Below are 57,671 nucleotides of genomic sequence, written 5' to 3'. Positions count from 1 at the left end.
CGTCGACAGGATCGCGATGCGGCGGCCGCTGCTGTGACTGACATCGGCGCGAAAGCGGTGCTGCTGCATCGACACCGGGCGGAACGACAGCCGGATCGCGCTGATCTCGTCATAAGGCCACAGCGCGGTGCGGCCGCCGATGTGCCAGGACAGCCCCTGCTCCGTCAGCTCGAAGCGATGCGCCGAGCCGATCAGCGACGCCTTATAGGCATAGCTCGTGACCGGCGTGGCCTCAGCTTCCGAAACCTGCATCCCGATCATCAATCCCCGTCTGCGATCCGCTTGCGCGATCGCCCTCGCCCATCCTACAAGCGAGGCATGGCTGAGACGACCTTTTTTCCGCGCCGCCTGATTCTCGGCGCCGCCGTGATATCAGGCGTGCTGCTCGCGCTCGCGGTGCACATGCTGGGCGCGCGCTACGGGCTCGACCTCGGCGGTCTCTGGCGCTCCGACACGCATGAGTTCATACCGGCGGGCGCGGCGATCGCGTGGTGGCTGATCGCGACGGTCGGCTTCTCCGGCGGCTATTTCACGGCGACGCTGATGCAGAGCGCCGCCGACGGCCAGATCCCGCAACGGATGCGGCAGTTCCTGATCGCGGTCGGCGTGCTGCTGCTCGCCGGTGCCGGCCAGGTGGCCTCGGCACCGAGCCCGGTCCCGACCGTCTCGGGCGTGCTGGCCGGGCTCGCCGCGCTGTGCCTCGGCGCCGTCATGGCATTCTGCGGCGCCCATTTCGCCCTGCGCCGCGGCTGAACCTCAAGCCGACGCAAGCAGCCGCGGGCGGCCCAGCATGATCGCCACGTCAGAGGCCGGCCGCGGCTTGCTGAACAGATAGCCCTGCGCCTGGGTGCAGCCCTCGCGCCTGAGCAGCTCGAGCTGCGCGTCGTTCTCGACGCCTTCCGCGGTGGTGACGATGCCGAGGCTGCGGCCGAGACCGGTCACGGCGCGGATGATCGCCATGGAGTCCTCGCGCGTCGCCAGCTCCGACACGAAGGAGCGGTCGATCTTGATCTTGTCGAACGGAAAGCTGCGCAGATAGCTCAGCGACGAATAGCCGGTGCCGAAATCGTCCAGCGAGATGCGCACGCCCATGGCGCGCAGATCATGCAGCGTGGTCAGCGTCGCCTCGCTGTTCTGCAGCAGCACGGATTCGGTGATCTCGAGCTCGAGACGGCGCGCGTCAAGTCCCGAGGCGGCGAGCGCCGCGATCACGGATGCGATCAGGTTCGGATTCTTGAACTGCACCGGCGACAGGTTGACGGCGAGATCGACATCGTCCGGCCAGGTGGCCGCATCCGTGCAAGCCGAGCGCAGCACGAATTCGCCGAGCTGGACGATCAGTCCGGTCTCCTCGGCCAGCGGAATGAAGTCGATGGGTGCGATCAGGCCACGCTGCGGATGGTTCCAGCGCAGCAGCGCCTCGAAGGCGACGACGCGGCCGCTGGCGACGTCGCGGATCGGCTGATAATACGCCTCGAACTCGTCGCGCTGCAGCGCCGCGCGCAGGTCCATTTCCAGGAGGCGCCGCGCCTGCGCGCGGGCATCCATGCCGGTCTCGAAGAAGCGATAGGTGCTGCGGCCGTCCGCCTTGGCGCGGTAGAGCGCGAGGTCGGCGTTCTTCAGCAGTTCGCTCGGATCGCTGCCGTCCTGCGGCGACAGCGAGATGCCGATCGAAACGCCGATCACGACCTGATGGTCGTCGATCTCGTAGGGCGCCGAGATGACCTCGACGAGGCGACCGGCAAGCGATCTCGCAGCGGTTTCCTCGGAACGACCGATCTGGACCACGGCGAACTCGTCGCCGCCCAGTCGCGCCACCGTGTCGCTCTCGCCGACCGTCGCCTTCAGCCTGCGGCCGACCGCCCTCAACAGCGCGTCGCCGATGGGATGCCCGAGCGAGTCGTTGATGTCCTTGAAGTGGTCGAGATCGAGACAAAGCACCGCGAGCTGATCGCCCGACCTGGTCCGGCGCAGTCCCTGCTCGAGCTGCTCGTGGAACAGCACGCGGTTCGGCAGGCTGGTCAGCGCGTCATGGCGCGCCATGTGCGAGATCTTGGCCTGCGCCTCCAGCCATTCTGTGATGTCCTCGAAGGTCGCGACCCAGCCGCCGCCCTGCATCGGCTGGTTGACGACCCGGATGGAGCGACCGAACCGGCTGACGATGTCGGTCGTGGTGCGTCCCTCGCGCGCGTCGGCCACGAGGCGGGCGAAGAATTCATCCGCATCGCCCTGCCACTGGCCCTTGGCCTGCTCGTCCCTGAGTACGTCGACCAGCAGGCGGCCGGTCAGCGCGATGTCGGTGCGACGGAGCATCGCCGCATAACGCTCGTTGAACAGAATGACCTTGCCGTCCGCGTCGAACATGCACAGACCCTGCGACATGTTCTCGAGCGCCGTATCCAGCACCATTTGCTGGGCGCCCAATTCACTCCTGGCACGGCGGTCGAGCAGCGCGGCCACGAGCGCGATCGCGATGATCGCAACCGCCGCACTGGCCGTGAGGAAGGACAGCGAGGCCGGCGGGATCGACAGACCGCCGATCGCGAGCGTCGGATCCGGCGTCAGCAGCACCGCGCCCATTGCGGTGAAATGATGCGCGACGATAGCGACGGTCAGCAGGACCGTCGCCGTCAGCGCATGGAAGAGGTCGTCGCGCCGCGCGGCCACGAAAAGTGCAAATGCCGCAAAGACGATTCCTGACAGCACCGAGGCGGCGACCGTGCTTCCGATCCAGTCCACGCGCGCCGGTATCTCCAGCGCCGCCATGCCGGTGTAATGCATCGCCGCGACACCGGTGCCGACGATGGCGCCGCCGAGGACGATCCCGACGGCCCGCGACGACGACACGGCGATGCTCAGCCCCACGAAGGTCACGGAGATCGCAAAGACCAACGACAGGATCGTCACCGGGATGTTGTAGGCGCCCGCGCCTCCCGGTCCGTAGGCCAGCATCGCGATGAAATGCGTCGCCCAGATGCCGCAGCCGCTGACGGCGGCGTCGAGGCCGAGCCAGGCCAGACGGCCGACGCCTTGCGTCGCGCGCGCCCGGTGGAACAGGCTGATAGCCGCCGCGCTGGCGAGCAGACACACCGCGCCGCCAAGCGCGACGAGCCGCCAATCGTGCTCTTCGGTGAGACAGTAGAGAATTTGATGCATCGCAGGCCTCTGATGGACCCGCACTTGACCCGATCAATATGGACAGGTGGTAACCGGCTACGCGCCTGTTGCGGCAATGGTGAACGGAAGATGTGTTCATTCACTCGGATTGTTCATCCTCGCGCCGGCGCACCGAGGCCGATCACGACGGCGGCGAGCAGCAGGACGGACGCGGACACGACCAGCGCTAGATGCAGCCCCGCCATGAACGCCCCCTCCGCGGCCACCAGTGAGCCGAACAGCGCGACGCCGAGCACGCTGCCGGTCTGCCGCGTTGCGTTCAGGACGCCCGCCGCGATGCCGGACCGCGCCTTGTCGACGCTGCCCAGCAAGGTCGAGGTCAGCGGCGGAACCAGCAGCCCAAGTCCGCCACTGATCGCGATCATCTGCGCGAAGATCGCCCAATAGCTGGTGTCGGCTTCGATCCACAGCAGGCCGAGACAACCGAGCGCCGACACGCTGGCACCGACCACGATGGTCGGGCATGGGCCGATGCGCTCGGCGAGGCGCGGCGCCAGCAGATTGACCGGCAGCACCGCCGCCATCATCGGCACGAAAGCGAGCCCGGTCCACCACGCCGACAGCCCGTTGATCCGCTGGAAGTACAGGCTGAGCACGAAGATCAGGCCGTAGATCGCGATATTGACGAGCAGGCCGACCAGCGAGGTCAGCGCGAACAGCCTCTGGCCAAACAGCGACAGCGGCAGCATCGGCTGCGCCGCGCGCCGCTCGCGCCAGATGAAGAGCGCGGCGAGAACGCCGGCGCCGACAAAAGCTGCGATCACGGCCGGATGATCCCACCCGAGCGCACCGCCTTCGATGATCGCGCCGGCCAGCGCCCCCAGCGCACCGATCGCGGCAAGCTGGCCGGGCAGATCGATCTCGCGCGTGGGGGCCCGCGTGGTCTCGCTGGCGTAGCGCCAGCTCAGCCACAGGCCGGCGAGCCCGATCGGCAGATTGACCAGGAAGATCGCGCGCCAGCCGACCAGGGTGATCAGCGCGCCGCCGACGAAGGGGCCGGCGGTGAGCGCAAGGCTCGCGCCGGCAGCCCAGACCGCGACGGCACGGCCGCGCGCGCGGTCGTCCGGATAGGCATGATTGAGCAGCGCGAGGGAATTCGGCACCAGGATCGCCGCCGCCAGCCCCTGCACCAGCCGCGCGCCGATCAGCACGGCGGCATTGGGCGACAGCGCGCAGGCGAGCGAAGCCGCGGTGAAAATGGCGAACCCCGCCATGAAGACGCGCTTGGCGCCGATGCGGTCGCCAAGCGCTCCTGATGTCAGGATGAAGGCGGCAAACGCGATCGTGTAGGCGCTGACCACCCATTGCAGCTCGGCAACGCCGCCGCCGAGCGTCCGGCCCATCGCATCGAGCGCGGTGTTGACGATGGTGACGTCGAGCTGCACCACACCATAGCCGAGACTCATCGCGGCGAGCGTGAGCGAGGTCGCAAGACGCGAACCGGCAGGCGCTGCGCCGGCCCTGTCGTCGAAGGTCTCATATTTGATGGTGTTTACGCGCATGCTGCCACCTTGATTGCAGCCCCATGCGGAATATAGGCGGCCGGGGCGCCGCCATGCTTCGACAATGACCGAAGGATGATCGTAGCCGACACACCCACCTTTTACGCGGCGTCATCGCCCGCGCAGGCGGGGCATGACGACGAGCCAAGAAGAAACGCCGTGCGTCGACGCACGGCGTTTTCCTTGCCGCGCCCGCTTAGCTCGCCGCGCGCAGATTCACCTTGCTCTCGGCGAGTGTCGTCAGCTTCTTGTCGGTCGCCTTCTCCTCCTCCAGCGTCTTGGCGAGCACGCTGGCGCAATCGTTGCGGCCGAGCTGCTTGGCCCAGGCGATCAGGCTGCCGTAGCGTACGATCTCGTAATGTTCGGCGGCCTGGGCCGCATTGATCAGCGCGGCGTCGAGCACCGCCTTGTCGGCAACTTCGCCGATCGTCTCGTCGGCTTCCTCGATGATGCCGTCGATCGCCGGGCAGTCGACCGCCTTCACGGCGACGCCATGCATCTTGAACACTTCCTCGAGCCGCGTGATGTGCTGCCGGGTTTCCTCGAGGTGCGTCAAAAAGCCCTGCTTCAGCTGCGGATCGGTAGCCTTATCTGCCATTTTCGGCAGCGCCTTGGTCAGCTGCTGCTCGGCGTAATAGATGTCCTGGAGCTGGTGCACGAACAGATCGTTCATGGTCTTGATGTCTTTTGTGAACAGTCCCATCGTTCCGTCCTCTTTCGATTTCTGGAACACGAAGGCAGCGGCTTGGACGAAAAGCCGCTTTATTCCGCCATGTTCGGTTGCTGATGGGGCCACAACGGACACGCGGCATCGACGTTCCAAAAAGACCCGGATGGCTTGCGCTGGAACAATGCGGACAGCGCCGACATCTGAAATCATGTCGGCATACGAAACGCCCGAGCCGAGCCGGTTTCACGACTCATATGCTTAACGCGCCTCGGATGTGAACCGCGTATGACAAAAGTGACCGGTCCGCCGCAGAACCTATTGTTGTCAAGGGCTGCACAAGCCGGTGTTTTTGCCTTAAATGAGCTGGATCATACCTGCGATCGATGCCTGCTTTTGGCCGTGATCGCACCCGACCGGCCCAATGCCTGGCCCGGTCGGTCTTGCCCCCCGCCGGGAGGATGAATGCACGGACTGCTGACCGCGTTGAAGCGCGGCTTCAAGAGATGGATCGGCTGGCGACGGCTCGGAGTTGCCGCGAGCATCTTCATCATCGCCTTCGCGATCACCTCGCTGGTGCGAACCCTCAAGGGCATCGATACCGGCGTCATCCTGACGGCGTTGACCGAGATTCCCCGCGGGAGCATCGGGCTGGCGGCGATCTGCGTGTTCTTTGCGTTCTGTACGCTGACGTTCTACGACTTTTTTGCACTGCGAACGATCGGCAAGAAGCACGTGCCGTACCGCATCGCGGCGCTTTCCAGCTTCACGTCCTATTCGATCGGCCACAATATCGGCGCCACCGTCTTCACCGGCGGGGCGATCCGTTTCCGGATCTATTCGGACTACGGGCTGAACGCGATCGACGTCGCCAAGATCTGCTTCCTGTCGGGCCTGACCTTCTGGCTCGGTAACATCTTCGTGCTCTCGATCGGCATGGCGATCCACCCGGATGCGGCATCCTCGATGGATCAGCTGCCGTCGTCGCTCAACCGGCTGATCGCGCTCGGCGGGCTCGCCTCGATCGGGGCCTATCTCGTTTGGCTCGTCATGGGCGAGAAGCGGCGCGAGCTTGGCCAGAAGGGCTGGAAGGTGGTGCTGCCCTCGGCGCCGCTGACGCTGGTCCAGATCCTGATTGGCGTGGTCGATCTCGGCTTCTGCGCTACCGCGATGTACCTGCTGATGCCGGCCAATCCGCCGATCGACTTCCTGTCGCTCGCGGTGGTGTTCATCCTGGCGACGCTGCTCGGCTTCGCCAGCCATGCCCCCGGCTCGATCGGCGTGTTCGATGCCGCCATGCTGCTGGCGCTGCCCGAATTCGGCCGCGAGCAGCTCCTGGCGACGCTGCTGGTGTTCCGCATCCTCTATTTCGTGATCCCGTTCGGCCTCGCCATCTCCATCATGGGCACGCGCGAGCTCTGGATGAACGTGGTCGAGCCCTGGCAGGAGCGGCGGCGGCTGGCGGAGGCCTGCGCGCAGGCCAATCTGCCCAAGCAGGTGACGCCGATGGAGCGCGAGCGGATGCTGCGGCAAGCCAACAACCGGTAGACTGCGATCTGGACCTGAAGGGGTTGCGGCCGGCAGAGCAATGTTCTCTTATTTCCGCCTCAACTTTGCCGTTGAAGACGCGGGCCATGATCCCTTTATTCCTTCGCACCCTCTCCGCAGGCGCCCTGTTGCTTGCCGGGATTCTGACCGCCATGCCGCCCGAGCGCGCTAGCGCTCAGGACGCCGGCGCCCTGCAGATCAATTGGGAGGTGCGTAACCGCTTCCGGCTGTTCCGCGAGGAGCGCGACTTCCTGCTCCATGTCGAGAATGCGCGCAACCGCAGCATCCTGGCCGCCGAGCAATCGCTGGAGCTCCAGAGCGAAGGCCGCGGCTGGGCCCGCAACATGGTCAACCGGCTCTGCATCGACCTACAGGGCCGGGTCAACCAGCCCTGTACCCGCGACAACACCAAGGAAAACTACCTCACACCGATCGATCACCCCGTCACCGTGCGCCTCATTGGCGCGGTGCCGGTCGGCGCCACCTGCGCCTGGTCGTTCGACGACGGCGACGGGCCGCAGCAATCGACCTTCGACTGCGCCGAGCCGATCAACTTACGCGTCCGCTACGGCAAGCAGACGGTCGCGACCGTCGACGTCTCCTCCGGCTCCGACCCGACCCAGCGGGTCCAGACCGAGATCCAGGTGCGCGACATCTTCGTCGCCGGCCTCGGGGACAGCATCGCCTCCGGCGAAGGCAATCCGGACCGGCCGCTGGCGCTGTCCGACGAAGGATTCTGCTTCCGCTCCTATCTCGGCACCGCCGCCGGCGGCCAGTACTACCGGCCGAGCCGCCACGGCTTCAAGGGCGGCCGTGCCTGCGAGGCGCCGGACACGCTCGCGAACTGGCAGCGCTACAGCGCGCTCTGGTTCAATTCACCGTGCCACCGCTCGCTTTACAGCTACCAGACGCGCACCGCGCTCGCGCTCGCGGTGCGCTACACCCACATCGCCGTGACCTATCTGCCGCTCGCCTGCACCGGCGCCAGCATCGGCGACGGCCTGCTCGGCTCGCAGCGCGCCCGCGAATGCCCGCCCGGCAAGACCGGCGTCTGCAACACCAGCGTGAACGCGCAAGTCGCCGAGCTGCGCGAGGCGCTCACCGCGGCGAAGAAGCGCCAACCCGACCGCACGCTCGATCTCGTGCTGCTCTCGGTCGGCGCCAACGACGTTTATTTCTCCGGTCTCGTCGCCGACGTGATCGTCGACACCGCGACCGAACGGGCGCTGTTCCGTCGCTCCGGCGTGATGGCGAGCGTCGATGATTCCCGTGACGCGCTGGTGCGCGAGCTGCCGCAGAATTTCGTCAAGCTGCGCGAGGGGCTGAAGCCGCTGGTCGGCGGCGACCTCTCGCATATCGTCTACGTCTCCTACGCCAATCCTGCGCTCGCCGATGGCGGCGTGCCCTGCCGCGGCGGCCGGGCCGGCTTCGACATCCATCCGGCCTTCAACGCCGATCCGCAGCGCCTTGCCCGCGTCTCGACCTTCGTCGACACCGAATTCCTGCCGCAGCTGAAGGGCCTCGCCACCTGCACACGCGGCGCGCTGTGCCGCGATCCCGAGGCCGACCGCATGACCTTCGTCGATGCGCATCAGGCCGCGTTCGGCGATCACGGCTTCTGCGCGCATTCCGGCAGCGATCCCGAATTCGACCGCAGCTGCTTTGCCGAGAACGGCCAGAGCTTCAATCCTGACATCGTGAGCGCGGCGAGCCAGCCGATGCTGTGCGGCCGCGGCGCCTCGGAATACCGCGCCTATTTGCCCCGCGCGCGCTGGATCCGCGACGCCAACGACAGCTATTTCGCCGCGATGACCTATCCGCAGGGATTGCCGGCGGCGAGCCAGCCGACCGACATCCATGATGCGACCTGGGGCGTGCTTTCCGCCGTCTATGGCGGCGCGGTGCATCCGAGCGCGGAAGGGCATGCGGCGATGGCGGATGCGGCGCTGCCGGCCGCAAGCACCGTGCTCGGCCTCGATGCGGTGCCGCCGGGCGTGACGCGGGGATTTCTGCCGCAGCTGTTGCCGAGCGCAAAGCAGTAGAAGCGCGATCCAGTACGCCGTGACGGCAGTGATTGAATCGAGACGCCTCGGCGTACTGGATTCCCCGCCTGCCGCCTACGCTAAAGCTTCGGCGCCCCACGACCTCAACCACGGCAAAGCCTTGGCGTAGCCGGGTCGCGGAGAATGACGGCGGAGTGCGTGGTGTAGCGCGCTGCCACAAACTGCACTCCCGCAATCTCACTCCCTTACCATCGTTCCCCGCGCCTGCCGTTCCATCAATCCAAAAACGGCATCGATCGATACCCCCTTGAACTTGGACACTTCGCCGCGCGCGCCTCTAGGAGTCGGATCGAGGAAACGTTTCGAGTTCAAGGAGGCGCCCGATGAGCGCAGTGGTGTCCGCAGCGGACGTGAGGAGGTCTCGCGTCAGGCTGTTCATCGTGACCATGTTGTTCCTGGTCACCACCGTCAATTATGCCGACCGCGCCACGCTGTCGATCGCCGGTCCCGCGCTCTCGAAAGAGCTGCATCTCGATCCCGTCGCCATGGGCTGGATCTTCTCGGCGTTCGGCTGGTCCTATGTCGCGGCGCAGGTCCCGGGCGGCTGGCTGCTCGACCGTTATGGCTCGCGCCTCGTCTATGCCTTCAGCATCGTCATCTGGTCGCTGTTCACGCTGATGCAGGGCTGGGTCGGCTTCCTCAGCGCCGGCACGGCCGTCGTCGTGCTGTTCGCGCTTCGCCTCCTTGTCGGCGTCGCGGAAGCACCGTCCTTCCCCGCCAACGCCCGCATCGTCGCGGCCTGGTTTCCGGGCAACGAGCGCGGCACCGCGTCAGCCTTCTTCAACTCGGGACAGTATTTCGCGACCGTGATCTTTGCGCCGCTGATGGGCTGGATCGCGCACGCCTACGGCTGGCGCTTCGTTTTCTTCGTGATGGGCGCGCTCGGTATCGTCATGGGCCTTGTCTGGCTCAAGACCATCTACGGCCCGAAAGAGCATCCTTCGATCAACGAGGCCGAGTTCGACTACATCAAGGAAGGCGGCGCGCTGGTCGATCTCGACGCGCCCAAGGATGATCTGCCGCGCGCGCGTGCGCCCGAGGCCGGCTCTGGCTGGGACCACATCCGCCAGCTGCTCTCCAACCGCATGATGCTCGGCGTCTATCTCGGCCAGTATTGCATCAACACGCTGACCTATTTCTTCCTGACCTGGTTCCCGGTCTACCTCGTCAAGGAGCGCGGCCTGTCGATCCTGCAGGCCGGCTTCGTCGCGACGCTGCCGGCGCTGTGCGGCTTCATCGGCGGCGTGCTCGGCGGCATCATCTCCGATGCAATCCTGCGCCGGACCGGCTCGCTGACCATGGCGCGCAAGATTCCGATCGTCGGCGGCATGCTGCTGTCGATGTCGATCATCGCCTGCAACTATGTCGACGGACAGGCGCTGGTGGTCGGCTTCATGGCGCTCGCCTTCTTCGGCAAGGGCATCGGTGCGCTCGGCTGGGCGGTCGTCTCCGACACCTCGCCAAAGGAAGCCGGCGGCGTCTCCGGCGGCCTGTTCAACACCTTCGGCAATCTCTCCTCGATCACCACGCCGATCGTGATCGGCTACATCCTGGCCGCGACCGGCTCGTTCAACGGCGCGCTGGTGTTCGTGGGCCTCAACGCGCTGGTGGCGGCGTTCGCCTATCTCGTCATCGTCGGCAAGATCGAGCGGGTGACGCTCAAACGTTCCTCCTGAGGGCTCCCATGGGAGCTTGACCAGGCAACTCAACGGCGGCCCAAAAAGCCGCCGTCTTTGTTTTGGGGATGATCGATGCTAGAAGTACCGGGGAAACGCCTTATCCATCTAAGGCATGTATCGATGTTCGACCTCAACCAGCTCCGCTGTTTCGTCACAGTGGCGGAGGAACTGCATTTCGGCCGCGCCGCGACGCGGCTGAACATGACCCAGCCGCCGCTGTCCCGGCAGATCCAGGTGCTCGAGCACATCATCGATGCGCCGCTGCTCGAACGTACCAGCCGCTCGGTCCGTCTCACCCCCGCGGGACGCAGCTTCCTGCCGGAGGCGCGGCGCATCCTCAAGCTTGCCGAAAGCGCCTCGCAGGTCGCCCGTCGCATCGCGCTCGGCAAGACCGGCTCGTTGAAGATCGGCTTCACCGCGGCAGCGGCCTATGGCTTCCTGCCCGAGCTTGTCGCCGCCTGCCGCGCCAAGCTGCCCGAGGTCGACTTCTCGCTGAAGGAGATGGTGTCCGGCGACCAGTTCGAGGCGCTGACCTCGGGCCAGATCGACGCCGGCCTGCTCAGGCCGCCGATCGCGCGCCCCGAGCTCACCAGCCGCCGCGTCGTCGCCGAGCCCCTGCTCGCCGCGATCCCGAAGAAGCATCCGCTGGCGAGCGCCGACAGCATCACCATCAAGGATTTCGACGACCAGCCCTTCGTGATGTACTCGCCCTATGAGAGCCGCTACTTCCACGATCTCTTGGTGGCGCTGTTCACCCGCGCCGACGTGCTGCCGCGCTACGTCCAGCATCTGAGCCAGATCCACTCGATCCTCGCCATGGTGCGCGCCGGACTCGGCCTTGCCATCGTGCCGGCGGCAGCCGCGAGCCTGAAGATTTCCGACGTACGCCTGCGCCCGCTGAAGCTGCGCACGCGCGTTCCGGTCGAGCTGTTCATGGTCTGGCGCCGCGACGACGAGAATCCGCTGCTGTCGGCGCTCGTCAAAATCGCCGGCGAACTGGCCTCTGCGGAGCCATCGGAAGATTGATGCTGATTTCGCATCGGTCGATATAGGCTTTGGCTTGGACCCGCATCGAACGGTCTCCTAAACCACGGCGCATGGACGCGCAGGCCTCAAGGCTCGCGTCCTCCACAACACGCAATAAGGGAGCAGCGCCCGTGAGCAAGATGACCCCGCAGGAAATGGCCCAGAAGATCGGATCCGGCCTCCTGTCCTTTCCCGTCACGCCGTTCAAGGCGGACTATTCCTTCGACGAAGCGACCTACCGCGCCAACATGGACTGGCTGTGCGGCTATGACGTCGCCGGCCTGTTCGCCGCCGGCGGCACCGGCGAGTTCTTCTCGCTGACGCCGACCGAGGTTCCTGAAGTCGTCAGGGTCGCGGTCGACGAGACCAAGGGCCGCGTGCCAGTGCTCGCCGGCACCGGCTACGGCACCGCGATCGCCCGCGAGATCGCGATCGGCGCGGAAAAGGCCGGCGCCGACGGCCTGCTGCTGCTGCCGCCCTATCTCACCCATGCCGAGCAGGACGGCCTTGCCGCCCATGTCGAGGCGGTCTGCGCCGCCGTCAAGATCGGCGTCATCGTCTACAACCGCGACAACGCGATCCTGCAGCCCGACACGCTGGCGCGCCTTGCCGAGCGCTGCCCGAACCTCGTCGGCTACAAGGACGGCATCGGCGACATCGAGCTGATGACCCGCGTCTACACCAAGCTCGGCGACCGCCTGACCTATGTCGGCGGCCTGCCGACCGCGGAGACCTTCGCGCTGCCCTATCTCGACATGGGCGTGACCACCTATTCCTCCGCCGTGTTCAACTTCGTGCCGGAATTCGCCACCAATTTCTACGCGGCCGTGCGCAAGCGCGACCACGCCACGATTCAGGCCGGGCTGAAGGACTTCATCCTGCCGCTGATCGCGATCCGCAACCGCAAGAAGGGCTATGCCGTCTCGATCATCAAGGCCGGCATGAAGGTGATCGGCCGCGACTCCGGCCCGGTCCGCCCGCCGCTCACCGACCTCACCGAGCAGGAAATCGCCGAGGTGACCGCGCTGGTGAAGAACCTGCCCGCCATCCGATCGACACAACAGGCGGCAGAATAACGGACAACAACAGCGAGGAGCGTAGGATGGCCCTGACCGAGATTTCTGGCGCACCGGTCGTGACAGCGATGCAGGTGATTCCGGTCGCGGGCCGCGACAGCATGCTCCTCAACCTCAGCGGCGCGCACGCGCCGTTCTTCACCCGCAACATCGTCATCCTCACCGACAATGCCGGCCACACCGGCGTCGGCGAGGTGCCGGGCGGGCAAAAGATCTGGCAGACGCTGCAGGACGCCCGCGACCTCGTGATCGGCAAGACCGTCGGCGCGATGAACAACATCCTCGCCGACGTCCGCTCCGCCTTCGCCGACCGCGACGCCGGCGGCCGCGGCAAGCAGACGTTTGATCTTCGCGTGATGATCCACGCGGTCACCGCGATCGAGTCCGCGCTGCTCGATCTGCTGGGTCAGCATCTGAGCCTGCCGGTCGCAGCCCTGCTCGGCGAAGGCCAGCAGCGTAGCAGCGTCGAGACGCTCGGCTATCTCTTCTTCGTCGGGGACATCAGCAAATCGAAGCTCAACTACATCAAGGGCGAGACCGGCAAGGCGGAATGGTTCAACCTCCGCCATCAGCAGGCGATGACGCCCGAGACGGTGGTGCGGCTCGCGGAAGCCACCCACGACCATTACGGCTTCGCCGACTTCAAGCTGAAGGGCGGCGTTCTGCGCGGCGAGCAGGAGATCGAGGCCGTCACCGCCATCGCAAAGCGCTTTCCGAACGCGCGCGTCACGCTCGATCCCAACGGCGCCTGGTCGCTCGACGAGGCGATCAGCCTGTGCAAAGGCATGCACGGCATCCTCGCCTATGCCGAAGACCCCTGCGGCGCCGAGGGCGGCTTCTCCGGCCGCGAGATCATGGCCGAGTTCCGCCGCGCCACCGGCATGCCGACCGCAACCAACATGATCGCGACCGATTGGCGGCAGCTCTCCCATGCGCTGCGCCTTGGCGCGGTGGACATTCCGCTGGCCGATCCCCATTTCTGGACCATGCAGGGCTCGGTGCGCGTGGCCCAGACCTGCCGTGACAACGGCCTGACCTGGGGCTCGCACTCCAACAACCATTTCGACATTTCGCTGGCCATGTTCACCCATGTCGGCGCCGCCGCCCCCGGCAAGGTCACCGCGATCGACACGCACTGGATCTGGCAGGACGGCCAGGCGCTCACCAAAGAGCCGCTCCAGATCAAGGACGGCAAGATTGCCGTCCCTGATAGCCCGGGCCTGGGCATCGAAATCGACAGGGCCGCCATCGACGCGGCGCATGACCTCTACAAGCAGCATGGACTCGGTGCCCGCGATGACGCTATTGCCATGCAGGACCTGATCCCCGGCTGGACCTTTGACGACAAGCGTCCGTGCCTCGTGCGTTAGGCATGATCCCGGAAAAGTGGGCACCGGTTTTCCGATAAGGATCATGCCCCTTAAATGACTTGGAGGAATGAGATGACTGCGATCCTGAAGAACTTCATCGGCGGCGAATGGGTCGACGGCTCCGGCGTCACCAGGAACATCAACCCCTCCAACACCAACGACGTCGTCGGCGAATACGCCAAGGCCGACAAGGCGCAGACCGAGAAGGCCATTGCCGCCGCCAAGGCCGCCTTCCCCGCCTGGTCGCAGTCGACGCCGCAGGTGCGCTTCGACGCGCTGAACAAGATTTCCCTCGAGATCCTCGCCCGCAAGGAAGAGCTCGGCCGCCTGCTCGCGCGCGAGGAAGGCAAGACGCTGCCCGAGGGCATCGGCGAGGTCGCGCGTGCCGGCCAGATCTTTGCGTTCTTCGCCGGCGAGGCGCTGCGCCTGATCGGCGAGAAGGGCGCCTCGGTGCGTCCCGGCCTCGACGTCGAGCTCACCCGCGAGCCGGTCGGCGTCATCGGCATGATCACGCCCTGGAATTTCCCGATCGCGATCCCGGCCTGGAAGATCGCGCCCGCGCTCTGCTACGGCAACACCGTGGTGTTCAAGCCGGCAGAGCTCGTGCCCGGCTCCGGACATGCGCTGGCCGAGATCATCACCCGCTCCGGCATTCCCGCCGGCGTGTTCAATCTCGTGGTCGGCTCCGGCTCGGTGGTCGGCCAGACCCTGCTCGACCACCCGGACGTGGCCGCGATCTCCTTCACCGGCTCGGTGCAGACGGGACGCAAGATCGCGCAGGCCTGCGTGCTCTCCAACCCGATGAAGAAGTTCCAGCTCGAGATGGGCGGCAAGAACCCGCTGGTCGTGCTCGACGACGCCGACCTCAAGACCGCCGTCGAGGTCGCCGTCAACGGCGCCTATTTCTCGACCGGCCAGCGCTGCACCGCCTCCTCCCGCCTGATCGTCACCGAAGGCATCCATGACCGCTTCGTCGCGGCGGTGGCCGAGCGCCTGAACGGCCTGTCGGTCGACGACGCGCTCAAGGCCGGCGTGCATATCGGCCCGGTGGTCGACCAGAGCCAGCTCGACCAGGATCTGCGCTACATCAAGATCGGCCAGGACGAGGGCGCCAAGCTCGCCTTCGGCGGCGAACTGCTCAAGCGCGAGAACCCCGGCCACTACCTGCAGCCGGCGCTGTTCACCGAAGCCAACAACAACATGCGCATCGCGCGTGAGGAGATCTTTGGTCCCGTCGCCGCCGTCATCCGCGCCAAGAACTACGAAGAGGCGCTGGCGATCTCCAACGACACCGAGTTCGGCCTCGCTTCGGGCATCTGCACCACCAGCCTGAAATACGCCTCGCACTACAAGCGCAACAGCGAGTCCGGCATGGTGATGGTCAATCTGCCGACCGCCGGCGTCGACTATCACGTGCCGTTCGGCGGCCGGAAGGGCTCGAGCTACGGCGCCCGCGAGCAGGGCTCCTACGCGCGCGAGTTCTACACGACGGTGAAGACGGCTTATACCTTTCCCGGGTGATGTGCTGACATCGTAGGGTGGGTTAGCCCGCGGCTGCGCGAAGCGCAGTCCGCCGGCGTAACCCACCTCTTCCGGTTCGACGGATGCAGACATTGGTGGGTTACGCTACGCTAACCCACCCTACACTTCGGAGTCCTCCCATGGACCAGGACGTCGCAGCGAAAGAGCAGCCCCGCTACATCAAGCTCAACGAGCGCGACAATGTCGCGATCGTGGTCAATGATTTCGGGCTTCCCGCCGGCTCCCGCTTTGCCAGCGGCCTGACGCTGCGCGCCTTCGTGCCGCAGGGGCACAAGACGGCACTGGTCGACATCGCGCAAGATCAGCCGATCGTCCGCTATGGCGAGATCATCGGCTACGCGCTGTCGCCGATCCTGGCCGGCGAATGGGTCGACGAGGCGCGCATTCGCATGCCGGATGCCCCCGACCTCGACAAGCTCGAAATCTCGACCGCCGTCCCTGCGCCGCTGCCGCCGCTCGAAGGCTTTACCTTCGAAGGCTATCGCAATCCGGACGGCTCGGTCGGCACCAAGAACATCCTCGGCATCTCCTCCTCCGTGCAATGCGTCAAGGGCACGATGGAATATGCAGTCAAGCGCATCCGCGCCGAGCTGCTGCCGAAGTACCCGAATGTCGACGACGTCGTGCCGCTGACCCATGCCTACGGCTGCGGCGTCGCCATCACTGCGCCCGACGCGGTGATTCCGATCCGCACCCTGCAGAACATCGCGCTCAACCCGAATTTCGGCGGCGAGATCCTCGTCGTCGGCCTCGGCTGCGAGAAGCTCGCACCGGAGCGACTGGTGCCGGAAGGCATCGATAACGCCATCGTACGCATGCAGGACGAAGCCTTCGACGGCTTCGGCGCCATCGTCGATGCGATCATGACCCAGGCCGAGGCCCGCCTGAAGATCCTCAACAAACGCACGCGCGAGACCTGCCCGGCCGCCGATCTCGTCATCGGCCTGCAATGCGGCGGCAGCGACGCCTTCTCCGGCGTCACCGCCAATCCCGCCGTCGGCTTCGCCGCGGACCTGCTGGTGCGTGCCGGCGCCACCGTGATGTTCTCGGAAGTGACCGAGGTGCGCGACGCCATCCAGCTGCTCACGCGACGCGCCATCAACGAGGACGTCGGCCGCGCACTGGTGCGCGAGATGGCCTGGTACGATTCCTATCTTGCCCGCGGCGGCGCCGATCGCAGCGCCAACACCACGCCCGGCAACAAGAAAGGCGGCCTCGCCAACATCGTCGAGAAGTCGCTGGGCTCGATCGTCAAGTCCGGCTCGTCTGCGATCACCGGCGTGCTCTCGCCCGGCGAGAAGGCGACGCAGAAGGGCATGCTGTTCGCGGCAACCCCCGCCTCCGACTTCATCTGCGGCACGCTCCAGCTCGCCTCCGGCATGACGCTGCAGGTGTTCACCACCGGCCGCGGCACGCCCTACGGCCTTGCGGCCGCGCCCGTCATCAAGGTCGCGACCCGCAGCGAGCTGGCGCGGCGCTGGAAGGACCTGATCGATTTCGACGCAGGCCGCATCGCCACCGGCGAGAAGACCATCGAGGAGACCGGTTGGGACCTGTTCCGCCTGATCCTCGATGTCGCCTCCGGCCGCACCAAGCCATGGTCGGACCGCTGGGGCATCCACAACGATCTGACGCTGTTCAACCCCGCGCCGGTGACCTGAGGCCGCCAGCCGGCTTCACTGACCACCGATCAGGTGCATGTCATCCAGCGTGACGGGCAGGCTGCGCGTGATGAGATCCGCAATCGCCGCGCGCAGCCGTTCGCTCGAAGCCGGACCGTCAAACGTCCCGTCGACCGGCCCGCTCGGGCCGGCGATCCCTATGGTCCCGGTGTTGTCGAGCGGCGCAGCCGCCCTCTTCTCGATCACGTCGAACGTCTTGCCGTCGATGACGCGGACCTCGTAGAGCGCGTGGATCAGGCCGTAGTCCGCAAGCAGCGTCCGGTATTCGGCGATCCCGACACCCTCGACGTTGCGGCCGTTGCCGAGTTTCGATCTCGCGCGGGTGATGACGATGTACGCATCCAGTCCCTGGGGCGCGACATCGCTGCGAACCAGCTCCTTGAACGGATCGCTCCGCAGCAGATTGACGGGCGTGACCGCCGAATCCCTGACGGCAGCGAAGGCGGCGCGGGTGTAGTTGACGGCCTGAACGCGATAGCGTGCACCCAGTAGCCTGGACGCATGCTGGACGATCAGCTCGTCCAGTCCCCATGCACTGATCGAGGCGCTTTGCCCGGTGGAGCCGGGCTTGGTAAGGCCTATCTGTGAAAGGCTCATCTCTTCGCCCATGGCGGAGACGATGCCCACCGTCTTGATCGCCTGGAGCCGGCTCGCGCGCGTCTCGAACGCCGCGGCGGCGCCGAGAGCGACGCAAGCGGCTGCGAGGCCAATCCATAGAAAAGCAGTGCGACGCATGGTGATCTATCGAATCCTGAAATCGAACGAATAGGATGCGCCGAGGCCAACGGTGGTCTGGTTCGACGATCCCCGCAGCTTCACGAGCGGACTGTCCGCGGCATCGCCCAGCAGCTTCTCGTATTCGACATAGGCATGGACCTCCCACTGCGGATTGATGCGATAGGAGACCTGGCTGCCGAAGCCGACCGAGTGCGCGCCGCCTTTGGCGTTGTATGACGGCAATCCCGACGCCAGCGCCTGCGCGGCGTCGACGCCGAAATAGGGAGCGGTCGCCTTGGTGCTTTTCCAAGTGAAGCGCGGACCGGCCGAGATCGTCAACCTCTGAATCAGCGGCACGATGACGTCGGCAGAGATGTCGGCGACGGTGCCGGTATGGCCGCCCACGCCCTGGCGCAATTCGCTGCGCAGGCGGAGCCAGTCGACCGGATAATATTCGACGAAGCCGCCAAGCTCGTAGGCGGCCTTGACGTCGCCAAGGCCGGTCAGCTCGGCATATTTGTCGGCCTTGCGCGAGGCGACGTATTTGAACGCAGGCCCTGCGCGAAAATTACCGACGTCGAGCAGCGCGATGCTGGCGCTGTCGCGCGGCCCGCGAAACTGGTCGATCGATCCGGCGCGGCGGATGGAGAAGATCGGGATCGGCATGAGCTTGCCGTTCTTGGATCCGACGAAATCCGGTGTGTACTCGCCACCGATGCCGACCATGACCGTCCAGTTGCCGGAGGGCGAAGGCAGCATCGGCAGCTCGAATGGCGGCGCCGGCAGCGTGAACGCGGTCTGCGCCGACGCGGATTGAGGGATCGCCATGATCGCGCCGAGTGCGGCGAGGAAGGCGGTCAGCAAGGTCTGCTGCGCGCCCGCCGCACGATCGAGAGCGGCTTCGTCAAAATGCTTCATTACGGGGCCCCGGACCGGCCTTGCTGGCCTGGTCGACTTGTGTGGTTAGGAGCCACAGTATGTGGTCCGGCAAAATTGCCCCAAGATTGCAAGGCGAAAACCGCCGCCCCACCATGCTCCCGGCGCGCAGCTGGCGACGGCCGCCGAACCAACATTGCCCGAACATTGCCGCGCGGCGCTCACGCCGCCAAACTTTGACCGCCGGTGCCGGCCAGCGCCGTCACCGCTGCCTTTTATTCGCCAAGCTCGCTGCCTTAAAGGGAACCTCGCGCACGAACCGAAACGCCGGACTTCGGCCAGGAAGCGTCAAAGTCGGGGTTCTATGGCCCCAGCACAGTCAAGGACGACCCGCGTGCGCTCCCTCGTGATCGAAGACGAACCGCAGATCGGCGCCTATGTCAGCCGCCTGCTCGGACAGTTGCACGGAATCGTCGATCTCGTCGGCTCGATTGCCGACGCCCGCCAGGCGCTGGACAACTTCAAATATGATCTCGCGATCGTCGACCGCATGCTGCCCGACGGCGATGCGCTCCAGGTGGTCACGGCGCTGAGCCGATCGCCGGAACGCCCCGCCATCATCATGCTGACCTCCAAGGACGCCAAGGAGGATGTCGTCGATGGCCTCAACAGCGGCGCCGACGATTATCTCGGCAAGCCGTTCGAGCCGCAGGAGCTGATTGCACGGGTGCGCGCGGTGCTGCGGCGACCCCGGCTGCTCGCCCCTTCGGTGCTGTCGCTCGGCAATGTGGAGCTGCATCTCGGCAGCAACGAGGCGGTGGTTGCCGACACCAAGATCCTGCTGCGGCGGCGCGAGGCGCTGATCTTGGGGGCGCTCCTGATGCGGCGCGACCGCGTCATCACCCGCTCCGCCCTGATCGAAGAGATCTATGGCTTCGACGACGAGATCGAATCCAACACGCTGGAAGCTCAGGTCTCTCGGCTGAGGAAGAAATTGCTCGAGCTCGGCGGCGATGTCGAGATCCGTAGCATGCGAGGCATCGGCTACATCCTGCGGCTGGCGCCGCCGCGATGACGTCGATCGCCCGGACGTTCGCGATCTCGCTCGGCATCGCCGCCACAATGATCTTCCTGATCATGGTCGCGATCTTCGTCTCGAGGTACCCGCTGGAGGAACGCGAGTTCCGGGCCTGCCGGGTCGTCGCCGCTGTTCTCGATCGCGCTACCGAGATCGATGGGCAAAACCTGACAGTACGCCCGACTTCCGCACTCGCGGAATTGAAGGCCGACAGCCCGAACCTCTGGTACGTCGTGTCCGCAGGCGACATGGTCAGCGAGTACGGCAGCGAACGCCGGCCGGCCCTCCCCTTCGCCTTTCCCTATCACGGGCCTGTCGGCTCATCGGTCTTCAACACACTCGACCAGAAGAGCACCTTCTGCCTCGCCGTCGCGCAAAGGGGCTCATTGCAGCTCGCGATGATGGTCGGCGAGCCTCAGGTCCGCTTCGGACGAATGGCCGGGAACTTCCTCGTCAACAGGATTTTTTCGATCATCCTGGTGGCGCTGGCCTTTGCGGCGACCGTCGCCATCGGTTCAGCGCTTGCTGCACGTTTCGTCTCGCGCGGGATCGAACGGGTGGCGCTTCGCGCGCTCGCGATCGACCCGTCGGCACCGCAAGGTCTGATCTCCCTGTCCGAGGTCCCTCGCGAATTGAAGCCGCTGGTCGAGGCGCTGAACCGCGCCTTCGGCGAGATCGACGCCTATATCAGGATGCAGCGCCGCTTTCTCGGCAATGCCGCCCATCAGCTTCGCACGCCGCTGACGCTGCTGCGCGCGAAGGTCGAGGACGTGCCTGAGCCTGCTCTGAAGGCCGAACTGGTGCGTGACATCAGGCGCCTGACGTCGCTGGTGTCCGCCATGCTCGACCTGGCTCGGCTGCAAAATCATGCGATCGAAAAACGGCCGATCGATCTCGCCCAGATCACTCTGGACGTGCTGGCCGATTTCGGCCCCTCGGCACTGGACGCCGGCATCGAGCTCGCGCTGGAACAGGCCGAGAAAGGTCCGCTCCTGGTGCAGGGCGTGGATGCCGCGGTTCGCAGCGCGCTCGCCAATCTCGTCGGCAACGCGCTCATCCACGCCCATGGCGCGCGACGCATCGTCGCCACCGTCCGCCGCGACGGCATCTCGGTTGACGACGACGGCGCGGGCCTGCCCGATGGCGCGGAACACAAACTGCTCGAGCCGTTTCAGACCGGCAACACCGCCGGCGACGGCGCGGGCCTCGGCTTGTCGATCGTCCGCGAGATCATGGCCGCCCACGGCGGCGAGCTGATCATCTCGTCGTCACCCGGCCGCGGCACGAGCATGAGCCTGCGTTTTCCGGTGACCGCCGCGCCGACCATATCTGCGCAGCTGGAGTTGCAGACAAGCTAGCTGCGAGCTGCTTCGATCGATGCCGCGAAACCGTCCGGAAACATTGACGCCGAAAGCTTCGTCATCGTTTCGTCCTGTCGCATTACGCAACCGAATAGATTCGTCCACGGACACACGAATGTTCGCACACGAGCGAACCTCTTTGTGCATCGCCACGACCAAACCTCCGATTGACATCCTCAACGGAGATTTTCCAATGCGTGTTCTCACAATGATTGCCGTCGCCAGTGCCGCGATTGCGAGCTCGACCGGTGCTTTCGCCAGTGAGCTTCCCTCTTATGAAGTGAAGTCGCTGCCGATCTCGGCGATGCAGGTGCAGGTGCTCGGCGGCGCCGGCGTGGAGGAGCAGTCGACCGCGCCGGCGATGACCGTCGCCGGCATGCCCGCCTCGCCCGCGCAGGTTTCGGTGTTGTCGCCGCGCGTGAAGCGGCTTGCGAGCGCCGGCTCGGAAAGCGAAGCGCGCTAAGCCTCCCCTTCGCTTGCGGCGCCTGCATCCGATGCGGGCGCCGTCAGCGTTTTCAGGTCATGCTGCCCGGCATGAAACAGCGTACCCGCGGATGGCCGTCGATATAGTGCTTCCACACCATGGTGCGACCGATCTTGTTCGGCACGGTGATGACGGCACCGTCGGGCACCACGACCCACTCGTTGTCGATGCGGACGCGGAAGCGGCCGCGATCGGACTCCCAATCGACGTCGGCAATGACGTAGCCGTCCGCATCCGTGCAGCATTGCCCGTATTCGCTATGCAGGCTCTCGAACCAGGGCTTTAACGGCGAGTTGGCGTAACGTCCGTCATCGCGCGCCTGCGCCGATGTCGTCACGAGCGCGGCCAGGCCCAGCAAGGGCGCCGCATACAATCCTGCAGGTCGCAATCTTGCAGGTCGTAATCTTGGAAGTCGCAATCTTGGAGGTCGCATATCGTCTCCGCGGGTCGAGATGATCGCCGCGTGGGACAACGCACGCCGCCCGCCTTCCGCAGCTTGTGCGAAAGGCGCGGAGGGCAGCGACTCATTCCCCCAGCAGCTCTGCGGATAGCTATGCAAATCCGGCGCCAGCGTGCATTCCGGGCAACTACTGGAGCGCCCCCGCGGCGCATTGGTCTTTCGGCGGATATGGCCGCCGCCGACTCTCCGTCTTCCCGCCTGCGCGAGGATGACGACGATGTGTGGAGCTACTGCCGATCAGGCGGCCCAGCGCGCGACGGACAGCCTTACTGCTTGGGCGCCGGCGCCATCATCATGCCGCCGCCCTTCTTCGCCGCGGGTGCCGGCGGCTTGGTGGCCGCAGCCTGCGCGGGCAGATATTTTGCGACGATGGCGGGATCGACCTGGGCGATGTTGGTGTCAGGCAGGCGCGTCCAGGCTTCGTCCTTGCCGAGCAGCGCGATGCCGAGATAGCCGCGCAGGGTCAAGGTCTGGCCATCAGGACTGACCTTCATATTAGCCTTCCAGATCTGGCCGTCGCGCGGATTGAGAACGTTGCCGCCTTCGTACTTCAATCCGTCGCGCTTCATGTTGCGGACGAAGGAGATGCCGAGCACCGGCGCGTTCTTGCGATCGTCGGTGCACTTGGCGCAGATCTCGTTCGGATCGTCGCCGGGCCGCGGGAAGGTCTTTGCGATCACGCCTTCGAAGATGCCGTTATGGTCGATGAAGAGGAACCATCCGACCGTCTTGCCGTCCTCGACCTTCTGCCAGAGGCCCGCCGCCGTGGGCTCGGCGATTTGTGCCGCAGACGGCGTCACCGTCGCGAGCGACAATGCGAGCGCGAGGAAGGGGAGCAGCCGAGAGCTGGAAGAAATCCGCATTAGATCACCTTGTTATTCCACGACCGGAATGGCCGCAGACTACGGCGATTTCGCGAACGGTTCCAGCACCAGAAACATGGGGCATCGCCCTCCCGGCCTGCCTTCGTCAGTTGACACCAAGCTTCTTTTGCAGGCTGGAGGACGAGGTCGTGTACTGGAACACGAGCCGCTTCTCCGGATAGACGTAGCGATGGGCTTTTTGCGACATCAGCGCGCCCTCGTGGAAGCCGCACAGGATCAGCTTGATCTTGCCGGGATAGGTGTTGATGTCGCCGATCGCGAAGATGCCGGGAACATTGGTCTCGAATGCGGACGTCTCGACCGGCACCAGATTGTTCTCCAGCGCAATGCCCCAGTTGGCGACCGGGCCGAGCTTCATGGTCAGCCCGAAGAACGGCAGCATGGTGTCGCAGACGACTTCCGTGACGCTGTTGTCGTTGCCCTTGATGGTGGCGCCGGTGAGCTTGCCCTCGGTGCCTGAGAGAGCGGTGACCTGGCCGAGCCGGAGATCCATCTTGCCGCCGGCGACCAGCGCGCGCATCTGCTCGACGCTGTGGGGCGCGGCGCGAAATTCGTCGCGCCGGTGCAACAGCGTGATGCGCTTCGCAATCGGATGCAGATTGAGCGTCCAGTCGAGCGCGGAATCGCCGCCGCCGACGACCAGCACGTTCTTGTCGCGGAACGTCTCCATCTTGCGCACGGCGTAATGCACGGAGGTGCCTTCATAGGCCTCGATGCCCGGTACCGGCGGACGCTTGGGCTGGAACGAACCGCCGCCGGCCGCGATCACCAGCACCTTGCATTCGAACACCTTGCCCGCATCGGTGGTGCAGCGAAACAAGGGATCGCCGATCTTCTCCACGGTCTCCACCATCTCGCCGAGATGGAAGGTCGGATGGAACGGCTTGATCTGCTCCATCAGCGCGTCGGTGAGGCCCTGCCCCGAAACCTGGGGAATGCCGGGAATGTCGTAGATCGGCTTTTCCGGATAGAGCTCGGCGCACTGGCCGCCGACCTTATCGAGGATGTCGACGAAATGCGTCTTCATGTCGAGAAGGCCAAGCTCGAAGGCGGCGAACAGACCGCACGGGCCGGCGCCAATAATCAGCACATCGGTTTTGATCACGTCGCTCATGTCGTCTCTTTATCGATCGTTGTCGGTTGGACGGCGCCCAGCGGGCAGAGGTGACCCTGCCTGTCTAGCCAACGGGGATGGATCAGGGAAGGCATAAAAGCGGGAGCGCCCCGCAGCCGCGCCCACTTGCCGGGTCAGGATAACTGGGTTGTAACGAGGATGGATATGACGGAGATCAATCGGTGAACGCACCAAGCCGCCTCGACACGACGCCGCGTCTGGAGGACTTCCCCTTCCGCCTCAGCGACAATGTCCGCTTTGGCGATCTCGACCCCAACCAGCACGTTAACAACGCGGTCTACGCCACCTATTTCGAGACCGGCCGCGTCACGCTGATGAAGCTTCCCCAGTACGGTCTGACCCCGCCGGGCCTCGCCTGGATCATGGTGCGGCTCGACATGCATTTCCGCGCCGAACTGCACTGGCCGAATACGATCGAACTCGGCCTCGGTGTGGTGAAGCTTGGACGGACGTCCGTGACCTTCGAGCAGGTCGTGTTCTCGGAGGGAAAATGCATCGCCTCGGCGATTTCAGTCGGCGTCTTGCTCGACGAGGCGACGCGCCGGCCGGCCCCGCTGACCGCGGAGGTGATGGAGAAATTCAGACCCTGGCACAAGCGCGGCATCGAAGTCGCGCCGCCGAGCGCTTCGTAAATCGCAAGAAGGGGCAGGCTTGAAAGATCAGGCCTGGCGTTCCGGCGTCGTCACGACGAGACCGTCGAGATCGTCGGAGACCTTGATCTGGCAGGACAGGCGCGAATTGGGGCGCACGTCGAAGCCGAAATCGAGCATGTCCTCTTCCATCGGCGTCGGGCTGCCGACCTTCTCGCGCCAGGCTTCGTCGACATAGACATGGCAGGTCGCGCAGGCGCAGGCGCCGCCGCATTCGGCCTCGACGCCGGGAACGCTGTTGCGGATCGCGGCTTCCATCACGGTCGCGCCGTTCTCGATTTCCACCGTGCGGGTTTCGCCCTTGTGGTCGACAAAGTGAATCTTGGCCATGTGTGCTCGTGCTGCCGCGGTGCTGGGAATGAAGGAGGGTCCGGGCTGTCCTATAACGGGTCGATCAGCCCGGCGCCATAGGGTTTTGCTGCGAAGTGAATCCCGCTTTGCGGCAAGAAAATGCGTCAAAACAAGCGACTAGAATCCGGCTCGGCCGCGTGGCCTCAAGGCTTCAGCATCGCCTCGATGGCAGTGCGGGCCTCGGTCACCGCCTCCTTCAGCGCGGCGAGGGCGTGGCGCTGGTTATGCCCGGTCTGGATCGCGGTCTCCAGGCTTGCCGCGGCATCAGCCACCGCAAAGGCGCCGACCCCGCGGGCCGAGCCCTTGAGCTTGTGGGCCAATGCACCGGCCTCGGCCGGCAGCGCCGCCATCGCCGCGATCAGGCGGACCGCCTGCTCGGCAAACATGGCCAGCACTTCCTGTTCCAGATCCGCATCGCCGAGCGTCATCCGGGAGAGATGGTCGAGGTCGAGCGGGCTGTCGATGGGTGCAAGCGGGGGCGAGGGCATCCAGTCCATCCGTTGCAGTTCAGGCGTCATGGCGCAGGCCCCGGCATCGCGCGACGGTTCCGCCGGTTTGGCGGTGAGTTCGCCTCACCCAAGCATGGAAATGGTTAACGAAATGTTGGGGCTGCTAAACGCAAATCCGCCCGGTTATTGACGAAAAGTTGCCGCAATCGGCCGAGTCCGGTGGAGAATTGCATTTATTGCTAAGGCGTTACGGCCCGATCCTGTTAACGATGATTAAGATTGTCTTAATCGCGGGCATTTCATTCGCGACGCTCTGCCAATAGGATGTTGCGGAAATTGGCGGACAAGCCATCCGGGTGGGGATGGCTCGGAGATCCGCGCAAGCGGCATGATCCGGTCTGTGGGCTTGCGTAGCGCGCAGGGCTCGCGGGGGGACGCGTACAAGTAACGAGGGCTCGGACTGAACATGGCGAACACTCCGAAAAAGGTCAAAGACCCCACAGAAGTTGCGCTTTCTGCGATCCAGGAAGCCCTGAACATCAGCGACACGGCTGCCGACACCAGCCGCAACGCCGCGATGCGCAACGAAACCGCGCCTTCGGTGGCGCCGCCGCCCCCGATCTTCGACGAGCCGAGCTTCGAGCCGCGCCCCGCCGCCAACGAACGGTCGACCGTGTTCGATCCGGTCGAGGAGCCGCGCGCGTCCCGCCGCGCCGCCAATGACGACCGCGAGACCATCGGCCAGCTGCTCCAGGCGCTTCAGAAGGGCCGCCCTGCCCGCAGCGTCTACACCTTCGCCACCATCTTCGCCGGCGTCTGGCTCGCCGCCTGCGCCGCGCTGACCGTCGGCTTCCTGCCCTCGATCCAGGCCGCCATGGGCCAGAGCGGCGGCGTGCTCGTGATCGCCGGCCTGATCGCGATGTTCTTCGCGCCGATCATGCTGTTCTACTTCCTTGCCAGCCTCGTCTGGCGCGGCCAGGAAATGCGCATGATCGCGCAGGCGATGGCGCAGGTCGCGATCCGCTTCTCCGAGCCCGAGGGCTCGGCCTCCGATTCCATGGTCACCGTCGGCCAGGCCATCCGCCGCGAGGTCGCGGCGATGGGCGACGGCATCGAGCGCGCCATCGCGCGCGCCGGCGAGCTCGAGACACTGGTCGCCAACGAGGTCGCCGCGCTCGAACGCGCCTATTCCGACAACGAAGTGCGCATCCGCGCCCTGCTCCAGGACATCGCCCATCAGCGCGACAATCTGGTCGGCCAGGCCGAGCAGGTCCGCAGCGCCATCTCCGGCGTGCAGATCGATTTGCGCCACGACATCGCGCTGATCTCGGATGCCATCGCCTCGCGCGTCGACGAGGTCGCCAAGTCCATCACCGGCGCGCTGGAAGAGCGCGGCGCCCACATCACCAGCGCGCTGAGCAACGCCGGCGACAACATGATCCTGGCGCTCGGCGAGCGCGGCGGCGACCTGCTCGACCGTCTCGAGGAAGCCAGCAACGAGACCACGCGCGCCGTGCTCGATGCCAGCGAGCGGCTGACCACCAGCCTCAACTTCAAGACCGGCCACGTCCACGACGAGTTCGTCGACCTCGCCGACCGCGTCCACGAGATGCTGAACGAGCGCATCGACCGCATCACCGGCGAGTTCGAGCAGCGCTCCGCCGCGATCGTCGACGGCATCTCCGAGCGCACCGAGCAGGTGCACGACAGCTTGAAGAATTCCTCGGACTCGCTGCTGCTCGAGCTCGAGCTGCGCTCCAACGACCTGTCCGCCAAGATCGACGACGCCGGCAACCGCCTCGCCGGCCATATCCTGACGAGCGGCGACAAGGCGAGCGAGGCGCTGGACGCCACCGTCAACACCCTCGTCGCCAAGGTCGTCAGCCAGACCGAGACTGCGCACGACTCGCTGTCGCTGCAGATGAGCGCGTTCGACGAGCTGGTCCGGAACCAGGGCACCGAGCTGGTCGAGAAGTTCGCCCGCGACTCCGGCACGCTGGGCGCGCTGATCACGCGCCACATCTCCGAGTTCGATCGCACCGTGAAGACCTTCGGCGGCGAGATCGTCGAGCGCATGGGCCAGCGCACGCAGGACATCCATGACTCGCTGAAGACCTATGTCGACAATTTCGACACCCGCTTCACCGCGAATGGCGGCGAGATCACGGCCGTGCTCGACCAGCGCCTGGTGCAGTTCGAGACCACGATCGGCGAACGCGTCGGCCACCTCGACGCCTCGCTGAACGGCAAGATCGCCAGCCTCGACGGCACGATCGATGGCCACATCAAGACCTTCGACGAGCAGCTCGTCGGCCGCGTCGCCGCGCTCGAACAGTCGTTCGACAGCCGCGCGAAGTCCATGACCGAGACCATCGACGGGCGCATCAACACGCTCGCGACCTCGCTGACGGACGGCGCCGCGCAGGCGATCCAGTCGATCGACTCCCGCCTCACCCACCTCACGACGTCGCTGACCGGCGGCGCATCTCAGGCCATCGAAACCATCGATGCGCGCCTCAACCACCTCACGAGCTCGCTGACCGATGGCGCCTCGCAGACCATCCAGTCGATCGATACGCGGCTGACCCATCTCACCACGACGCTCACCGGCGGCGCGACGCAGGCGCTCGAGTCGATCGACTCCCGCCTCACCTACCTGACCACCGCGGTCACCAACGGCGCCTCGCAGGCCGTGCAGTCGATCGACACGCGCCTGACCCTCCTGACCTCCACCCTGACGGACGGTACCGCCCAGGCGATCGAGGCGGTCGACCGCCGCATCACCGGCGTCACCGAGATCATCGACGGCCGCAGCACGCACCTGACCGACACGGTCACGGCGCGCTTCCAGGAGATCCATCAGGTCATCGAGACCCGGGTCGGCTCGGTCGCCAGCGACATCGACGTGCGCGTGGCGCAGTTCGAGGACCTGCTCGGCTCGCGCGTCGAGGCCGTCGCCGGCCGCATCGAAAGCAGCGGCCGCCAGGCCAGCGAGGACATGATGTCCCGCGCCGAGATGATCTCGACCGCGATCCGTTCGCATGTCGAGGACGCCGAGCGCTCGCTCACCAACCTTGTCGTCAACACCAGCGAGACGATCCAGACCGGCGCCCGCACCGCCCAGCAGTCGCTGATGACGGTCTCCTCCGACGTCAACGCCCAGCTCAAGATGACCTCAGCCGAGGTCGAGCGCGCGCTGACCGCGGTCGGCACCGGTTCGGCGAACTCGATCCTGAGCAGCGCCCGCGAGGCGCAGTCGACGCTGGTCGCAGCCTCGGGCGAAGCCTCCAACCAGATCAAGGGGCTCGCGGCCGACGTCGAGCGTACGCTGTCGGCGGCAGGCTCCGCCACCGCAGCCTCGATCCTGGCCGGCGCCCGCGAGGTGCAGACCACCCTCGTCACGGCGTCCTCGGACGCGGCCAACCACGTCAAGACGCTCACCGCCGACGTGCAGCGTTCGCTGTCGCTGGCCGGCTCCACCACGGCGGAATCGATCACCGCCGGCGCCCGCGATGCGCAGAGCGCGTTGATCGCGGCCTCGAGCGAGACCGCCAACCAGATCAAGGCGCTGTCCTCCGACGTACAGCGCTCGCTCACGATGGCCGGCACCTCGACCGCCGAGATCCTCACCAGCGGCGCGCGCGAGGCGCAGAACACCCTGGTTGCCGGGTCCTCGGATGCGGCGGCCCAGGTCAAGTCGCTCACCGCCGACGTGCAGCGCTCGCTCTCGATGGCCGGCACCTCGACCGCCGAGACCATCACCGCCGGCGCTCGCGAGGCGCAGAACATGCTGGTCACGGCGTCCTCCGAGGCGGCGAGCCAGGTCAAGTCGCTGGCGGCCGAAGTGCACCGTTCGCTCTCGCAGGTCGGCCAGTCGACCGCCGAGACGATCACCACCAGCGCCCGCGACGCCCAGAGCACCCTGCTCTCAGTCTCGGCCGAGCAGACCAGCCAGGTCCGTTCGCTCGCGGCCGAGATGCAGCGCGCGTTGGCGACCGCCGGCGGCGCCACCATCGAGGCGCTCACCAGCGGCGTGCGCGAGGCCCAGGGCTCGCTGATCTCCGCCTCGACCGACGCGGCCAGCCAGATCAAGTCGCTGACCACGGATATCGAGCGCACGCTGACCGCGGTCGGCGCCGACACCGCCTCGACCATCCTCAACAGCGCGCGTGAGGCCCAGACCTCGCTGACCTCGACCTCGGCGGACGCCGCGAGCCAGATCCGCACGATCTCGACCGAGATCGAGCGGACGCTGAGCGCGGCCACCGCGAACGCGACCAACGACATCCAGACCAGCGCGCTCAACGCCCAGAACGCGCTGATATCAGCCTCCAATGAGGCGAGCTCGCGGGTCAAGTCGAGCTCGTCCGACGTCGAGCGTTCGGTGCTCGCCGCCAGCTCCAGCTTCGGCCAGGCCATGACCGGCAAGACCGACGAGATCGTCACCTACGTGCAGCAGCAGGCCGACCGCCTCTCGAACATGATCGACGCCAAGCGCGGCTCGCTCGTGGACGCGATCGGCTCCAAGACCAGCCAGCTCACGCTCGACATCGACCGCGTCACCTCGGACGCGCTGAAGTCGATCGAGACGCGCGGCCAGGCCTTCTCGCAGACCATGATGGGCAACGGCTCGGAAGTCGCCCGCACCATCAACGCGGCGAGCGAGATCGCCACCAGCGCGGTCGGCAAGTCGCTCAAGGACCTCGAGCAGGCCTCGCGTTCCGCAATCGACCAGTCTCGCCAGGTCTCGATCGCGGCCGTCACCGAGATGCAGGAGACCAGCAAGATCCTGCGAACCGACACGGTGGCGCTGTTCGAGCGTCTGCGCGAAGGCAACATCCTGCTTCAGGAGGTGCTGACCGGTGCGCACGACAATCTCAACTCGCTCGAGCGGGCTCTGGTGACGCGCGTTGCCGACTTCGTCTCGGCGATGAACGACGTCACCTCGCGCAACGGCGCGGCGACGCAGAACCTGGAAGAGCAGCTCAACGTCTTCAACAGCAAGACCACGAAGGCGCTGCAGGATCTCGGCGAGCTGTCGACCCAGTTCGACGCGCACGGCAAGGCCCTTGTCGACGCCGCGCAGGTCGTCGAGCAGAGCAACAAGAACACCACCGCCTCGCTCGCCGAGCGCAAGCAGGCGCTGGAATCGCTCGTCACCACGATCGACCTGCGGACGGCCGATCTCGACCAGCGCCTGTCGCGCTTCACCGGCCTGCTCGATGAATCGCTGGCGGCTGCCGAAGAGCGCGCCCGCGACATCGCCCGCGTCGTCGCCGAGACCGCCGGCGCAGGCTCCGCGGCGATCACCCGCCAGTTCGAGGCGGTGCGCGTCGCATCCGAGGAGGAGCACCGGCAGACCATCGAGGCCATGCACGACATCTATCGCCAGACCACGGACGAGGCGGATACGATGTTCAAGCAGTCGACCGAGAAGTTCACCAACCTCGTCTCCAGCATGAAGCAGATGGCCTTCGAGATGCACAACGAGCTCGAGGCCACCCGCAACGAGCTGCGCCGCGGCGTGCTCGAGATGCCGCAGGAGGCCGCCGAGAGCACTGCGCAGATGCGCAAGGTGATCGTCGACCAGATCGAGGCCCTCGCCGAGCTCAACCGCATCGTGGCCCAGCATGGCCGCGGCCTCGACGTCACCACGACGGGCCGCGCGTCCGTCGCCGTCCAGCGCCAGGAAGAGCCGATCATGGCAGCTGCGGGCGGACGTAGCGCCGAAACCCGCATGCGCGACACCGGCAGCGCTTCCACGCTGCCGCCGCCGGACCTCGGCATGCCGGCCGCGCGCCGCACCGAAGCACCGCCGGTCGCGCCTGCCGGTAACGACCAGGGACGTGACGGCTGGCTTTCGGATCTCCTCAACCGCACCGACGCCAACCAGGGCGCCCCGACCGGCCGTGAGGCTCCGCGTGGCCGCGCCGCACCCGCGCCGCAGCCGCAGGCGCCGCAAGGCGGCGGCAATCCGCTGGAATCGCTGTCGCTCGACATCGGCCGGCTGATGGACCGCAACCTCGCCGCCGAGATGTGGGACCGCTACCAGCGCGGCGAGAACAAGGCCTTCACCAAGCGCCTCTACACGCCCGCCGGCCAGAAGGCCTTCGACGAGGTCGCCCGCAAGTACCGCGCCGACCGCAACTTCAAGGGCACGGTGGACCGCTATGTCGCCGAGTTCGAACGCCTGCTCGACGAAGTCGCCCGCGACGGCCGCGGCCCGCAGGAGCTGCGCAGCCACCTGACTTCGGAGACGGGGCTGGTGTACACGCTGCTCGCGCACGCGGCGGGACGGCTGGGGTAAGCGACAAGGCTCGCCAATCGCACGACGAAAAACGGAGGCCTCGCGGCCTCCGTTTTGTTTTGCGGGAAGAGCTCAGGTCGCGTTGGGCTGGCCGAATGACAGCCGCTCGGCGAGGACGGCGGCCTGGGTGCGCGAGCCGACGCCGAGCTTGCGCAGGATGGTCGAGACGTGGCCCTTCACGGTCTGCTCGGCGATGTCGAGCTCGCCCGCGATCTGCTTGTTGAGCTTGCCCTCCACGATCATCGCGAGAATGCGCAGCTGCTGCGCCGACAGCGAGGCCATGCGCGCGGCGAGCTCGATGTCGTCGCTCTGGATCGAGCCGCGGCCGCCGACATTGGGCGGCATCCAGATTTCGCCGGCGAGGATCCTGGTGATCGCCTCGGCCATCTCGGGCAGGCCGAGCGATTTCGGGATGTAGCCGGATGCGCCATAGGCGATGGCGCGGCGGATCGTGGCCGCATCCTGCCGGGCCGAGATGATCGCCACCGGCACCGTCGGGAATTGCGCCGACAGGATGAACAGTGCGGCAAATCCCTGGATGCCTGGCATGGTCAGGTCCCAGAGGATCAGGTCGATCTCGCCCGACTGTGCCGTCAGGACGCCGATCGCCTCGTCCAGGGACTGGCAGGCGACGATGTCGAGATCTGGCAGCACGGTCGACAGCGCACTACGGAGTGCAGCCTGCACCAGCGGGTGGTCGTCGCCGATCAGGATGCGCATCGTCAGAGGGTCTCCGGTTTCGTCCCGAGCTGCCGGCTCAAGGCTTCGCCGCCGAGAAAGCGCCGCAACGCCGCCGGCTTGACCGGCTTCGACAGGATCTCGCAGCCGCGCGCCCTCGCCTCCTGGCGGACCGCCTCTCCGCGATCACCGGTGACGACCAGGGCGCGCACCTCGCGACCCGCCTTCTGCCTGAGATCGTCGAGAAAGTCCAAACCGCTGCGGCCGCCATCGAGATGATAATCGAGCAGCACGACGTCGGGCGGGACGGTCGCGGCCGCTTCCATCGCCCCGGCGGCGTCTGCTGCGACCAGCACGCGATGTCCCCAGCCGCCGAGCAGCGCCGAAAGGCCGTCGAGGATGGCCGCGTCATTGTCCAGGCACAGGATCGTCAGAGGCCGCTCCGCCGCCACCGGCGCGGCAATTGCCGGACTGCGTTGAAGCGGCGTGCCCGCTCCGCGCGCAAGCGGCACCGTGACGGCAAAGCAGGAACCATGCCCCGGACGCGAACGGACATCGACCGCATGGCCCAGCAGCCGCGACACGCGATCGACAATGGCAAGCCCCAGCCCCAATCCCTTCTCCGATCCGGGCGCGAGGCGCTGGAACTCCTCGAAGATGCGCTTCTGGTCCTCCGCCGCGATCCCGACGCCGGTATCCCAGATCTCGATGCGCAGCGCGCCGCCGCGCCTGCGGCAGCCGAGCAGGATGCGCCCCCTCGGCGTGTAGCGAAGCGCATTGGACAGCAGGTTTTGCAAGATCCGGCGCAACAGATGCGGATCACTGCGCACGGCGAGGCCGCAATCGACGACGCGAAGGACGAGCCCGCGTTCACGTGCCATCGCCGAGAACTCGACGTTCAACTGCACGAAGAGATCGGCGATCGGGAAGTCGAAGACCTCGGCGCGAACGGCACCGGCATCGTAGGAGGAGATGTCGAGCAGCCTGTCGAGCACATGCTCGGTGGAGCGCAGCGCCGTGACCGCGCTGCTCGCCAGGGCGCGCTCCTTGTCGGCGTCAGCCGTGCGCAACGAAACACTCAGGCTCTCGTCGAGCGCGGACAGGAACAGACGGGCCGCGTTCAGCGGCTGCAGCAGATCGTGGCTGGCCGCGGCCAGGAAACGGGTCTTGCCGAGATTGGCCTGCTCGGCCTCTGCCTTGGCCTGTTCGAGCGCCTCGGTCCGCTCGCGGACGCGCAGCTCGAGCCCCTCATTGGCGCGTCGCAGGGCTTCAGCGGCCCGGTGGCGCTCGGTCACGTCGGTATAGGTCGAGACATAGCCGCCCTCGGCGGTGCGGTCATAGACGATTTCGAGCACCGTGCCGTCCGGACGCTTGCGCTCGTAGAGATAGGGCCAGATCTGCCTGGCGACATCACGATTGACCAGGAGCGCTGCGAATTCGGAGGCGGCATATTCGCCGCGCTCGACGTTGAAGGCGATCAGCTCCGCCAGCGGAAGCCCCACGCGCACGAAATCCGGCGGCAGGTCCAAGAGCGCGATGAAACGGCCGTTCCAGGCCGTGATGTTGAAATCGGCGTCGAACGCGCAAATGCCCTGCGGCACGCTCTCGAGCGTGCTCTGCAAGAGGCTGCGGTTGAAACGCAGCGCCTCCGAGGCTTCGTCGAGCATCGCCATCGCCTCCCGCCGCGACAGCGAGTGCCCTTCGAGCGACGCCGCGATCACCACCCGCGCCGATGCCGCACCGATCGCGCCGGCAAGCAGGTTTTCGGTGAACCGGATCGAGTCGAGATCAACCAGCCCCGACGGATCAAGGCGCGGCCCGGTGCCGGAGACACGAGCGGCAAGATAGCTGTCAAAGGATGCCGCACCGCGCTCGGCGCCGACAAAACGCAGCGCCAGCGCCCGGAGATCGTCGAGACGGACCAGCACGCGCGAGGACAGCTTTGGGATCGTTTCGCGAACGACACCGTCGGCGAACGCGGCAGCCTGGTTGCGCTCGACGGTCGATTGCCGTCCGAGTGCCGAAAACACCAGGAAGCAGACGAGATTGGCACCGAGACTCCAGAGCGTGGCGTGCGAGATCGGATCGATACCTTCGAGACCGAACAGCGCGTTCGGCTTGAGCCAGCCGAGTTGCCAGGGGCCGTTGCGAACGATCTCCGCGATCCCAGGCCAGAGCGGCGCGGCCGAGGGCAGCAGCAGCGTATAGGCCCAGATGCAGAAACCCGCCGCGATCCCGAGCGAGGCGCCGGCCTTGTTGGCCCGCGGCCAGAACAGCCCTCCGACGAATGCCGGGCCGAATTGCGCGACCGCGACGAACGACAGCAGACCGATCACGGTGAGCGGATAGGATTGGTTGACCAGACGATGCATCAGAAAGGCGAGCAGCAGGATACCGAGGATCGAGAACCGGCGCGCCGCGACCAGAACCGAGGTCATCGGCCGGCTCTGCGCGCGCAGGCCGAAGACGCGCGAGCGCAGCAGCAGCGGCATGATGACGTCGTTGCAGAGCATGGTGCTGAGCGCGACGGACGTCATGATCACCATGCCGGTTGCGGCCGACAGACCGCCGAGGAAGGCGATCAGGCTGACGGTGCTCGCATCCGCCGCGATCGGCAGCGAGATGACGTAGGTGTCGGGGTCCATCATTGCGCCGAACCGGGTCAGCCCGGTCGCAGCGATCGGCAGGATCAGCAGGCTGAACAGCGCAAGATAGGCTGGATAAAGCCACGCTGCGGTGCGCGTGTGGCTCGGGCTCTCGTTCTCGACGACGGCGACATGGAACGCCTGCGGCAGGCACAGAAAGGCGATGGCGGAGATGATGATCGTCGCTGGCCACACCGGCTGCGTCGGATCGAAGCTCAAAATCCCCGCCAGTTGCGGCTCGGATTGAAATTGCGATAGCAGTGCGGCCGGCCCGCCCGATAGTCCGAACAGCACGAACAGCGCGACGATCAGGAAGGCGAGCAGCTTGACGACGCTCTCGAAGGCGATCGCGAGCATCAGGCCGCGATGATGCTCGCTGGCATGGACGTGCCGGACGCCGAACACGATCGCAAACAACGCCATCGACGCCGCCACGCCGAACGCCGAATCCTGCCAGAACCGCAAGGCCTCGCCGCCTGCGCGCTCAGGCTGGAGGATCAGATAGTCGAAGCTCTTGCCGACGGCCTTGAGCTGGAGCGCGATATAGGGAAGCACGCCAAGCAGCGATGCGAGGGTCACGAAGGCCGCGAGCACCTGGCTCTTGCCGTAACGCGCGGCGATGAAGTCCGAGATCGAGGTGACGTTCTGCGCCTTGGCGATCGCGATCACCTTGGACAGGAGCCTCTGGCCGAACAGCAGCACCAGCGTCGGGCCGATATAGATCGTGGCGAAGTCCAGCCCGCTGGTGGCGGCACGCCCGACCGATCCGTAAAAGCTCCACGAGGTGTTATAGACCGCAAGCGTCAGACAATAGCTGATCGCGGCCGTCCAGGAGTTTGGCGAGACCAGCGGCCCACCGGCGCTCCGCCGGTCGCCCCACCAGGCCACCAGGAACAGCGTGGTCACATAGCCGGCTGCGACCGCAAGAACGAACCACGCCTGCAAGACATCCTCACCCGAGACCGTCCGATCCGCCCGCGACGAGCGGGGTCGGAGCAAGGGCGGATACTAAAACGTTTTCAATCGCATGAAAGACTATTGATTCCGAACGAGAGCGGCGGCCGGAGGATCGCCGGCCGCCGCTCGCAGGCCACCTCAGGCCGCCTCGCGGGAGAGCCGCTCCTGCGGCGTGCGCTTGAGCACCAAATTGACCGCGACGGCCACCACGATGTTGAGCGCGAGCGCCAGCAGACCGGTGTAGATCGCGACCTTGCCGGCGCCGAAGTCGATGCTGTGCAGCGGCTTCAAGCCGTCCGACCAGGCGAGCCAGGATCCGCCTGCAAGGCCGACGGCCCAGCCGGCCAGCAGCGCCGTGCTCGAGAACCAGTTCAGATAGAGACCGAACACCAGCGCCGGCAGCGTCTGCAGGATCCAGAGGCCTCCGAGCAGCTGCAGGTCGAGCGCGAACTGCGTCGGCATCAGGAGGATGGCGAGCAGCGCGCCGACCTTCACCAGCATGGAGGTGATCTTGGCGACCTTCGCCTCACCTGCCGGCGTCACCTTCGGATCGACCCACACTTTCCAGAAGTTGCGGGTGAACAGATTGGCCGCGCCAATGCTCATGACTGCGGCCGGCACCAGTGCGCCGATCGCAATCGCGGCGAAGGCAAAGCCCGCGAACCAGCTCGGGAACAGCATCTTGAACAGCTCGGGCACGACGTCGTTGTTGCTGGCGAGCTTGAGGCCCGCAGCATGGCCCATGTAGCCCAGCAGCGCGAGCAGGCCGAGCAGCAGCGTGTAGGCCGGCAACAGCATCGCATTCTTGCGGATGGTGTTGCCGCCGGACGAGGCGAAGATGCCGGTCAGCGTGTGCGGGTACATGAAGGCGGCGAGCGCCGAGCCCAGCGCCAGCGAGGCATAGGGCACGATCTGCGCCGGCGACAGCAGGATGCCGCCCGAACCCTTCTTGGCAAAGGCCGCATCCGCCGCGGTGAAGATCGCACCGTAGCCGCCGAGCTTGGACGGCACGATCGCGATCGCGGCGATGACCACGATGTAGATCATGATATCCTTGACGAAGGCGATCAGCGCCGGTGCGCGCAGGCCCGACGAATAGGTGTAGAGCGCCAGCACCAGGAAGGCGAGAACGAGCGGCACCTCGCCGTGCAGGCCCAGCGCCTTGATCGCGACCTCCATGCCGATGAGCTGGAGCGCGATGTAGGGCATCGTCGCCAGCACGCCGGTGGCGGCAACGGCAAGCTCGAGCCCGCGCGATCCGTAGGCGCCGCGCACCACGTCGCCGGCGGTGACGTAGCCGCGCTCCTTGGCGACCTTCCACAACACCGGCATCACCGCGAACACGAAGGGATAGACGATGATGGTGTAGGGAAGCGCGAAGAAGCCGTAGGCGCCGACCGCGTAGACCAGCGCGGGAACGGCGATCACGGTGTAGGCGGTGTAGAAGTCGCCGCCGACCAGGAACCAGGTGATCCAGGTCCCGAACTTGCGGCCGCCGAGGCCCCACTCGTCGAGATGGGCGAGCGTCTCCGGCTTGCGCCATCGCGAGGCGACGAAGCCCATGCCGGTGACGAGGACGAACAGAGCGAGGAATACGGCGAATGCCGCGCTATCGACATTAGTCAGCACGGCGCGCGCTCCTGTAAACGATGTAGGTGAGGAGTGAGGTCAGCGGCACCCAGGCGAGCTGATACCAGTAGAAGAAGGGAAAGCCGAACAGATGCGGCTCCCCGATATTGTAGAACGGCACGATCATCAGGCCGATGAACGGCAACAACAGCAACAGGCGTACCACGCGCTCTCCTCCCCTGTGAGTGAAGTCGACGCGCTTTTTCGTGAGCGCGACTTGAGCGCGATATAGCGGACAATGACGGCCAGCCCCTCCCCCTACCTTGGCTCGGCCAGCCCCCCATACTTTCGTATCGGCCCTGTCATTGCGAAGAGAGGTCTAACCCGTCACCCTGAGTGAGGTGCGCACTCAGCGGCGCAACCGCGCCGTTGAGTCAGCCTCAAAGGGCGACAGCCCGGCTGCTTCCGGGCCGTGCATCCTTCGAGGCTTCCCGCGCGCCGCGTTGCGTCGCACGGCTCGCACCTCCAGCGACGACGGCTTCGCCGTCGCGCGGGGATGACGGATTGAGAGCGGGCCTAGACGCCCTCTCGTGCCCCGGACGCGGCGCAGCGCCCCTTCGCGGTGCGCTGCTGAGCCGGAGCCCATGTCGCGGCATTGTACCGTGTTGCCTCCTGGGTCCCGGCTCTGCGCCGCAACGCTCGCGCGTTGCAGCTTGTCCGGGACACGGCCGTGAGCGGCGATACCTACTGGCGCCTGCGCTCCGGCGCGGCCGGCCTCGGCGGCTCGGGCGGCGGAGGCGGTGGGGCGCTGCTGTTGCTGGCGCCGAACAGCACGCGTGTGGGGTTGCGGTCGAAATTGTTCACGGCGCGGCTGATGTCGCCGAGGGTGCGGCGGCCGTCGCTCATCAACGCGCCGGAGCGCTTGTCGAAATCGTCGGCGAGTTCGCGGATCGACTTCACCGCCTGGAACAGCTCGCCGCCGTCCTTGCCGCCGGCGAGCGTGTTGAGGCCGAGCATGAGGTTGTCGGCCTTGAGCATGACGCCATCGACCTTGGCCATGACGCCGTCGATCTTCTCGGAATTGCGCGCGAGCGAGTTGGTGAAGGTCTCCAAATTCTTCAGCGAGTTCTTCACCGATTCCTGATTGTCGGCGACGATCTTGTTGATGTTCTGCAGCGTGCCGCGGATCGCTTCGGTGACGTCCTGCAGCTTGTTGGGGTCGGCCGTCAGAGTCGGGATGCCGTCCTGGTCGAGCGGCGGCGGGGCCGCGGCCTCGTCACCGCCCTTGAGCGAGATGGCGGCGACGCCGGTGAGGCCCTGGAATTCGAGGCCGACCAGGGTGTCCTTGCGGATCGGGGCGTTGTTCTCGATCATGGCGAGTGCGACAACCCGCCGCGGGTTGTCGAGCTTCACCGAGACCACCTCGCCCACCCGGATACCGTTGAAGTTGACGCTGCCGCCGTTGCGCAGGCCCGCCGCCGGGCCCTCGAACACGACGCGCAGCGGGCTGCGCTGCTTGGTGGTGTGCAGCGACTGGAACCAGAGCACGAAGCCGATCGCCGCGGCGATCACCGCCAGCGTGAACGACCCGATCAAGACGTAGTTTGCCCGCGTTTCCATCAGGTGCTCCGGCTACTCATCACAGCTACTCAACCCAGCCACTCAACCCATGACCGCGCGGGCGCGCTTGCCATGGAAATATTGCCTCAGCCAGGGATGCTGCGAGGCCTGCATGTCGGCGATCGACCCTGCCGCTATGATCTTACCGTTCCCTAAAACGGCGATGCGGTCACACGCTGTGTAAAGGCTGTCGAGGTCGTGGGTTACCATGAAAACGGTCAGCCCCAAAGTGCGCTGGAGCGTCCTGACCAGCTCGTCGAAATCGCCGGCGCCGATCGGATCGAGGCCCGAGGTCGGCTCGTCCAGGAAGACGAGGTCCGGATCGAGCGACAGCGCGCGCGCCAGCGCCACGCGCTTGATCATGCCGCCGGACAGCTCGGACGGGAAGCGCTCGGCAACCTCGGGCTTGAGGCCGACCATGGTGAGCTTGGCCATGGTGATCTCGTCCATCAGCCGCTGCGAGACGCGCAGATATTCGCGCATCGGAAATTGGATGTTCTGCCGCACGGTCAGTGAGGAGAACAGCGCGCCCTGCTGGAACAACACGCCCCAGCGCCGCTCCACGTTGCGGCGCTGCGACGTGTTGGAGGAATCGAGGTCGACGCCGAACACCTCGATGGAGCCTGCGACCTTCGGCACGAGGCCGATGATGGTGCGCGTCAGCACCGACTTGCCCGCGCCGGAAGGACCGACAAAGCCCAAGATCTCGCCGCGCTTGACGTCGAGGTTGAGGCCGTCGAGCACGCGCGTGGCGCCGAACTGCACGGTGATGTCGCGAACGCGGATGATGGGATTTTGGATACCGTTCTGAGCTTCCTGCACCATCGTCACATCCCGATCGCGGCGAAGAAGATGGCGAACACGCCGTCCATCACGATGACGAAGAAGATGCCTTTCACGACGGACGACGTCGTGTGCTGCCCGAGCGATTCCGCGCTGCCCTGCACGGCGAGGCCCTCGACGCAGGCGACGATGCCGATCACGGCCGCCATGACCGGCGCCTTGACGATGCCGACGATGAAATGGTCGATCGAGATGGCGTCGCGCAAGCGCAGCAGGAAGGCCTCGGGCTCGACCCCGCCATAAAGCCAGGCGACGAGCCCGCCGCCATAGAGCGCGGCCATCGCGCCGAGGAAGGCCAGGATCGGCAACGCCAGCACCAGCGCCATCATGCGCGGCAGCACCAGCACCTCGATCGGATCGAAGCCCATGGTGCGCAGCGCGTCGATCTCCTCGCGCATCTTCATCGAGCCGAGCTCGGCTGTGTAGGCGCTGCCCGAGCGGCCCGCGACCATGATCGCGACAAGGAGCACGCCGATCTCGCGCAGCACCAGGACGCCCAGCATGTCGACGACGAAGATGTCGGCGCCGAACCGGCGGAAATGGAAGATGCCCTGTTGGGCGATGATGCAGCCGATCAGGAAGGTGATCAGCACGATGATCGGCACCGCGCGCCAGCAGACCTGCTCCATGTGATGCACGGTCGAGGTCAGGCGCAACGAGCGCGGATGGATCAGGACGCGAAATCCTGCCGCGAGCACGGCGCCGAGCATGTCGACGAGACCCGCGACCGTGCCGCCGACGCCGGCCACGGCCCGGCCGATCTGCTCCAGCATGCCGGTGATGGTCACCGTGCCGCTGTCGACCACGGCCGTCGCCCTGACCCGCCGCACCTCGTCCACGAGGCTGGAATAATTGGCCGAGAGACCCGCGATCTGCGCCTCGACGGCGCCCTGGGTCAGGCTGCGGCGCAGCCGCTCGATCAGCCAGGCGCCAAAGGTGTCGAGCTTGGCGACCTCGGAGACGTCGATGAAGATGCTTTGCGGACCGCCGGCGAGCTTCTCGGCGTCGGCCACCATCCGCTCCAGGACCGGCGCGAAGCTCGCGGTCCAGGTCCCGGTGGCGCAGAGTGCCAGCGCGTTGCCCTTGGCAATCCGTTCCAGCTTCGGATCGCTGTTCAAGATGTCCGCTCCCGTGCCGGGGCGGAGAAAATCAGATAGTTGCGCACGCGCCCTTACCCAGAGAAGGTATCCCCAAGTGGTTAATGTTAGTTGCTAGAGGTAACTAGCAGGTTCAGATTTCGCCAGAGTTCAAAATGACTTCCATGAAATTTGCTGCCCTGGCGGCGCGAATCGAGCGCTTCCCGATCGCGGGCAGCTTTACCATCAGCCGGGGGGCCAAAACCGAGGCTGTGACTGTCGTGGCGGAGGTCTGCCGGGACGGGCTGACCGGCCGCGGCGAGTGCGTGCCCTATCCCCGCTATGGCGAGACGCCCGAGGCGACGCTTGCCGCCATCCAGGCGATGCAACAGGCCGTCGCGGACGGGCTGACGCGGCAAGCCCTCCAGGCCGCCATGGCGCCCGGTGCGGCCCGAAACGCCCTGGACTGCGCCCTGATTGATCTCGAGGCCAAGGCGGCGGGCCGGCGGGCCTGGAACCTGCTGGGTCGCCCGGTGCCGGGCGAGCGCACCACGGCGTACACGATCTCGTTAGGGACCCCCGAGGCCATGGCCGCCGCCACCGCCAATGCGGCGCACCGGCCGCTGCTCAAGATCAAGCTCGGCGGCGACGGCGATCCCGAGCGGATCGCCGCGGTGCGCAAGGCCGCTCCCGAATCCGAGCTGATCGTCGATGCCAACGAGGCCTGGACCGAGGCCAATCTGGCGCACAATCTCGCCGCCTGCGACGCGGCTGGCGTCACCCTCGTGGAGCAGCCACTGCCCGCGGGCAAGGACGAGGCGCTGGCGCGGATCAAGCGGCCGCTCGCGGTCTGCGCCGACGAGAGCGTGCATGACCGCTCGTCGCTGGCCCCCTTGCGCGACCGCTACGACGCGGTGAACATCAAGCTCGACAAGACCGGCGGCCTCACCGAGGCCCTCGCGATGGCGGACGCCGCGCAGGCGCTCGGCTTCGAGATCATGATCGGCTGCATGGTCGCGACCTCGCTGTCGATGGCCCCCGCGATGCTGGTGACGCCGCAGGCGCGCTTCGTCGATCTCGATGGCCCCTTGCTGCTGGCGCGCGATCGCGATCACGGCCTGCGTTATGACGACAGCCTGGTCTATCCGCCGGACGCTTCGCTCTGGGGCTGAGAATTGAGCCGGTGCCGCGCCGACCAGATCAGAAGCGCGCCGGCCGCGGCCATCGCAGCCATCACGTAATACAAGCCGTCGCCGATGCGGGCGTAGATCGCGCCTGACGCGATCGAGGTCGCAGCGCTGAGCAGTCCGCTGCACGCGGCGTGGTAGCCCTGCCCCCGCGCGATCTGATGCGAGGGCACGCGCTGCACCAGGAGATTCATCGTGCCGACGACGGTCATGCCGAAGCTGAGGCCGTGGCCGAGCTGCACGATCGCGAGCAGCGCGAGCGGCGGCTCATTGGCAGTGACGATCCAGCGCAGCACGGCGCTCGAGCCTCCGATCGCGATCATCGTGGATGGATGCAGCGAGAAGCGCGGCGACAGCGCGAACACCACGATCTCCGCGATCACGCCCAGCGTCCACAGGCCCGCGATCGTGAGCCCGCTGATCCCATGGAGTTGCCAGTTGATGGCCGAGAAGGTGTAGTAGGCGACGTGGCTGCCCTGAATCAGCGCGGCCGAGACGATGACGGCCCAGAAGCCGGCATCGCGCAGCAGCGCCTTGCCGGCATGTCTCTCCGTGGTCTTGCGCCTGACATCGTCCAGCGGCCGAAGCAGCAGGCCGGCTGCGACCGCAACGACGGCCCATGCGACGATGACCCAGATCAGATCACGCGCGGCGATGCTGTCGACGAGATAGCCGCAGGCGAGCGAGCCGGCGGCGAAGGCCGCCGAGCCCCACAGCCGCAAGGGTCCGTAATCGAGGCCATAACGGGCGACGCCGCGCAGCGCATAGGCATCGGTCAGCGGCATCGTCGGCGTCCACATCATGCAGGTAGCCGCGTAGATCAGGAACAGCGCCAGCGGCTGCTGCTGCAGGCCGACCGCCGTAAAGCCGATCGCGGTCGCCAGCACCGACACCATCATGCCGGCGCGAATGGCATGTCGCTTTTCGGCGAAGGCGGTCACTTGCGGCAGCGTGGTGAAGCGCGTGATCGCCGGCAGCGCGTTGATGAGCCCGATCCAGCCCGCGTCGACGCCGATCGCCTTCAGCCACACCGGAAAGAACGGCAGATGCGTGCCCGAGACCGCGAAGACAGCCGAATAGAACAGGGCGAGGCTGACGGCGAATCGCCGTTTCGCCGATGCTGGCGTGGGGATTTGTGATTCGGGTGCCATCAAACCAATTGCGATTCGGTCGATATCGTGGTGATCGTTACTGTAACGCGCGGTGATTTGCGCGACGAGATCGCAATGGCCAACGAAGCATTCGCCCTTTCGCCCATGTCTGCCCGCGCGGCCGAGCCGAACGAGCAGGATTACGACGCGATCCGCGAAGCCTTCATGGAGACGGCGCGCGGCCGCTGGTTCCTCGGCGAATACGCCAAGCGCAACCGCAACGCCGACACGAGCATGGTGCTCGACGCGGTCGCGAAAATCGAAGAAACCCTTGCGGCGCAGCGGCAACCCGTCGTCGAGGACCGCCTGCCCGAAGCCCTGGTCGAGATCCGCCGCGCGATCCGCGAGGCCGAGACGATCGCCGTCGCCGCCTTCGATCCCGCTGCGATCGAGACGAGCCTCGCCGCGATCCCGCGCGGCGTGCGCATCATCAAGGAGATCTCCTGGCGCTGGCGCGAGATCGGCGCCGACGGGCGAATCTGCGACCTCATTGATTCGCAGCTCGCCTCGATCGAGGCCGCCTGCGGACAGATTTCGACCATCGACCCCCGCGTCGAGCTCAAAGCCGCATTCGATCTCTTGAGGGATCGGGTAGAGCAGACCGACGGCGGCGCAACGCCGCAGGCGGCGTCTCCCGCGTCCGCTCCGGTGCAGGAGGCGCCGTCATCCGCCGCCGAAGCTCCGCCTGCCGAGACCGCGCCCGCTGCGATGGCGAGCGAAGCACCCGTGGCTTTTACGGAGCCGCCGCAGGATGCCGCCGCGGCTGCCGAGCCCGAAGCAGCCGTTGGAGCGATCGTCGCCACCGAAGCGTTCGCCGAGACCGAGCAGGCAATGGACGCCGCCGTCGTGCCGGAGAGTGCGGCCGAGAGCCAGACGGCTGTCGAGAGTGCCGCGCTGGACCAAGTCGCGCCTGAAGACGTCGCGCCCGAAGCCGTCTCGTTTGAGGAGCCAGCCACGGACACCGTCGGCTTCGCGGAAGTCGCTGACGCGTTCGCGCTCGATGCAGCCGCGCAGGCCGAGGACGACGCGGTGCTGGAGGCCATCGCGCTGGAGATGGCCGCGCCCGATCCTGATTTCGACGAGATCATCGCGCCGGTCGAGATGGAAGCGGTCATTCCGGAGCCGATGGTGGCGGAGGCCGCAGCGCCCATTGCCGCAGAGCTTGCCGAGCCGATCGCGCCTCAGCCGGTCGCCGCTCCAATGGTGGAAGAGCCCGCCCACGCGCCGATCGCGATGGACTCGCTCGCGCGCCTCACCGACGCCATCGCGGAGGCCGCCGCCGAGGTGATGGAGCAGCAGGCCCCGGCCATGGCCGCGACCGCGAATTTCGCCGCAGCGCCGACAACGTCGCTGCCGACGCCCACGCCCTTGTCTGCTGCCTTGCCCGAGACCTCGCTCGGCGCCACCATCCTGGCCAGCGGCATTCTGCAAAAGCCCCGCGCGCCGGCCAACGATCCCCTCGCCCCGATCCGCCGCATGACCCAGGCCGAGAAGATCGCGTTCTTCTCGTAAGGCTCAATCACCCTCATGTCCCGGACAAGCTGCAACGCGCAAGCGATGCAGCGTAGCGCCGGGACCCAGAGACCATGCTCGCCGCTGCCACATGGGCCCCGGCTCAGCAGCGCACCGCTGAAGAAGCGCTGCGCTGCGTCCGGGGCACGAGAGCGGGGAAGAGGTGCACACTCTCTCTACATCGTCATTGCGAGCGTCACGCAATCACCCGCAATTCCACACCGCACCGATCGGCGTGCGGGTCCAGCACGGACCAAAACTGCCGCCGTTGTAGCGGCCGCCGTTGAAGCCGGGGCGGCCGAAATAATGCCACTCGCCGTCCCAGCGGTAATATTGCGGCACAGGGTCGATGTACCAATGGCGCCGGTCGGCGCGCGACATTCGGCGCATCGCGTCCTTCTGCTTGTAGAGCGGAATGCTGTTGCTCAGCGGCTGGCGATAACCCGGCAGGAAGCCGTAGCCGCGCCAGACGGGCACCGGCCGCTTCTTGAGGGATTCCGCCGGAGCTGCGGACGGCAGCGACACGATGAGAGCAACAAACAGACACACAAGGCGAGACATGGATCGACCATAGACAGTCGATCGCGCGATGACCATTCAATTTCGAGTGCAAATTTGATCGAAACCGGGTCGCGATGTAACAAAAGCCATCACGCGAACGAACAGGAGATCGAACGGCAAGAATGCGATCAACCACGAGGGGAAACATGATCGGCGAAGTGATTGTGATGGGTGACCTGAAGCTGCGGGACGGCGCCTCCGTCGACGAGCACGACCGATTGGGCGGGCGCATGTACGACATCGTCAGCCGCATGCCGGGCTTTCTGTCGCTGAAGTCCTTCAAGGCCGAGGACGGCGAGGAACTCACCGTGTTCCGGTTTGCCTCGGAGGAAGCGCTCGAAGCCTGGCGCACGCACCCGGAGCACGTCGAGACGATGAAGCGTGGACATGCCGAATTCTACGCCAGCGGCTTCCTGCAGATCTGCAAGGTGATCCGCGAAGTCGGACCCTTCGAGCACGCCTGAGACGTCCCCCGCGTCACCGTATCGCAGCGTCAGCTAGCTGATCACACCCTTCCTGATCAGGAAGCAGCCATAGCCTCGGCTGTCGCCGACTTGCACCACGCCGAAGCCCGTCGCCGCCGCGCGGTAAAAATCCGGACGCGAGAGCTTGCCGGGAGCAACGGCGCGTCCGACCGCGCGCTCGATCTCGGCCAGCACGGCCCGCTGCACGTCTGGGACGCGGTCGGGATCGTCGACCGGCGCCATCACGCGCACCGGATCGGGATCGAAATCGTCGAGCGGATAGAGCGTCATGATGGCGCGGACGGCCGTCTCCATCGTCATGCCCGGCAGCTGGATCAGGCGCTGCGACGACGTGCTGCGGGCGATGTGCGTGGCCGGATGGTTGGCGTCGACGACCACGAGATCGTCGCCATGGCCCATGGAGGCCAGCAGCCAGAGCAGGTCGGGCGTCAGGATGGGATCGATCGACTTCAGCATGTGACGGCGGTTCCCCTTATCGATCGCTCACCATAGCAGGTTCCGAGCGTGATTCAGATCACGCAGGGCCACCATGGTGAGAGGGATCACGGACTTCAAGCTCGAACGCGGCGAGGCTCCCCCGCAACCAATCTCGCATCGAGATCAGTGCCAAAGGAGCACGCCATGTTCCGCCTAAGACCTTTCCTGATGACGGCCAGCCTTGTGGGAAGCCTGTTCGGCTTCGCCTGCGGCCCCGTTTCCGCGCAAGTTGCCCCGGTCGAGCCGGCCCCCACCGCGCTGCAGGGCCCGGAGCAGCGGGTGGCGCTGGTGATCGGCAATTCGAACTACCAGAACGCGCCGCAACTCGCCAATCCCGACAATGACGCGCAGTCGATGGCGCAGTTCCTGAACTCCGCCGGCTTCGAGGTGGTTGCAGCGACCGACCTGACCCAGAACGACATGCTCCGCGTGGTGCAGGACTTTTCCGCAAAAGTGTCCGCGCGCGGTCCGAACACGGTGGCGATGGTCTATTACGCCGGTCACGGCGTGCAGCTCGCCGGCGAGAACTATCTCGTTCCCGTCGATGCCAAGGTTTCGAGCCAGACCGAGCTCGTCAACAATTCGGTGCGTCTCGTCGACGTGATGTCGACGCTGGAGACGATCCCGAGCCGCATGCGCATCGTCATTCTCGATGCCTGCCGCAACAACCCGTTCCCGACCGTCAATGACGCCGGTCGCGGCCTTGCCATCGTCGACGCGCCGAACGGCTCGATCGTCGGTTACTCGACCGCGCCGGGCGCTGAAGCGCTCGACGGCACCGGCGGCCACAGCCCGTATACGCAGGCGTTCCTGAACGTCGCGCGCGAACCCAACGTGCCGATCGAGCAGCTGTTCAAGCGGGTCCGCCTGCAGGTGAACCAGTCCACCAGCGGCGCGCAGATCCCGTGGGAGAGCTCCTCGCTGACCTCGGACTTCACCTTCTTCGGCGACACCGCGGTTGCCGCCAACCGCGCGCCCGTCAATACGCCGGTGGTGCAGATGGCCTCCAACCTGCCGAGCCGCTCGACGCGTCAAGCCTATGACTACGTCGTGTCCGAGGGCCGGCCGGAATATTATCAGGAGTTCATCCAGATGTATCCGCACGACCCGCTGTGCGACCACGTCCGTTGGCTGCTCAACAACATCCTGCTCTCGCAGGCCTGGCACAAGGCGGTGCTGGTGAATTCGCCGGTTGCCTACAAGAGCTTCTACGACAGCTACGGCAACAGCCCCTATGCGCAAATGGCGCTGAAGCTGCAGACGCAGCCGAAGCAGATCCCCTTGATGCAGGCGACCAAGTTCCTGGCGCCGCAGAACATTGCTCCGACCTTCAAGATCGGCAATCTCGGCCAGCCGAAGTACATGCCGCTGCAGCAGGGTAATGGCGGTGGTCAGATCAACGGCAATCTGCCGATCGTGCAGAAGCCGGTCGACGGCAATGTCATCGGCAAGCTCGGCAATGGCGGCCAGATCGGCAACCTGCCTTCAGGCAACAACCAGCCGAACGGCACGCCGTCGCAGACCCCGGGCAAGATCGTCACCCTGCCTGCGCCGACCAACACGACCACCAACAATGGCGGCATCGGCAAGATCGTGACCCTGCCCGCGGGCAACAACAAGCCGGACGCCGGCAACGGCACCCCCGGCAAGATCGTCAGCATGCCGGTGAATGTCGGCAAGGGCGGCACGAAGGTCGAGGCGAAGCCGGTCAACGTCCAGACGCAGAACAACCCGATCCGCGTCAACAACGGCAACACCGGTATCGTGAAGCCCAACAACAACCCGGTGAACAAGGTGCAGGTCCAGAACAACAACCGTCCGCAGTTCAACACCACGAACCGCAACGTCAGCAACGGCGGCAACAACTTCCGCCAGTCGATGAACCAGGCGCCAAGCATGAACAATGGCGGCAACAACCACCGCGGCTTCATGCACTGATCGCGATCAGCGAAACGACAAAGGGGCAGAGCGGAAACGCTCTGCCCCTTCTTCATGTCGGTTCTTGCTCGTTCCGGGCTCTCGCTTGGCGAGCCCCGGAATGACGGCTAGGCCACCAGCTCCGCAAACAAATCCGCATCGACATTGCCGCCTGACAGCACGATGACGACGTTCTTGCCGGCTACATCAAGACGTCCCGCAAGCAGTGCGGCGAGGCCGACGGCACCGCCGGGCTCGACCACGAGCTTCAGCTCGCGATAGGCGAACGCGACGGCGGCGCCGACTTCCTTGTCCGACGCCGTGACGCCGCGCGCCAGCAGCTTGCTGTTGATCGCAAAGGTCATCTCGCCGGGGATCAGCGCCATCAGTGCGTCGCAGATGGTGCGGCCCGCGGGCCCATGCGGCTCGCGATGGCCCGCCGTCAGCGAAAGGCCGTGATCGTCGAACGCCTCGGGCTCGGCCACCACGATTTCGGCCAGCGGATAGCGCGCCTTCACGGCGGTTGCGACGCCCGCGATCAGGCCGCCGCCGGACGCCGGCGCCACCACGATGTCGGGGCTGAGACCGAGCGTTGCCATGTCCTCCGCGATCTCGCGGCCGGCGGTGCCCTGCCCTGCGATCACGAAGGGATCGTCGTAAGGCCTGACCAGCGTCGCGCCGCGCTTCTCGGCGATGCCGCGCGAGATCGCCTCACGGTCGTCCTTGTCGCGATCATAGAGCACGACCTCGGCGCCGTAGGATTTGGTGCGCTCGCGCTTCGACAGCGGCGCATCCGCCGGCATCACGATGGTCGCCTGCATGTCGAGGATCTTTGCCGCCGCCGCCACACCCTGGGCGTGGTTGCCGGAGGAGAACGCGACGACACCGCCGGCGCGCTTGTCCTGCGGGATCGAGAACACCTTGTTGAAGGCGCCGCGGAACTTGAACGAGCCGGTGCGCTGGAGCATCTCCGGCTTCAGGAAGACCTTGGCGCCGACGCGCTCGTTGAGCACGGGAAAGGACAACAGCGGGGTGCGGATGGCGTAGGGCGCGATCACGCGCGCTGCGGCGTCGATATCGGCAGGGCCGATCGGGAGGAGCTGTTCGGTCATATCAGACCTTATCGCGGCCACCGCAGCGCGGGCAAGACACCTCCGCGCGAGGATTTTTCTCTTCAGGCGACGAAGCGTGGCTGTTCCGCGGCGTTCCGGCCTGGCAGCACCGCGCCGACCGCCTCAATGCTGGCCACAAAGGCCCTCGCCGAGGCTTCCCACGTGTAATTGGCGGCGAACGCGACGCAGTCCTGCCGGGAAATGTCCAGCGCCGCGAAGCAGGCGCTGCGCAGGTCGTGATCGAGCGCGCCGACCGGGGCATCGCCGATCACGTCGCGGGGGCCCTTCACCGGGAAGGCGGCCACCGGCAGGCCGCTTGCGAGCGCTTCCAGCAGCACCAGGCCGAACGTGTCGGTCTTGCTCGGGAACACGAAGACGTCGGCGGCCGCGTAGATGTCCGCCAGCGCCTCGCCGTGCTTCTCGCCGAGGAAGATCGCATCGGGATAGGCCTCTTCGAGCGAGGCGCGCGCGGGGCCGTCGCCGACGATCACCTTGGTCCCGGGCAGCTCGAGATCGAGGAAGGCCTCGAGATTCTTCTCCACCGCGACGCGGCCGACCGACAGGAACACCGGTGCCGGCAGGCAAAGGTCGATGGCGCGGGGGTGGAACAGATGGGTGTCGACGCCGCGCGGCCACAGCACGACATTGTCGAAACCACGCTCGGTCAGCTCGCGGGCGAGCGCAGGCGTTGCCGCCATCACGGCGCGGCTGGGTGCATGGAAGCGGCGCAGCGCCCGCCAGATCAGCGAGCCCGGCACCGGCACGCGGGCGCGGACATATTCGGGAAAGCGGGTGTGGAAGCTGGTCGTGAACGGCAGCCTGCGCTGGCGGCAATAGCGACGGACCATCAGGCCGATCGGCCCTTCGGTCGCAATGTGGATGCTGTCGGGGCGCGCCTCCTCGATCAGCTTTGCGATGCGTGCGGGACGGGGCATCGCCAGCCGCACGTCGCGATAGCTCGGCATCGCAAAGGTGCGGAACGATTGCGGCGTCAGGAATTTGAATTCGACGCCGAGCGCCTCCGCGGCGTCGGCGAGCTTGGTCAGCGTCCGAACCACACCGTTGACTTGCGGGTGCCAGGCGTCGGTCGCGACCAGGATGCGCATCAGGCGACCTCTGTTATGCAGCTCGAGCTGCGACCTGCGGGACGGCTGCCGGCTTCTGCAAATGATCCGCCCAGGTGATGATCTCGAAATGGCCGTCGTCGTGCTCGACGAGCGCCGTGCAGCTCTCGACCCAGTCGCCGCAATTCATGTAGCGGATGCCGCCCTCGTCGCGGATCACGGCGTAATGGATGTGGCCGCAGATCACGCCGTCGGCGTCGTGGCGTCGCGCCTCGGCGGCGAGCGCCTGCTCGAACGCGCCGATGTAATTGACGGCGTTCTTGACCTTCTGCTTGGCCCATTGCGACAGCGACCAATAGGGCACCTTGAACAAGCGGCGGAAGAAGTTGACGAAGCGATTCATCTGGATCGCGAAGTCGTAGGCCTTGTCGCCGAGATGGGCGAGCCAGCGCGCGTTCTGCACCACGAGGTCGAAGATGTCGCCATGGATGACGAGATAACGCTTGCCATCCACGCCGGTGTGGACGGTGTTCTCGACCACGTCGATGCCGCCGAAATGCGTGCCGTAATAGTTGCGCAGGAACTCGTCGTGATTGCCGGGGATGTAGACGACCTTGGCGCCCTTGCGCGCCTTGCGCAGCAGCTTCTGCACGAGGTCGTTGTGGGATTGCGGCCAGTTCCAGCTCGATTTCAGCGCCCAGCCGTCGACGATGTCGCCGACGAGATAGATCGTGTCGGCATCATGGTAGCGCAGGAAGTCGAGCAGAAGATCGGCTTGAGAACCGCGGGCTCCAAGATGAACGTCGGAGATGAACAACGTGCGAAAGCGCCGCTCCGGGCTCTCGTCACTCACATCGTAGCTTCCCATGCGCGCCAGCCTGTAACAATGTCCCGTGACAGGGGGATGACCAATTGAACCTTCGAGGCACCTTCAAATACGAATCACGCTTTGCCTCGCCCTCCCCGCGAATATCAGTCGCATGCGACAATCAGGCGACATGACGCCGCAGCGGGATCGCGCAAGAGGCCCGGCGCGGCAAACGACCGGGATCGGACCTCAAAAGCCCGTTAAACGATGGGCCAAGACAGTCATTCAGCCGATCGACGTGATCCGCGGGCAGGTTTGCCGTTTGGGGCCCCGACGATGGCCCGAACCACCAGTGCGATGCGCTCGTCGCGCGCGCCGGGCCTAATTCGGTCCGAACCTTCGAGTTCAGCGAGCCCGTGCAGGGCAGCCCAAAAGGTCTCGGTCACGAGAGCGACGTCGACGCAAAATGGCATGACGACCGCGGCAAGGGCCTGAAAGGCGCCGTGCAGTTCCGGCCTGCTTCCAGCTTCGGCGAACCGCAAATTCGTCGGAAGGACGAACATGGCCTCATAGAGTGCAGGATGACGTCGTGCGAAGGCGAGATAGGCCAGCGCAACATTCTTTATTGCGTTTTGTCCGGACGATCCGCTCGCCGCTTCCCGCAGAGCCGTCGTGATCTCCCGGAAGCCTTCGACCGCAACTGCAGCAACGATCGCATCCCTGTTTTCGAAATGCGAATAGAGCACGGGCTGACTATGTTCGATCTCGTCAGCCAGGCGACGGATCGTAACAGCGCTCCATCCCTCACGCTCGGCGACCGCGCGGGCTGCGGCGATGATACGGTTCTCGCGTTCCGCCCTTTGCCTGTCTTTTCGCTCAGCAATCCCCAAGCTTCGATCTCCCGGAACAGATGCCCATCACTGTCCACAATATCGTTACTTGATAATCTAGCAATGCTAGATATTTTGAAGAGGTGGAATGGATGAGTTGAAATGCATTGGCTTTCGCTTGGAACTGCACTGCTTGTGGCGCTTGCGATCATCGTGATCGGCAGCGGCTATATCCTGAGCCCGCGGACCGCGACACACAGTTTCGGTCTACCGCTGCCAGAAGACGGCCCCAACGTCGCCTGGTGGCTTCGTCTCAAGGGCGTTCGCGACATCGCGTCGGGACTAACCGTCTTGGCGTTGATGGCATGGGGCTTCCCCCGCGGGGTCGGCATCGTTCTGTTTGTTGAAGCCGTCATCCCAATTGGCGACATGCTGCTCATTCTTGCGGCCAACGGCTCCAAGAGAACCGCGTTCGGCATTCATGGTGTCACGGCGGCGCTCATGGTCCTGGCATCCATCCCCTTGATGATGGACGTGTCCTGAGATGATCGCCCTCGCATGGACCTCGTCCTGACGGCCGCAGCCTGTTGCGGAAACAAGCTGGCGCACCGTTCACTGCGGGTCAGTAAAACCTATGGAAATGATGGATCGGGCCGTGGCCGTGCCCGACGCTGAAGCGGTCGGCGGCCGCGATCGCCGCGCTGATCCAGGCCTTGGCGTTGCGCACGGCAAGCTCCAGATCTTCGCCCTTGGCGAGCTCCGCCGCGACCGCCGAGGACAGCGAGCAGCCGGTGCCATGGGTGTTGCGGGTCGCAACGCGCGGCGCGGCGAGCGCGATCGTGTTTTGGGCATCGACGAGATAATCGGTGCTCTCGGCGCCCTCGCCGTGCCCGCCCTTGATCAGGACCGCACGGCAGCCGAGCGCCAGCAGGCGATGCCCCTGGCTTTCGATCTCGGCCTCGCTTGCCGCGACCGGCTCGTCGAGGAGAGCCGCGGCCTCCGGCAGATTGGGCGTGATCACCGACGCCAGCGGTATCAGTTTCGTGCGCAGGGCGTCGACGGCCTCGGATGCCAGCAGGCGGTCGCCGGAGGTCGCCACCATCACGGGATCGAGCACGACATGTCCGGGCGCCCAGCGCGACAGCGCGGCCGCGATCGCATCGATGCTGGCGACTTGCGCCACCATGCCGATCTTCACCGCGCCAATGTCGAGATCGGAGAACACCGCATCGATCTGCGCGGTGACGAATTCGGCCGGCACCGCATGAATGCCGGTGACGCCGCGCGTGTTCTGAGCCGTCAGCGCGGTGATGGCGGAGGCGCCATAGACGCCGAGCGCGGCAAAGGTCTTCAGGTCGGCCTGGATGCCGGCGCCGCCGCTCGAATCGGAGCCGGCAATGGTGAGTGCGACCGGGGTCGTCATCGCCGGGCACATTTGCTGGATAAGGACACCGCCATGGCCTGTCCTAGCGCGGCCGTGGAACACCGGCAAGCGCCGCCGAGCCGTGTCCGACGGTGATTCGCGACGCCGTGTGCTCCCTGCGAATCAGGCAAACAGCGGGCCGGCACGCCCCGCAATCGTGCGGACTTGAAAATGCAACCGCGCCGGACCCTTGGTATAGTCTCGAACCTCACGTGCTTCGCCGATGAGCGAGACGTCAGAGTGGAACTGTCCAGCGACACCCATGTTGCGGGCGCCCGGCCCGCAAGCCGCCTGGAACGGAATCTTGGGGTGGAATGATGTGGGCCTTTTTTGAACGTCTCCTCGACTCGTCCATGCTGTCGCCGCACGGCATCTGCCTGTTGTGGGAGCCTGAGCTGATCTGGCTTCACGTCGTTTCCGACGCCTGCATCGCCGCCGCCTATTTTTCGATTCCGTTTGCCCTTGCGATCCTGGTCACCAAGCGGCGCGACCTCAAGTTCGGCTGGGTCTACTGGGCCTTCGCGATCTTCATCATGGCGTGCGGCCTGACCCATGTGCTGTCGATCTACACGCTCTGGGTCCCGGTCTATGGCATCGAGGGCATGGTCAAGGCGGCGACCGCGGTGGCGTCCGTGGTCACGGCGGGCGCGCTCTGGCCGCTGCTGCCGAAGATCCTGACGATCCCCTCGCCGTTCGAGTTGCGGCAGGTCCAGGCCGCGCTCGAGGAGGAGGAAATCAAGAGCCGGGACGCGACGCTGCTGCTCCAACAGGTCAGCGACGCCCAGCGCGCGATGCGCGAGAGCGTGGCGCGCCTCACCGCGATCGTCGAGACCGCGGTCGACGGGGTCATCCTGTTCGACGCGCAGGACCATATCCTGCTGTTCAATCCGGCCTGCGAGCGCTTGTTCGGCTACTCCGCCGACGAGGTGATGGGCCGGAACGTCAGGATGCTGATGCCCGAGGCGGGCACCGCGCCCGACAGCCACGCAAGGCATTTGGCGACCGCCGGCGAGGCCATTGGCCTGCGCAAGGACGGATCGACCTTTCCGATGGACGTGTCGGTCGGCCGGACCCGGCAGGACGGCGAATTGATCTTCGTCGGCATCGTCCACGACCTGACCACACGCAAGCTGACCGAGCAGCAGCTCCAGCAGGCGCAGAAGATGGAGACGGTCGGTCAGCTCTCCGGCGGCATCGCCCACGACTTCAACAATCTGCTCACCGTCATCATCGGCAACGCCGAGCATCTGAGCGAGCAGCTCAAGGCCAGGCCAGACCTGCGCCGCTTTTCCGACGACATCTGCCAGTCGGGCGAGCGGGGTGCCGAGCTGACGCAGCGACTGCTCGCGTTCAGTCGCCGGCAGTTGCTGCAGCCCCAGACGATCGATTGCCGGGGCCTGCTCGAGTCCATGTTCAAGCTGCTCAAGCGCACCTTGCGCGAAGACATCGAGATCAGGACGGCCTCCGGGGCCGGCACGATCGTGGCCTTTGCGGATCGCGCCCAGCTCGAATCCGCCGTGCTCAACCTTGCGCTCAACGCACAGGATGCGATGCCGGCCGGTGGTCACCTGTCCTTGAGCACGGAGTTGACCGCGCTCGACGACGACTATCGCGCCCTTCACCCCGAAGTCGCATCCGGGGCTTACGTGTTGATCTCGATCACCGACGACGGCGAAGGCATGACGCCGGAGGTCACCCGGCGCGCCTTCGAGCCGTTCTTCACCACCAAGGAGGTCGGCAAGGGCTCGGGCCTCGGCCTCAGCATGGTCTATGGCTTCGCCAAGCAATCCAATGGCCATGTCACGATCTACAGCGAGCCAGGCCTTGGGACGACGGTCCGGATCTATCTGCCGCGCGCGGACATCGGATCATCGCACACCGAGCTTTCCGATGGCGAGGACGCGGCGCCGCGAGGATACGAGACGATCCTGATCGCCGAGGACGATCCGTTCGTTCGCTCCTCCGCCATTCGCAGGGTGGAAGCTCTCGGATATCGCGTCGTTGCCGCGGTCAACGGCAAGGAGGCCTTGCAGCAGCTGCGCACCGATCCCGGTATCGACATGCTGTTCACCGACATCGTGATGCCCGGCGGCATGAGCGGCTGGGAGCTCGCCGACCAGGCGCGGCGGATTCGTCCCGGCCTGCCGGTCCTGTTCACCTCGGGCTACGCGCTGGAGACCCTGGTCGAGCAGGGCCACGCGCATGCGCAGGCGATCGTGCTGACCAAGCCCTATCGCAAGGTCGAGCTCGCCCAGCGGCTCAGAGACGCATTCGCCGCGGCCGTGGTGACTTCCTAGGCGCCGGACCGGCATCTGGTGGCCGGCAAGTCCGCTTGCTAAATGGTGCCGGGTTTGGCCTATTAGCCGCCAGATACGCTTTCGGAGTGCCCGCGATGGTTCCTTTTTTCGTCCAGATCAAATGCAAGCTCGGCCAGTCCTATACGGTCGCCAATGCGCTTGCCGAAGCCGAGATCGCTTCCGAGATCTACTCCACGGCCGGCCAATACGACCTCCTGGTGAAGTTCTACGTCGACAAGGACACCGACATCGGCCACTTCGTCAACGAGAAGGTGCAGGTGCTGCCGGGCATCCAGGACACCCTCACCATCATCACCTTCAAGGCGTTCGGCGCCAGCTAAGCTAACCAGCTTCCTTGGGCTTGGGCCGCGGCGGACCATCGACCGGCGGCAGCGATTTGAGATAGTCCGCCATCGCCGCAATATCCGCGTCGGACAATTGCGAGGTGTTCTTGATCACACGCCTCATCGCGCCGCCGACGCTGTCGCCGTCGGGCAATTCGCCGGTTTTGAGGAAATAGGCAAGATCCTTCGCGCTCCACTCGCCGAGGCGCTTCTGGGTGATGTTGGGCACCCAGCCCTCGCCTTCCGGATTGGGCCCGCCGGCAAAGCGCTGGCCTGCGATGATGCCGCCGAGCGCGTTGCGCGGGCTATGGCATTCGGCGCAATGGCCAAAGCTGTTGACGAGATAGGCGCCGCGATTGAATTGCGGCGACTTGGTGCCGTCGGCAACGAGCGGCTTGTCGTGCAGAAACAGGAATTTCCAGACGCCGATGTTGCGGCGGATGTTGAAGGGAAAGCCGACGTCGTGGTCGCGCACCTTGCCGGCCACAGGCGGCAGCGTCTTCAGATAGGCAAAGAGATCGAGCACGTCCTCGCGCCTTGCGTGCTGATAGGACGTATAGGGGAAGGCGGGAAAATAATGCTGCCCGCCTGGCGAAACCCCGTGCATCACCGCGTTGACGAAGTCGGCGTCGGTCCATTTGCCGATGCCGTCGTTCGGATCGGGGGAGATGTTCGGCGCGTAGAACGTTCCGAACGGCGACTTGATCGCGACGCCGCCCCCGAGCCTGACACGGTCGGGCTGGTTGGGCGTGGCGTGGCACGACGCGCAGCCCCCGGCATTGAACATCGCCTCGCCATTGGCAAGGTTTGCCACATGGGCCGGCGCGTTGCCCACAGCCGCCACCACCGGCGCGCTGAGCCACCAATAGACGACGCCGGCAGCGAGCGCGGCGAGCAGCCCCGCGAGAATTGTTCGTTGCAACATGGGTATCCATTCACTCGACGCGGCGAACCTAAGACCGATGTCGCCGCGGCTCCAGCCACGAAGAATTTAGCCCGCCCTGGCCGGAAACGGGAATAAACTGAAATGC

48 protein-coding genes (1 of these 48 cut by a window edge) are annotated in these 57,671 nt (G+C 65.9%); 21 read left to right on the top strand and 27 right to left on the bottom strand.

Annotated features, from left to right (window positions below):
* Positions 1–252, bottom strand: partial view of a hypothetical protein gene (locus tag AABA84_RS12450; protein WP_338312202.1) — the beginning only. The gene continues 336 nt to the left of window position 1, outside the view; the window shows 252 of its 588 coding nt (coding positions 1–252); its start codon is at positions 250–252; the stop codon falls past the left edge of the window.
* 66 nt (positions 253–318) lie between these two features.
* Between AABA84_RS12450 and AABA84_RS12445 the strand changes: the two genes are divergently transcribed.
* Positions 319–753, top strand: a complete 435-nt coding sequence (locus tag AABA84_RS12445) for a hypothetical protein (protein WP_028144325.1) — start codon at positions 319–321, stop codon at positions 751–753.
* A 3-nt stretch (positions 754–756) separates the two neighbouring features.
* Here the strand turns inward: AABA84_RS12445 and AABA84_RS12440 are convergent, their stop codons facing one another.
* The 3 genes from AABA84_RS12440 to AABA84_RS12430 all read right to left on the bottom strand — a co-directional run bounded on the left by AABA84_RS12440 (position 757) and on the right by AABA84_RS12430 (position 5,382).
* A complete protein-coding gene (locus AABA84_RS12440) occupies positions 757–3,156 on the bottom strand; it encodes an EAL domain-containing protein (protein ID WP_212250515.1) in 2,400 nt (799 codons plus the stop codon).
* Between the two features lie 113 nt (positions 3,157–3,269).
* Entirely contained in the window at positions 3,270–4,679 is a 1,410-nt protein-coding gene (locus tag AABA84_RS12435; RefSeq protein WP_212250517.1) for an MFS transporter, read from the bottom strand.
* A 196-nt stretch (positions 4,680–4,875) separates the two neighbouring features.
* Complete coding sequence (locus AABA84_RS12430) at positions 4,876–5,382, bottom strand: YciE/YciF ferroxidase family protein (RefSeq protein WP_212250519.1); 507 nt, start codon at positions 5,380–5,382, stop codon at positions 4,876–4,878.
* A 429-nt stretch (positions 5,383–5,811) separates the two neighbouring features.
* Here AABA84_RS12430 and AABA84_RS12425 point away from each other — a divergent pair, with 429 nt between their 5' ends.
* From AABA84_RS12425 to garD, 8 genes are all read left to right on the top strand, one after another.
* The gene (locus tag AABA84_RS12425) at positions 5,812–6,894 is read left to right on the top strand and encodes a lysylphosphatidylglycerol synthase transmembrane domain-containing protein (RefSeq protein ID WP_212250521.1); all 1,083 of its coding nucleotides are present in this window, start codon (positions 5,812–5,814) and stop codon (positions 6,892–6,894) included.
* 86 nt (positions 6,895–6,980) lie between these two features.
* Entirely contained in the window at positions 6,981–8,936 is a 1,956-nt protein-coding gene (locus AABA84_RS12420; RefSeq protein WP_212250523.1) for a hypothetical protein, read from the top strand.
* Between the two features lie 344 nt (positions 8,937–9,280).
* On the top strand, positions 9,281–10,633 hold the full coding sequence (locus AABA84_RS12415) for an MFS transporter (RefSeq protein WP_212250525.1): 1,353 nt from the start codon (positions 9,281–9,283) through the stop codon (positions 10,631–10,633).
* A gap of 123 nt (positions 10,634–10,756) precedes the next feature.
* On the top strand, positions 10,757–11,662 hold the full coding sequence (locus AABA84_RS12410) for a LysR substrate-binding domain-containing protein (RefSeq protein ID WP_212250526.1): 906 nt from the start codon (positions 10,757–10,759) through the stop codon (positions 11,660–11,662).
* Between the two features lie 131 nt (positions 11,663–11,793).
* Complete coding sequence (kdgD, locus tag AABA84_RS12405; RefSeq protein WP_212250527.1) at positions 11,794–12,738, top strand: 5-dehydro-4-deoxyglucarate dehydratase; 945 nt, start codon at positions 11,794–11,796, stop codon at positions 12,736–12,738.
* A 26-nt stretch (positions 12,739–12,764) separates the two neighbouring features.
* Positions 12,765–14,108 carry a glucarate dehydratase gene (gudD, locus tag AABA84_RS12400; RefSeq protein ID WP_212250528.1) on the top strand — a complete coding sequence of 448 codons (1,344 nt, stop codon included), beginning with the start codon at positions 12,765–12,767 and terminating at the stop codon, positions 14,106–14,108.
* Positions 14,109–14,180: 72 nt separating this feature from the next.
* Positions 14,181–15,629 carry an aldehyde dehydrogenase family protein gene (locus tag AABA84_RS12395; RefSeq protein ID WP_212250529.1) on the top strand — a complete coding sequence of 483 codons (1,449 nt, stop codon included), beginning with the start codon at positions 14,181–14,183 and terminating at the stop codon, positions 15,627–15,629.
* A 140-nt stretch (positions 15,630–15,769) separates the two neighbouring features.
* Positions 15,770–17,311, top strand: a complete 1,542-nt coding sequence (gene garD / locus AABA84_RS12390; RefSeq protein ID WP_338306552.1) for a galactarate dehydratase — start codon at positions 15,770–15,772, stop codon at positions 17,309–17,311.
* A 15-nt stretch (positions 17,312–17,326) separates the two neighbouring features.
* On the opposite strand, the gene AABA84_RS12385 is transcribed toward garD, so the two are convergent.
* Together AABA84_RS12385 and AABA84_RS12380 are read right to left on the bottom strand one after the other, a co-directional pair.
* Positions 17,327–17,959: a hypothetical protein gene (locus AABA84_RS12385; RefSeq protein ID WP_338312184.1), complete on the bottom strand. Its 633-nt coding sequence runs from the start codon at positions 17,957–17,959 to the stop codon at positions 17,327–17,329.
* A gap of 114 nt (positions 17,960–18,073) precedes the next feature.
* Positions 18,074–18,967, bottom strand: coding sequence for a MipA/OmpV family protein (locus tag AABA84_RS12380; protein ID WP_338312183.1), 894 nt, complete (start codon positions 18,965–18,967; stop codon positions 18,074–18,076).
* A 352-nt stretch (positions 18,968–19,319) separates the two neighbouring features.
* Between AABA84_RS12380 and AABA84_RS12375 the strand changes: the two genes are divergently transcribed.
* The 3 genes from AABA84_RS12375 (at position 19,320) to AABA84_RS12365 (ending at position 21,827) form a co-directional block, all read left to right on the top strand.
* Positions 19,320–20,000: a response regulator transcription factor gene (locus tag AABA84_RS12375; RefSeq protein WP_338312182.1), complete on the top strand. Its 681-nt coding sequence runs from the start codon at positions 19,320–19,322 to the stop codon at positions 19,998–20,000.
* Positions 20,001–20,062: 62 nt separating this feature from the next.
* Positions 20,063–21,361, top strand: coding sequence for a sensor histidine kinase (locus AABA84_RS12370; RefSeq protein WP_246550634.1), 1,299 nt, complete (start codon positions 20,063–20,065; stop codon positions 21,359–21,361).
* A gap of 196 nt (positions 21,362–21,557) precedes the next feature.
* Positions 21,558–21,827, top strand: a complete 270-nt coding sequence (locus AABA84_RS12365) for a hypothetical protein (RefSeq protein ID WP_212250537.1) — start codon at positions 21,558–21,560, stop codon at positions 21,825–21,827.
* 52 nt (positions 21,828–21,879) lie between these two features.
* Here the strand turns inward: AABA84_RS12365 and AABA84_RS12360 are convergent, their stop codons facing one another.
* From AABA84_RS12360 to AABA84_RS12350, 3 genes are all read right to left on the bottom strand, one after another.
* Positions 21,880–22,236 (bottom strand): hypothetical protein, encoded by a 357-nt coding sequence (locus AABA84_RS12360; protein WP_212250539.1) that lies wholly within the window; start codon positions 22,234–22,236, stop codon positions 21,880–21,882.
* A gap of 338 nt (positions 22,237–22,574) precedes the next feature.
* The gene (locus AABA84_RS12355) at positions 22,575–23,171 is read right to left on the bottom strand and encodes a DUF2147 domain-containing protein (protein WP_212250541.1); all 597 of its coding nucleotides are present in this window, start codon (positions 23,169–23,171) and stop codon (positions 22,575–22,577) included.
* Between the two features lie 106 nt (positions 23,172–23,277).
* On the bottom strand, positions 23,278–24,306 hold the full coding sequence (locus AABA84_RS12350; protein ID WP_212250543.1) for an NAD(P)/FAD-dependent oxidoreductase: 1,029 nt from the start codon (positions 24,304–24,306) through the stop codon (positions 23,278–23,280).
* Between the two features lie 182 nt (positions 24,307–24,488).
* On the opposite strand from AABA84_RS12350, the gene AABA84_RS12345 reads away from it, so the two are divergent.
* Positions 24,489–24,959, top strand: coding sequence for an acyl-CoA thioesterase (locus AABA84_RS12345; RefSeq protein ID WP_338312181.1), 471 nt, complete (start codon positions 24,489–24,491; stop codon positions 24,957–24,959).
* A gap of 27 nt (positions 24,960–24,986) precedes the next feature.
* Here the strand turns inward: AABA84_RS12345 and AABA84_RS12340 are convergent, their stop codons facing one another.
* Together AABA84_RS12340 and AABA84_RS12335 are read right to left on the bottom strand one after the other, a co-directional pair.
* Positions 24,987–25,307, bottom strand: coding sequence for a 2Fe-2S iron-sulfur cluster-binding protein (locus AABA84_RS12340; protein ID WP_091958957.1), 321 nt, complete (start codon positions 25,305–25,307; stop codon positions 24,987–24,989).
* 164 nt (positions 25,308–25,471) lie between these two features.
* Positions 25,472–25,846 (bottom strand): Hpt domain-containing protein, encoded by a 375-nt coding sequence (locus AABA84_RS12335; protein WP_338312180.1) that lies wholly within the window; start codon positions 25,844–25,846, stop codon positions 25,472–25,474.
* Between the two features lie 397 nt (positions 25,847–26,243).
* Between AABA84_RS12335 and AABA84_RS12330 the strand changes: the two genes are divergently transcribed.
* Complete coding sequence (locus AABA84_RS12330; protein WP_338312179.1) at positions 26,244–32,084, top strand: apolipoprotein A-IV repeat region-like domain-containing protein; 5,841 nt, start codon at positions 26,244–26,246, stop codon at positions 32,082–32,084.
* Between the two features lie 72 nt (positions 32,085–32,156).
* Here AABA84_RS12330 and AABA84_RS12325 read toward each other — a convergent pair whose 3' ends face one another.
* The 7 genes from AABA84_RS12325 to AABA84_RS12295 form a co-directional block, all read right to left on the bottom strand.
* Positions 32,157–32,810, bottom strand: a complete 654-nt coding sequence (locus AABA84_RS12325) for a response regulator (protein WP_212250755.1) — start codon at positions 32,808–32,810, stop codon at positions 32,157–32,159.
* The gene (locus AABA84_RS12320; RefSeq protein ID WP_338312178.1) at positions 32,807–36,352 is read right to left on the bottom strand and encodes a hybrid sensor histidine kinase/response regulator; all 3,546 of its coding nucleotides are present in this window, start codon (positions 36,350–36,352) and stop codon (positions 32,807–32,809) included. Before AABA84_RS12320 ends, AABA84_RS12325 begins: the two co-directional genes overlap by 4 nt.
* Before the next feature lie 150 nt (positions 36,353–36,502).
* Positions 36,503–37,993, bottom strand: coding sequence for a monocarboxylate uptake permease MctP (gene mctP / locus AABA84_RS12315; protein WP_212250550.1), 1,491 nt, complete (start codon positions 37,991–37,993; stop codon positions 36,503–36,505).
* Complete coding sequence (locus tag AABA84_RS12310; RefSeq protein ID WP_028143295.1) at positions 37,983–38,159, bottom strand: DUF3311 domain-containing protein; 177 nt, start codon at positions 38,157–38,159, stop codon at positions 37,983–37,985. Before AABA84_RS12310 ends, mctP begins: the two co-directional genes overlap by 11 nt.
* A 518-nt stretch (positions 38,160–38,677) precedes the next feature.
* Complete coding sequence (locus AABA84_RS12305) at positions 38,678–39,553, bottom strand: MlaD family protein (RefSeq protein ID WP_338306560.1); 876 nt, start codon at positions 39,551–39,553, stop codon at positions 38,678–38,680.
* Positions 39,554–39,595: 42 nt separating this feature from the next.
* Positions 39,596–40,378 (bottom strand): ABC transporter ATP-binding protein, encoded by a 783-nt coding sequence (locus AABA84_RS12300; protein WP_212250552.1) that lies wholly within the window; start codon positions 40,376–40,378, stop codon positions 39,596–39,598.
* Between the two features lie 2 nt (positions 40,379–40,380).
* On the bottom strand, positions 40,381–41,514 hold the full coding sequence (locus AABA84_RS12295; RefSeq protein ID WP_212250553.1) for an MlaE family ABC transporter permease: 1,134 nt from the start codon (positions 41,512–41,514) through the stop codon (positions 40,381–40,383).
* A gap of 134 nt (positions 41,515–41,648) precedes the next feature.
* On the opposite strand from AABA84_RS12295, the gene dgcA reads away from it, so the two are divergent.
* Positions 41,649–42,644, top strand: a complete 996-nt coding sequence (gene dgcA, locus AABA84_RS12290) for an N-acetyl-D-Glu racemase DgcA (RefSeq protein WP_338312177.1) — start codon at positions 41,649–41,651, stop codon at positions 42,642–42,644.
* Here the strand turns inward: dgcA and AABA84_RS12285 are convergent.
* Positions 42,614–43,810: an MFS transporter gene (locus AABA84_RS12285; protein ID WP_338312176.1), complete on the bottom strand. Its 1,197-nt coding sequence runs from the start codon at positions 43,808–43,810 to the stop codon at positions 42,614–42,616. The genes dgcA and AABA84_RS12285 overlap by 31 nt on opposite strands.
* 75 nt (positions 43,811–43,885) lie before the next feature.
* Here AABA84_RS12285 and AABA84_RS12280 point away from each other — a divergent pair, with 75 nt between their 5' ends.
* Positions 43,886–45,322 (top strand): hypothetical protein, encoded by a 1,437-nt coding sequence (locus AABA84_RS12280; protein WP_338312175.1) that lies wholly within the window; start codon positions 43,886–43,888, stop codon positions 45,320–45,322.
* A gap of 204 nt (positions 45,323–45,526) precedes the next feature.
* On the opposite strand, the gene AABA84_RS12275 is transcribed toward AABA84_RS12280, so the two are convergent.
* Complete coding sequence (locus AABA84_RS12275; protein WP_338312174.1) at positions 45,527–45,883, bottom strand: hypothetical protein; 357 nt, start codon at positions 45,881–45,883, stop codon at positions 45,527–45,529.
* A gap of 146 nt (positions 45,884–46,029) precedes the next feature.
* Between AABA84_RS12275 and AABA84_RS12270 the strand changes: the two genes are divergently transcribed.
* The gene (locus tag AABA84_RS12270; protein ID WP_338312173.1) at positions 46,030–46,347 is read left to right on the top strand and encodes an antibiotic biosynthesis monooxygenase family protein; all 318 of its coding nucleotides are present in this window, start codon (positions 46,030–46,032) and stop codon (positions 46,345–46,347) included.
* Between the two features lie 33 nt (positions 46,348–46,380).
* On the opposite strand, the gene AABA84_RS12265 is transcribed toward AABA84_RS12270, so the two are convergent.
* On the bottom strand, positions 46,381–46,824 hold the full coding sequence (locus AABA84_RS12265; RefSeq protein ID WP_338306564.1) for an RbsD/FucU family protein: 444 nt from the start codon (positions 46,822–46,824) through the stop codon (positions 46,381–46,383).
* A 165-nt stretch (positions 46,825–46,989) separates the two neighbouring features.
* Here AABA84_RS12265 and AABA84_RS12260 point away from each other — a divergent pair, with 165 nt between their 5' ends.
* Positions 46,990–48,783 carry a caspase family protein gene (locus tag AABA84_RS12260; protein WP_338312172.1) on the top strand — a complete coding sequence of 598 codons (1,794 nt, stop codon included), beginning with the start codon at positions 46,990–46,992 and terminating at the stop codon, positions 48,781–48,783.
* 107 nt (positions 48,784–48,890) lie between these two features.
* On the opposite strand, the gene AABA84_RS12255 is transcribed toward AABA84_RS12260, so the two are convergent.
* From AABA84_RS12255 to AABA84_RS12240, 4 genes are all read right to left on the bottom strand, one after another.
* Positions 48,891–49,874 (bottom strand): threonine/serine dehydratase, encoded by a 984-nt coding sequence (locus AABA84_RS12255; RefSeq protein ID WP_212250565.1) that lies wholly within the window; start codon positions 49,872–49,874, stop codon positions 48,891–48,893.
* A gap of 62 nt (positions 49,875–49,936) precedes the next feature.
* Entirely contained in the window at positions 49,937–50,980 is a 1,044-nt protein-coding gene (locus AABA84_RS12250) for a glycosyltransferase family 4 protein (RefSeq protein ID WP_212250566.1), read from the bottom strand.
* 13 nt (positions 50,981–50,993) lie between these two features.
* Positions 50,994–51,806, bottom strand: coding sequence for a UDP-2,3-diacylglucosamine diphosphatase (locus AABA84_RS12245; protein ID WP_028143308.1), 813 nt, complete (start codon positions 51,804–51,806; stop codon positions 50,994–50,996).
* 221 nt (positions 51,807–52,027) lie between these two features.
* On the bottom strand, positions 52,028–52,636 hold the full coding sequence (locus AABA84_RS12240; RefSeq protein ID WP_338312171.1) for a TetR/AcrR family transcriptional regulator: 609 nt from the start codon (positions 52,634–52,636) through the stop codon (positions 52,028–52,030).
* A gap of 102 nt (positions 52,637–52,738) precedes the next feature.
* On the opposite strand from AABA84_RS12240, the gene AABA84_RS12235 reads away from it, so the two are divergent.
* Complete coding sequence (locus AABA84_RS12235) at positions 52,739–53,119, top strand: DUF4267 domain-containing protein (RefSeq protein ID WP_212250568.1); 381 nt, start codon at positions 52,739–52,741, stop codon at positions 53,117–53,119.
* A gap of 79 nt (positions 53,120–53,198) precedes the next feature.
* Here AABA84_RS12235 and thiD read toward each other — a convergent pair whose 3' ends face one another.
* Positions 53,199–53,999: a bifunctional hydroxymethylpyrimidine kinase/phosphomethylpyrimidine kinase gene (gene thiD / locus AABA84_RS12230; protein ID WP_338312170.1), complete on the bottom strand. Its 801-nt coding sequence runs from the start codon at positions 53,997–53,999 to the stop codon at positions 53,199–53,201.
* A gap of 314 nt (positions 54,000–54,313) precedes the next feature.
* On the opposite strand from thiD, the gene AABA84_RS12225 reads away from it, so the two are divergent.
* Together AABA84_RS12225 and AABA84_RS12220 are read left to right on the top strand one after the other, a co-directional pair.
* Positions 54,314–56,296 (top strand): PAS domain S-box protein, encoded by a 1,983-nt coding sequence (locus tag AABA84_RS12225; RefSeq protein WP_445083409.1) that lies wholly within the window; start codon positions 54,314–54,316, stop codon positions 56,294–56,296.
* Between the two features lie 95 nt (positions 56,297–56,391).
* Positions 56,392–56,637: an Lrp/AsnC ligand binding domain-containing protein gene (locus tag AABA84_RS12220; RefSeq protein ID WP_018317369.1), complete on the top strand. Its 246-nt coding sequence runs from the start codon at positions 56,392–56,394 to the stop codon at positions 56,635–56,637.
* A gap of 1 nt (position 56,638) precedes the next feature.
* Here the strand turns inward: AABA84_RS12220 and AABA84_RS12215 are convergent, their stop codons facing one another.
* Positions 56,639–57,565 carry a cytochrome c gene (locus AABA84_RS12215; RefSeq protein WP_338312168.1) on the bottom strand — a complete coding sequence of 309 codons (927 nt, stop codon included), beginning with the start codon at positions 57,563–57,565 and terminating at the stop codon, positions 56,639–56,641.
* Positions 57,566–57,671: the final 106 nt, after the last annotated feature.

This window comes from Bradyrhizobium sp. TM239 (genome assembly GCF_036247985.1).
GTDB classification, from domain to species: Bacteria; Pseudomonadota; Alphaproteobacteria; order Rhizobiales; family Xanthobacteraceae; genus Bradyrhizobium; species Bradyrhizobium ottawaense.
This window is presented reverse-complemented; position numbering and strand designations above follow the sequence as displayed.

Bases quoted from the DNA above. Each gene is read 5' to 3' on its own strand.
- AABA84_RS12445 (WP_028144325.1), top strand. From the start codon at position 319: ATGGCTGAGACGACCTTTTTTCCGCGCCGCCTGATTCTCGGCGCCGCC.
- AABA84_RS12440 (WP_212250515.1), bottom strand. From the start codon at position 3,156: ATGCATCAAATTCTCTACTGTCTCACCGAAGAGCACGATTGGCGGCTC.
- AABA84_RS12435 (WP_212250517.1), bottom strand. From the start codon at position 4,679: ATGCGCGTAAACACCATCAAATATGAGACCTTCGACGACAGGGCCGGC.
- AABA84_RS12430 (WP_212250519.1), bottom strand. From the start codon at position 5,382: ATGGGACTGTTCACAAAAGACATCAAGACCATGAACGATCTGTTCGTG.
- AABA84_RS12425 (WP_212250521.1), top strand. From the start codon at position 5,812: ATGCACGGACTGCTGACCGCGTTGAAGCGCGGCTTCAAGAGATGGATC.
- AABA84_RS12420 (WP_212250523.1), top strand. From the start codon at position 6,981: ATGATCCCTTTATTCCTTCGCACCCTCTCCGCAGGCGCCCTGTTGCTT.
- AABA84_RS12415 (WP_212250525.1), top strand. From the start codon at position 9,281: ATGAGCGCAGTGGTGTCCGCAGCGGACGTGAGGAGGTCTCGCGTCAGG.
- AABA84_RS12410 (WP_212250526.1), top strand. From the start codon at position 10,757: ATGTTCGACCTCAACCAGCTCCGCTGTTTCGTCACAGTGGCGGAGGAA.
- gudD (WP_212250528.1), top strand. From the start codon at position 12,765: ATGGCCCTGACCGAGATTTCTGGCGCACCGGTCGTGACAGCGATGCAG.
- AABA84_RS12395 (WP_212250529.1), top strand. From the start codon at position 14,181: ATGACTGCGATCCTGAAGAACTTCATCGGCGGCGAATGGGTCGACGGC.
- garD (WP_338306552.1), top strand. From the start codon at position 15,770: ATGGACCAGGACGTCGCAGCGAAAGAGCAGCCCCGCTACATCAAGCTC.
- AABA84_RS12380 (WP_338312183.1), bottom strand. From the start codon at position 18,967: ATGAAGCATTTTGACGAAGCCGCTCTCGATCGTGCGGCGGGCGCGCAG.
- AABA84_RS12370 (WP_246550634.1), top strand. From the start codon at position 20,063: ATGGTCGCGATCTTCGTCTCGAGGTACCCGCTGGAGGAACGCGAGTTC.
- AABA84_RS12365 (WP_212250537.1), top strand. From the start codon at position 21,558: ATGCGTGTTCTCACAATGATTGCCGTCGCCAGTGCCGCGATTGCGAGC.
- AABA84_RS12355 (WP_212250541.1), bottom strand. From the start codon at position 23,171: ATGCGGATTTCTTCCAGCTCTCGGCTGCTCCCCTTCCTCGCGCTCGCA.
- AABA84_RS12350 (WP_212250543.1), bottom strand. From the start codon at position 24,306: ATGAGCGACGTGATCAAAACCGATGTGCTGATTATTGGCGCCGGCCCG.
- AABA84_RS12340 (WP_091958957.1), bottom strand. From the start codon at position 25,307: ATGGCCAAGATTCACTTTGTCGACCACAAGGGCGAAACCCGCACGGTG.
- AABA84_RS12335 (WP_338312180.1), bottom strand. From the start codon at position 25,846: ATGACGCCTGAACTGCAACGGATGGACTGGATGCCCTCGCCCCCGCTT.
- AABA84_RS12330 (WP_338312179.1), top strand. From the start codon at position 26,244: ATGGCGAACACTCCGAAAAAGGTCAAAGACCCCACAGAAGTTGCGCTT.
- AABA84_RS12305 (WP_338306560.1), bottom strand. From the start codon at position 39,553: ATGGAAACGCGGGCAAACTACGTCTTGATCGGGTCGTTCACGCTGGCG.
- AABA84_RS12300 (WP_212250552.1), bottom strand. From the start codon at position 40,378: ATGGTGCAGGAAGCTCAGAACGGTATCCAAAATCCCATCATCCGCGTT.
- dgcA (WP_338312177.1), top strand. From the start codon at position 41,649: ATGACTTCCATGAAATTTGCTGCCCTGGCGGCGCGAATCGAGCGCTTC.
- AABA84_RS12285 (WP_338312176.1), bottom strand. From the start codon at position 43,810: ATGGCACCCGAATCACAAATCCCCACGCCAGCATCGGCGAAACGGCGA.
- AABA84_RS12280 (WP_338312175.1), top strand. From the start codon at position 43,886: ATGGCCAACGAAGCATTCGCCCTTTCGCCCATGTCTGCCCGCGCGGCC.
- AABA84_RS12275 (WP_338312174.1), bottom strand. From the start codon at position 45,883: ATGTCTCGCCTTGTGTGTCTGTTTGTTGCTCTCATCGTGTCGCTGCCG.
- AABA84_RS12270 (WP_338312173.1), top strand. From the start codon at position 46,030: ATGATCGGCGAAGTGATTGTGATGGGTGACCTGAAGCTGCGGGACGGC.
- AABA84_RS12265 (WP_338306564.1), bottom strand. From the start codon at position 46,824: ATGCTGAAGTCGATCGATCCCATCCTGACGCCCGACCTGCTCTGGCTG.
- AABA84_RS12260 (WP_338312172.1), top strand. From the start codon at position 46,990: ATGTTCCGCCTAAGACCTTTCCTGATGACGGCCAGCCTTGTGGGAAGC.
- AABA84_RS12255 (WP_212250565.1), bottom strand. From the start codon at position 49,874: ATGACCGAACAGCTCCTCCCGATCGGCCCTGCCGATATCGACGCCGCA.
- AABA84_RS12250 (WP_212250566.1), bottom strand. From the start codon at position 50,980: ATGCGCATCCTGGTCGCGACCGACGCCTGGCACCCGCAAGTCAACGGT.
- AABA84_RS12245 (WP_028143308.1), bottom strand. From the start codon at position 51,806: ATGGGAAGCTACGATGTGAGTGACGAGAGCCCGGAGCGGCGCTTTCGC.
- AABA84_RS12235 (WP_212250568.1), top strand. From the start codon at position 52,739: ATGCATTGGCTTTCGCTTGGAACTGCACTGCTTGTGGCGCTTGCGATC.
- thiD (WP_338312170.1), bottom strand. From the start codon at position 53,999: ATGACGACCCCGGTCGCACTCACCATTGCCGGCTCCGATTCGAGCGGC.
- AABA84_RS12225 (WP_445083409.1), top strand. From the start codon at position 54,314: ATGATGTGGGCCTTTTTTGAACGTCTCCTCGACTCGTCCATGCTGTCG.
- AABA84_RS12220 (WP_018317369.1), top strand. From the start codon at position 56,392: ATGGTTCCTTTTTTCGTCCAGATCAAATGCAAGCTCGGCCAGTCCTAT.
- AABA84_RS12215 (WP_338312168.1), bottom strand. From the start codon at position 57,565: ATGTTGCAACGAACAATTCTCGCGGGGCTGCTCGCCGCGCTCGCTGCC.